This window comes from Chloroflexota bacterium, assembly GCA_035652535.1.
In the GTDB taxonomy this organism is placed as follows: Bacteria; Chloroflexota; UBA6077; order UBA6077; family SHYK01; genus DASRDP01.
The window spans coordinates 1-45,600 of sequence record DASRDP010000027.1 but is presented as its reverse complement, the minus strand read 5'-3'; the positions used below and the strand labels follow the sequence as shown (position 1 = coordinate 45,600).

Genomic DNA, 45,600 nt, shown 5'->3' with positions numbered 1-45,600 from the left:
CTACAGGGTCCCGTCCTGCCTGGGCGCCTCTGCACTTTTCGTGATCAACTCATTGCACTATTCGTGATCCCCAACACCTGAGCCCCGCGGAGCGGCACCAAGCAACCATCGCGATGCATCAGCGGACTCTCGATCTCGCCGGATACACCCCCCTGTACTAGTCCGTAAACGCCATTCTGGCCAAGAATCCCGTGGCCGGACCTGTCGGCAACTATGGCCCGCAAATTGGCGCGACCTGGAACATCTTCGAGTCGGAATTACGAGACTGAGGAGGGGCCCGTGTCCGTGACGGAAGACCATGCGACTATGGGGTCCGAGGTTGCGTTGTCGGGCGGATGAGAGCGGCGTGCGTCCCCCGGTGGTTCCCACGCTGATGCTCCCAGTGAGCGCGTCCACTCGTATAGCCGCTCGAACCATGCGCCGATCCGTCCGAACAAATCGTCTATCGCCACGAACCCACTCTCGCTCGCGGCACCGACGATGGGATGGCTGCGAGCACCCAGATCAGGGAGCGCCGGACCCGCTCGAGAATCACCGGCTGACTTGCGCGTGCGAGTCGGCCTGACGGTAACCGTCGGGGTGGGGGAACTCGTCGACGCAGGCGTTGTAGTCGATGTCGAGGGGCATGTGACCTGGCTGAGCAGAAACGTTTGCGTCTCTCCTGACGAGCCACTAGTAGTGGCAGCCACCGGCACCGCCACGCCGAAGTCAACACCGCTGACTACGATGCTGAACACGTCGGCGGCACCATCACGATAGTTTTTCATCTTCGGGTCGAATTTGATACTCGTGAAGCCAGGCGTTCCATTCATACCAGTCCAGCTCACTTCGTAGCGACCCAGGATTCCATGGTACGTGATTCCGTCCGCTGGTGCTATGCGCGAAAACCCGTCTGTGCCAATAGCTACATAATGCACTGCTTGGGTGCACATGTTGGTGATTCGAAACATGATGGTCGTTTTGTCGTTCGCCGTATCATTAATGTAGCCTAGATACTCAAATACGAAACAATGTCCGGATTGCGTGCACGTACCGCCGTTGAGCACCGGCGTTGCGGTTGGCGTGCTCACAACTGTCCTCGTTGCTGTGCTGGTAGCCCTGGTCGCGGTTCGCGTACTGGTCGGTGCAACGCTGGATGTGGGCGTCGGCGTCTCCGTCCGGGTCGGCGTCTCCGTCGCGCTGGGCACCGCGGTTGGCGTGGGGGTCGCGGTGGCCGTGCCAGTCGGCGTCTCCGTCGGACTCCCCACCACAGCGACGGTGATCGCGGGGAGCGAGAACTCGGAGGTGTTGCCATTCGCGTCTGTTGCGGTCGCCACGATCCGGTCTCCGCTCGAAACCCCCAGCGACGCGGCATCGCCCAGATTCGTCGTGCGGGGTAGCTGAGCATCTGTGCTCAAATAGGTGTCGGTCCCCAGGAACGTCTTCCCTTGGGGATTTGCGCTCGCATCCGCCTTAAAGAACTCAATGGTGAGGGGATAGCCCGAACTTGTTGTAGTTGAGTCAACCGAATATTGAACCTCCAGATTGCCGCCGGCAACTTGCGCGGCGGTCAGATCGGGAAAGTTCTGCATCCTATTCGCGCCATCGTCCCCATCGCCGGCATCATTGGGAGTCGGCCCAAATGTGCTGCCGAGGGTGAGGCTGTACGCAAGGTCTATGCCCGCATCGCGGGTTGGATCGGAGCCTGGAGAGCCGAAAGTGTTGGAGAAGATCGAATTGCGCTGGATGCGATTCTGCGTCTGGCTCCCGCTAACACCAGGCTGGGCGCCAACCAGTATCCCCTGGTTGTTATTAAAGGCAACCACGTTGCCTGCTCCCGTGCTAGTTCCTCCAACCACATTAGAGGAACTGGCGGTAATCGACACTCCGGTGCCACCATTTCCCAAATCAATAGTACCTGTCCTGTCTGTGCCTATGAAGTTCCCCTGTATCACGTTTGCCGGACTTCCGTCACCAGTAATTTGAATCCCGTCGGATCCATTGGAAGCGATAACATTGCGTGCGCCAGGATCGGTACCCCCGATGGTATTTGTGTTGCCAGAATTGGTAATGGCGATCCCGGCCTGACCGTTCCCCAGGGGCATGGTGCCGGTCGCATCTGTTCCTATGAAGTTGCCTTGAATGATCGTATTGTTTGCCCCCTGCACAATACGAATGCCGTTGTCCCCGTTACCTGAAATGACATTTCCCGCACCGCTCGCAGTTCCACCGACGGTGTTGTTGCTCGGGGGCGTTGGTGGAGGTACCTCGGAGTTCTCTAACCTGACGCCTTGCTGGACATTGCCGACGGCAACCGTGCCGGTGACGTCGGTGCCGATGAAGTTGCCCTGGATCAGATTCCCGGTCGAGGTCCCCCGAATGGAAATTCCGGACCGGGCTTGACAACCACTGGAGCAGCCGTTGCCTGAGATGATATTGCGCGCGCCTGCGTCCGTTCCGCCGATGAGGTTGTCTGAAGAGTTTCGAATGTCGATACCGCTGCTGTTTGTTCCGCCAATTCCAGCCGTTCCAGTGGCATTTGTGCCGATGAAGTTGCCCTGTACACGATTTCCGGTCGACCCCGTAATAAGGCGAACGTTTCCCAGGGCTCCAGCGCCATTTCCGGAAATTACATTGCGAGCTGCGCTGGTCGTACCTCCGATCTGGTTATTTGACGAGCTTCGAAGCGTTACACCACCGTCACCATTGCCCCGGTTCTGCGTTCCCGTGGCGTCCGTTCCGAGGTAGTTGCCCTGGATGATGTTGGAACTGGAACCCGCCCGAAGATCGATTCCGCTGCTCAGGAAGTGATTGATTACTAGATTGCGAATGACCACACCAGACGTGTTGATTGTCAATCCACTGCGCGCGAATCCACTGGGGTTGCTGAGAGTGCCATTCGTCCCGTCAAGCTCGACCCGAGTGGCACCGCCAGTATTTCCATCAATCGTCACTGCTTCGGTAATAGGCGGAAGGACCGTGTTGGCGACAGCGCCGCCGCCGGTGCCAACCTGAATCGTTGGGACACCTGGCCCGAGGTCGAATGTTATGGTATCGGCGCCGAAACTGGCATTGGCTGCGTTGATGGCTTCACGCAGCGTGCAGTTGGCCAAATCGCAGACCCCATCGTCGGAATCCGCGGTGGAGTTGACGACGTACACGGTTCCTTGAGCGGAGACGAGTGCAGAGCGGCCAGGGAATGCACTCAGTGCGGACCAGACAACCGAAATGAGCAACGCGCAGTGCAGGAGGGCCCGACTCGTCGTCACCTCGCGCGCTCCTTGTGGGGGTCAGTCTTCTTCGCGCTCGCGGTGTCGTCCGCCGTCACCGCGCGAAGGAGTCGCCATAGGTTTCTACGAGGTGGGGCGGGGACGGGGTAGGGCGCTACCACCCCATTCCTGGAAGCGGAAATAGCAGGAGGTTTCCTTGGTGGCGCTCAGAGGGTCTCCACTCCAATAATGAAGGCGAGGTGAATCTGGGCATTGGAGTGGGAAATGGAAGTCGAGACTGGCTCGACTAGGACTATTGCCCTGGCGGTAGTAGAAGACGAGCCCTTGATGTCGGACCTACTCCGAGTTGCGCTGGCCCAGCTTCCTGGATTCGCCGTCGTCGGGGTGTTCGCTGACGCAGAGACGGCCTTGCATGAGATTCCCCTGGTCCGGCCTCTTGTGGCCGTGCTGGACATCGACCTGGGCCGCGGGCTCAGCGGCATTCAGCTCGGGATGATGCTTCGGGAGAGCGTGCCAGGTCTGGGCATCGTGCTCCTTTCGAACCTCTGGGTGCCACGATTCATCGCTTCGCTGCCACCCGAAGTTATGGCAGGGTGGTGCTATCTTCTGAAGAAGTCCCTGACCGACGTAGCCGCGCTCGGACGGGCCATTGAGGGCGCTGCCGCGGGCTTGGTCGTGCTCGATCCCCACGTCGTGGCCGACCGTGAGCCCCGTCCGCCGACAGCGCTCGCTCGGCTGACTCCTCGGCAGCGGGAGATCCTTGCCCTCCTGGCTCAGGGGTTCACCAATGCGTCGATCGCCGATCGCCTGGTGCTGGCGCCCAGCAGTGTCGAAAACCAACTGCACGCGATCTACGCTGAGCTGGGGTTTTCCGATGGCCATACCGAGCTCAATCCCCGGGTGCGTGCAACCCTCGCGTACCTGCTCCAAAGCCAGCCGCCCGAGGACCGACAGTCTCAGGATTCGGGGCCCTTGATAAGGGGAGACCGAACTCGGGCGTGACCCCCCTGGCATCCGTCGCGAGATGGAGCGGCAGCCTGACGTGGACCGTGGTCCCTGTGCCTTGCGCGCTGCTGATATCCCAGCTGCCGCCCGCTTGGTGTACGCGGGCTTCGATGCTGCCCAACCCCAACCCATACCGTGTCGTCGTCGGGTCAAACCCGCACCCATCATCCTGCACGATGATGGCCAGATCTCGTTCGAGGTGGACATCCAGGCTAATCTGGACCGAGGAGGCGCGTCCATGGCGGACAGCGTTGGCAAGCGCCTCCTCAATGATGCGGTAAGATGCCAGCCGCAGAGACTCGGGAATGTGGTTCCGAATCGTGGTATCCCAGGCGCTGAACGCCGGCCCCGTCTCCACCGTGACGGTGAGCTCGCCGCGGAATAGCTCTGCCAGCTCGTCTACGGCAGGGCGCAGCCCTTCGCGAAGAAATGGCGGATGGAGTCGATAGCTCGCCCTCCGAATTTCCCGCTCGCGGACCTCATCAATGGTCTGGCGGGCGTGATTCAGTAGGGCTCTCGACTCAGCGGGACTCGTGTCCAGGAGCCGCTCGCTTTGCCCGAGGCGCTCCCACGCCAGCAGCAGCCGGCTCTGGACTCGGCCGTGCAACAATTCAGCGATCTCGCGCCGTGTTTCCTCCTCGGCCGCCACGGCCTGGGCAGAGACGCGCACCAGCGCTTGGGCGGCCCGTTGGCGCTCCGCCACGGCCGCAGCAAGGGCCATACTCGTGAGCGCCGTGCACCCCATGTACGCTTGCAGGAGTAGGAGCGATTCGTTCAGATCAACGCGCACGAATGGTCCATAGCCGCGCACGGTGCCGAGCAAGGCTATGCCAGAGAGGAAGGCGGCTGCGGTGGCTGTGTTCCGCTGGTCAATCGCAAAGGCCGCCCAGATCAGCGGCGGTAGCGTGAGGAACTCGACAGGATACGGGGGGGCTGCAGTGGGCGGCAGCGGGCCGAAGATCGACCCGCCCAGTATCGCCAAGAGCACGAGGAGAGCGATGGCCTCCCACCGAGGCCGTGATTTCCATGACAGCGGGGGGTCCCTGGTCCAGAGCACGAGCACCGGTGCAACGATTAGAACGCCGGCGGCGTCGCCCAGCCACCATGTGAACCAGATCGGACCGAGATCCGCGGGATGCGCGTAACCTGCGGCTACGAGGGTCATTCCGCCCACAGTGGCGCTCACTAGGGGGCTCAGAGCGCCCGCCATGCCAGCGAACCGAAATACGTCGTCGATACGGTCTAGGGCGTCGCGTCCGCGGGCGAATCGGTTCACCAGGTATGCGCCGAGCAAGGGTTCCAGCGTGTTGCCCACCGCGATCAACGCCGAGGTCAGGACCGACCCCTCCGTTACCTGATTGACGAGAAACGCACCGACCACAATACTCGGCCATACCTGATAGCCGAAAACAAGGGTCGCGGCCAGAGCGATTCCTGAGGGTGCCCACACCGGCGTTGCGCTTGGGTGCACGAAGGCCAGTGCGAGCCCCAACTTGCCTGCTACAAAGTAAGCAGCGGCAAGCAGGGTGATGATTCCGATCGCTCTCGCGGATCGGGGCCGCGTGGGCCACCGTCCCCCAGTCCCACTGAGCGTGTCCGCGTCAAACGGTTCGCTGGCTCCTTCCCGCGCCAACGCCATGCCCCAACCCCCATTCCCAACCGTCCGACTGCATATTCAGGCGAACAATGAAAGGAAGCCGCATGATTATTGTCTCGTCATTCCGGTGCTTTCAGGATGAGAGATCCGGTCGGATCAAGCCCGACAGAGAGCCTCTCCAGCGATGTGGAGATTCGGAAGCATCGCCCCGCTCGGCACCGTTGGCAGCAGACCTCGGTGCGATTGAATGAGATCGCGACGTCGGGCGAAGCGAGCTCAATGCCACACGGTGTGTCTTCACGTTGTGGCACAAGGCATTATGGCCAGCGGCCATTCTATCACCCAGCAGGCTCACGCTACGTTCACCGCCCAACTCGTTCGTGCCGCATTGTGGGCGAATGGGTGGCAATCCAATCCGCAGCATGGTGCTTCCGCAACTCGGCCATCACCCGGGTCGCCCGCTGATGAAAGTCTCGGCCAGAACCTCGCCGCCCAGAACGAGCAGACCGTCGGCGACATCGCCTTCCGCGACCTTTTGGCCCCGCGTCCTGAAGCCACGTCAGCCAGTGAGGCCCGACCGTGATCCGGGCGCCCTGAGTCAGCCACTTCCGCGTCTTTCAGACGTCGCTCCGGAGCGCAGTACGTACCAGCTTACGTGTCAGCTTGCAGAGGGCGACCGCCCTGATCTGCTTCACCGGCGCCGACACCCGGGCCAGCAATTTAGGGGCCTGCGCTAGCTGCCCAATGCCGTCATGCATTGTCCTCATGCGCCAACCAACTCTGGCCCACGAGAAGTGTCCGGGCTCTTCGCCACGCCCGACCAACGGTTCGCGACGTGCCAGCAACTCGCCGGGATGGATGTCGGGGGTTCTGCCCAGTATCTGCCCCACAACCTGGCACTTACCGGCCAACCAGACCCACTGTTTGCTGACGACGGAATGGTTCGAATGCATCAGGCGATCTCGGACGTGCCCCGGCCTCTCGATTACGCGTCTACCGCCTTGCTCATCGCAGCGGTCAGCGCCGGCAAAGCCATCGTCGACGACGAGTGCGCGCAGATGGCGGCCGCCGACCTCACCCACGGCTGATAGTGCACCGAGTCTCGCTCGAGTGCTCGCCGGTGCATCACCTGTGGCTACGTCCGAGGAGGCGCATCGGGTGACGCTCAGCATCGAGCGCTGGCGAATCGTCGTCGCCCGTGCTCCTGTTCGGTGTGCAAACAGGGCCGACGTCAACACCTTTGCGCGCTCAGCGAACCATCCCGCCGTCCTATCCACGCTGGGAGGTCGACCAACTCTTACCGCCTGCACGGAACTGTCGGCTGATCGGGGGGCTCCGGGTCGTCGATTTGGCCGATGCACATCGTGGCCTGTCTCCTCGGCGCACGGCAGTTCGCGGTCGCGATGCGGCCAACGCGATTCGGAGGCCGCATCAACGCCGGCATCCTGGCTGTCTTCTGGCTCTGGACGGCGCCATCGGCTGCAACTCCGGCTTTGGCTCGCTCGCCCGACACCCGCACATCAGGACGTGGAGTGCGAGACCCGGCCGGGACATCCCAGCGCCGGACGGTCAATCGGTCCTCGCCTACCGCAGATCCCACTCGTGAGCGTTCCACGCGGGCGTGCCCGTCTGGTGACCGGGCGTCACGTTCACCAGCCGCTGCGCCGCGATCACGGGTCGAAGCTGGAAGAACAGGCCCATGTACGTTACCTGGTCCGTCTGGTGATGCACGATCTCCGCGAGCACCTTTCCCCGCTCCGTCACAGGGATCGTCACCGTGTACGTGTCCACCAGGGCGTCCAGGTCCGGATTCATGTAGCGCGCCATGTTGCCGCCCTGGTACCGGTTCTCCGCCGTTCCAGCGAAGCTGCTGTGATATCGCTTCACGTCCGCCGAGCGCAGACCGTTGCCCAGCCCGATGAGAATGAAAGCGGGGAAGTTGAAGAGGTACTCTCGATCGGGAACGCGCTGGATTGGCACCACGTTCGTCTCGACGGTGACGCCGACCCGCTGCCAGTTATCGGCAACGGGGAAGATCGACTTCAGATGGTGGTCCCGCTGGGCGGTCGTCCACAGCTCGACCGATAGCGGCTGACCGCCTCCGTCGCGATACATCCCGTCGGCGCCCCGCGAATACCCCATGTCGTCGATGAGCTCTGTCGCGCGCCTCGGATCGTACCCATACCGCACGATGCTCGATTCGATGGCCGGATACAGCGGCTCCGAGGGATGCACGAAGCTGTGGGCGATTGGGACCAGCCCGTGCGTCACCGAGTCGACGATCTGCTGGCGGTCGATTGCCAGCAGGAGCGCGCGGCGCAGGCGAACGTCCGCGACGACGCGCGGGCTCGGATTGACGAACTGCGGGTAAATCGGCACCCAACCGGCCGGAGCGTAGAGCGGCTCGACGTCCGCCCGCTGTTCCTTGACGGAGAGCGATTGCTCGATGTCCAGCCCGCGTCCCATCGTGAGATCGACGACCCCGCTGGCCACGTTCGCAATCAGCGCGTTGGCGTCGTAGATGAATTTGACTTCGATTTGATCGATCTTGGGCCTGCCCATGATGTAGCGATCGAAGGCCTCGAGCCCGACGTGGCTGCCGGGCGCCCACGCCTTCAGCTTGTAGGCCCCGGTTCCGACGAAGGCGTCGGTCCAGTACGGCGTGTCCATGAGGTGCGCCTTGTCCTCGGCGTACGCCTCCTCCAGCAGGTGCTTCGGCAGCGGAAGCGCGAGCACGCCGCTAAACAGAGAGTCCGCCTCGATGAACGGTTGGCTCCAGGTGACCGTCACCGTTCTGGGATCTGGCGCCTGAACGTCCTCGATCAACGCGATGCTGGCGACGGGAAAGATCTCCACAACCTCCTTGTCGCGGTAGACCGTGGCCGTGAAGATCAGGTCGTCGGACGTGACGGGCGTACCATCGTGCCACTGGGCGCCGTCGCGGATGCGCCACGTGGTCTGCATGCGCCCGTCGGGGAGCAACGACCAGAGACCGTTCTCAAAGGTCGGCACCGCTTCCGCGAGCCGCGCCTCGAGAAGGCCTTTGTCGTTGATCGTGACGAGTCCGACCTGAAGCAGCTCCTCGACAGCTTCTCCGCCGGGCACGTTCCCGAGCGCACCGCCCGGATCGGTCCGGTTCGTGCCGAGATGCCTCGGCTCGCCGAAAATGGCGGCGGTCAAGTGCTTCGGGGCGGCTGCGACCGCGTCCTGGCTGCGCGGCGATCCTCCTTGCGGCTGCGGCGCCGCGCACGCCGCCAGGCTTCCAATGACCAGGATGACCGCGCCCAGGCCCCTTCGAAAAACCATAAACCTCTCCCGTCAGTCCGAATGCGCGTGCAAAGCGATGGCATCCTCGCACAGTCGAGTTGAATCGGCAAGGCAATCCCGATATAAGCATCCTCAGCGCCGACGCGGCGACAGAGTGCGCCGACGCTGCCACTCCCGACAATCGGAGGAACGCGGGCAATGATCGTCGACGCGGACGCCCATGTAACCGTGCCGTATGAGATTTTCGCCGAGCGACTCGACGGCATCCCCACCGACCGCAAGCCCCGCCCAATTCATCTCGACGGTCGCGAATTCTGGGTGATCGATGGCAAACTCGCACCGAAGCTCGGCGGGTTCGGCCAGGGCACGCCCGGCGGATTTGGAACGCGCCGGATCGGCGCGCAGGACTACTACGTCGACAACGTGCCTGGCCGGCTCTCGGACATGGACCGGGAAGGCGTACAGATCCAGGTGCTCTATCCAGACTTGATCCTCGTCAATCCCGGCATCGAAAACCCGGATGTCGCCAGCGCGATCTCGCGGGCCTGGAACGATCACCTCGCCGAGCGATGCGCAGCCGCCCCGGACCGACTGAAGCGCGTCGCGGTCGTGGCGCTCCAGGATCCGCTCCAGGCGGCGCATGAGCTTCGCCGCGCCGTGGTCGAGCTGGGCTGTGTGGGAGCCGTGACACCGCCACTCGTGGGATCGCGCCTCCTCGATCACCGCGACTTCGAACCGTTCTTCGAAGAGGCCGACCGCCTCCAGGCCGCCATCGCCATCCACGGCGTGACCGGCGTCTACGAGCAGCCCTGGCAGGATCTGTTCGACACATGGTTCGGGTCACGGACCGTAGCGGTTCCCATCTCCTACATGGTCGCGATGACCAGCCTATTCCAGGGCCACATGCTGGAGCGATACCCCCACGTTCGCTTCGGCTTCTTCGAGGCGGGCGGGTGCGGGTGGGTGCCGTACTGGACGGAGCGCCTCGACGACCAGATCGCGACGCGCAGCAAGCAGGACACGCCGGCCAGCGAATACATCCGGCAGGGCCGCCTGTTCTTCTCGTGCGAGCCTGACGAGCGGGGCCTGCCCGACGTCGTCGCGCGGATCGGCGACGGCTGCATCCTGTACGCATCGGACTACCCCCATGGGGACACCAAGTGGCCGAACACGGTCAGCGCCCTTCGCGCGATCCCTGGCCTCGAGGAATCGGCAGCCGAGCGCATTCTGGGCGACAATGCCGGCCATTTCTATCGGTGTCTGGCCGACTGAGTAGGAATTGGGCGAACACCGCGCGAACCCGTGCGAACCACCCAGGCAGGCGAGGTTGGACCGGCGCATTTCCGATACGCGCGATTCAGCCGTCGGAAACGCGTCCGCTATGGCCGCTGAACTGCGGTCGACCTACGGGATCGGAAAGCACACGGCGCTCGGGTTCGAGCAGGCGCTATCTGCCGTGCGCGCTGCCCTGGCTGACCAGGGATTCGGGGTGTTGACGGAGGTTGACGTCCAGCAGACGCTCAGGCAAAAGCGGGGGTTGACATCCCTCCATCGGATTCTCGGCGCCTGCCATCCCGTCCTCGCCAAGCAGGCCCTCCGACTGGAGCGCGACGCCGGTTTGCTCCTCCCCTGCAACGTCGCCGTGTATGAGGACGAGAGCGGCGTTGTCGTCGCCGCTCTGGATCCGGATTCGGCCTTCGGGATCGTGGCAATGCCGCCCTTCACCCAATCGCGAAGGAGGCTCGAGCGCGCCTTCAGCGTGCCCTCGAGCAGCTTCCGTCCGCCTCCCCGTCGCCTTGACGGTGACGGGTCGCACGATGCGAGCGTGACTATGCCCGTCAGATCCCGTACAGCGCCCGCGGATTATCCTCGAGAATCTTCTTCAGAACGTCAGGCGAGATGGACGTCGTCTCGTGGAGGTTGCGCAGGGCAAGCAGCTCCGTCGACGTGTCGGCATGGCCGTAGTCTGACCCGATCACGAGGTTATCCGACCCCGCGTACTTGATGACGAATGGGAGATCGTCGTTCGTCTGGCACGCGACGTACATGCGATTGTCGGCGAGCGGATTGTCCGAAAGCGGCGGCTTGCCCTCGCGAACGAGTCGCCGGCGTAGGTCCGTGATGACGTAGGGGAGCCACGTGGCGGCGGCCTCGATGAATCCGAACCGCAACGCCGGGAACCGGTCCGGAATGCCGTTCGTGATGAGGGCATGGAACGAGCTGATGACCGGCAGCTTCGCGATGGAGAAGGTCTCGCGGGCCAGCTCACGATAGGGGGTGTTGGCGCAGCCGGCGTGGACGCACACGGGCGCGTTGAGGCGCTGGGCCTCTTCGTATAGGGGGTAGAAGTACGGATCGCTCAACGTGCGACGGCCCTCGAATCCCCGCATGAAAATGCCGCAGGCGCCATGATCCATGGACCACCGAAGCTGGCTGAGCGCCTCTTTCATGTCGAGCAGCGGCAGCACGGCAACCCAACGAAGCCGATTGTCGGACTGCTCCCAGATGTCGCCGAGCCAGCGGTTGTAGCTGCGGCACATCGCCGCCTCGACCTTTGGGCGTGAGGTGAGCTCCGTGAGATACAGGGTGGGATAGAGGACCTGCACGTCGACCCCCAGCTCATCCATGTGGCGCAGGCGGGCCTCGACGTCCGCCAGCGTTCGCGACACCGCGGACGTTTTCGTGTAGCCGGAGATCTCCTCTCCCGCGCTCCCGCGGGGCTCAGCGAAGCCGACCGTGCGGAGCCGGCCGTCGATAGACATGAAGCGCTTGCCTTGGGACTCCGGACGCGTCGAGACGAGGCTCAGCGGCCGTAGGCTCGCCTCCTCCTCATCGAAGTAGTCCCAGGTGTGGTCGTTCTCGATTACGTGGCAGTCCGCGTCGATCACGGTCATCGCTCTTCCCCCGCCGAACCGCTTTCCCCACCGGAGCCCGCTCGCATCCGCGAGGCTGGTGCCATTCTAGCATCGCCCTCCGCCGAGGACTCGTGTACGATGGCGGGCAAACGGGCTGATCGTCGCGGACGGAGGATGGGCGATGCGATGGATCGTCGTGGCGGGAATCGTGTCGATGACACTGCTGATCGGCTGCGCGCCCGGCGAGGGCCAGCGACCGAGAGAGGCGCCGGGGACACCCGAGCCAAACCAGAGCCGCACGCTGGTCCTCGCCCACCGCTACGAGCCATCCAATCTGGCGTCAAAAGTCCTCCAGAGTAACGGCACCCGCAACACCACACGGCTCTTCAACGCCGCGCTGAGCCTGGTGGACGACAAAGGGGCAGTTCGCCCGTATCTAGCGGAGTCGCTTCCGCAGCTCAACACAGAATCCTGGCGCGTCATGCCCGACGGGCGAATGGAGACGACCTATACCCTGCGCGGCAACCTCACCTGGCAGGACGGCGCGCCCCTAACCGCCGACGACTTCGTGTTCGCATTTCACGTCTACACCGACCCGGGGCTCGCCGTCTTCATCTCGACCCCGCAGGATTCGATGGAGAACGCCGTGGCGCGCGACGCGCGCACCCTCGTGGTGGAGTGGGGAGCGCCGAACCCGCTTGGGGGAACGCTCGGGTTTGAAGACTTGGATCCGCTGCCCCAACATCTGCTGGGTCCGCTGTACGCGGACTTCACGACCGGACGTATCGGCTCAGACGCCTTCATGGCCGACCCATACTGGACCGCCGGTTACGTGGGAGCAGGTCCGTATCGACTCGAGCGCTGGGAGCCGGGCGTTCAGCTCGAAGGCACTGGCTTCGCGGGGCATGCCCTGGGCGGTCCCCAGATCGACCGGCTCGTCGTTCGAATCTTTCTCGATGAGAACCAGACCCTCGCGACGGTCTTCGCGGGCGACCAGATCGACTACGCCTGCTGCAACACGCTGCGGTTCGTGCAGTACGTCACCCTCAAGCAAGAGTGGGAGACGGCGGGGAAGGGGACCGCGGCCGCGATTCCCGGGACCGCCGTGTTCCTCTATCTCCAGCAGCGGCCGGAGTACGTCGGCGACGAAGCGCTCCTCGACCTGCGCGTGCGCAGGGCGCTCGCCCACGCCATCGACCGTGGGGCGATCAACGACGGCGCCTTCGACGGACTCGGCGCGCCCACCGACTCGCCGATTCCGCCAAGCCTTCCCTACTTCGCCGAAGCCGACCGCCTGATGACGAAATATCCGCTCGATCCAAATCGCTCGGCTCAGCTCATGGCGGAGGCCGGGTATGCCAAAGACAGCAGCGGCAACTTCGTCGCAGCGTCTGGACGACCGGTGAACGTGGACTTCGCCGTCCAAGCCGCGTCCGAGATCCAGCGCATGCAGACGGTCCTCAGCGACTCGTGGCACAAGGCGGGGTTCAACGTTCGCCAGGACGTAATCGCCCCGCAGGTCTTCACGCAGCTCGAGACGCGCCACACCTTGCCCGGACTGTCCTACGGCTTCTTTGGCGGCGAACCCAGCTTCCTGTCCTCCGAGGTGGGCACGGCCGCGAATCGCTGGCGCGGGCGAAACCGGTCCGGTTGGACCAGCCCGGATTACGACCGTCTGTATGCCGCGTGGCAGTCCGAGCTTGACCCGGCCGCGCGTGGGAAAGACGTCGCGCAGATGATTGCGCTTGTGAGCGAAGATCTGCCCGGTTACTCGCTTTACTTCTCTCAGGGGATCGAAGTGTGGGTCAGCTCCCTGCACGGGCCGACAGGCGTCGAGGCGCCGCAGTTCGGGGACACGAGCCGCGCCACGACTCCCTACTGGGACATCCAGACCTGGTCGTTCGCCAAAGGGTGACAGCGCAAAACAGCGGGATCGCCGCGGGTCCGTTTTTGCGCTCCCTTTCGATTCTGAAACTGGATTTTGACAACTCGTCACACTGTCGATAAAAAGACCGGCCAAAGGCAGCGGACAAGCTTGTTCAGCGGAGGATCACATGGGCACACGGAAGCGCAGTTACATCGGCGCGTCTTTTGGTGCGGCCTTCGTTCTGGCAGCGGTGTTGGTCGGCGCCAGCGCAGCACAGCCCACGCCCCCGGCAGTGTCTATCGGCCCCGGCGAGATCGGGGGGACGGTGGTGAGCCCAAAGGGACCCGAGGCTGGGGTCTGGGTCATCGCGGAGACGAGCGACCTCCCCACGAAATTTGCCAAGATCGTCGTCACGGACGATCAGGGACGCTACCTCCTGCCCGATCTTCCCAGCGCGACGTATAGCGTCTGGGTGCGGGGGTACGGCCTCGTCGATTCACCGAAGGTTTCGGCCTCGCCTGGTCAGAATCTCGACCTCACCGCGGTAGTCGCGCCGGACCCACTCTCGGCTGCGCAGTACTACCCCGCCGGCTACTGGTACTCCCTGCTCCACATTCCAGACAAGTCAGAGTTCCCCGGCACCGGACCGGACGGAAATGGGATCTCCCCGCAGGTCACGAGCCAAAAGGAATGGATCCGAGACATGACGTCGGGATCCTGTCTCGGCTGCCATACCATGGGTGATCGGGCGACACGCGAGCTTTCAGAGGGACTCGGCCACTTCGATTCGTCTGCCGCGGCGTGGCAGCGACGTGTGCAGTCCGGGCAAGCCGCCGGAAACATGGTGAGCAGCCTGAGTCGACTCGGCCTCCAGCGTGCCCTCGGGGAGTTGGCCGATTGGACGGATCGCGTCGCCGCAGGCGCGCTCCCACCGGCCCCGCCGCGCCCGCAAGGGATCGAGCGGAACGTCGTGGTTACGGAGTGGGACTGGGCGGACTACAAGACCTATCTGCACGATGAAGTATCCACCGACCGACGCCATCCCACCGTGAACGCGTACGGTCCAATCTACGGAACGACTGAGCTCAGCTCCGACTACGTACCGGTACTCGACCCCGTGCGAAACGTTGCGAGCCGGATCCCGCTGACCGTTCGTGATCCCGGTACGGAGCCGGCGGCGCCACAAAGCATGCCCCAACCGTCACCGTATTACGGCGACGAGGTTCTCTGGACGAGCCGTGCGAACGCCCACAACCCCATGCTCGATGCGCAGGGACGTTTGTGGCTTACGATGTCCATCCGGCCTCCCGCGGACCCGGATTGGTGCCGTGAGGGATCGAGTGTTCCATCTGCTCAACAATTCCCCATGGAACAGGCCAATCGTCAGCTCGGCCGATATGATCCGAAGACCGGCGAGCTCACGTTTATCGATACCTGCTTCACCACCCACCACCTGATGTTTGCGGAGGATGCGGACAACACGCTCTGGATGAGCACGGGCGTCGGCTCCTCGGACGTCGTGGGATGGTTCAACACCAAAATGTTCGACGAGACAGGGGACGAACAGGCGTCCCAGGGGTGGACGCCGATGATTCTCGACACGAACGGAGATGGCCAGCGGGGAGAATATGTCGAGCCTGGTGACTCTCTTGACCCAACGATGGACAAACGGATCGTCGCTGGACTGTATGGGGCGTCCCCAGCGCCAGACGGCTCCGTATGGGGCTCCAACTTCACATATCCCGGGGCTATCCTGCGAATCACGCCGGGGCCCAATCCGCCGGAGACAACGCTGACGGAGATCTACCAGCTTCCAGTCGACGACAATGGCGAACCCGCGCATGGATATGGCCCGAGAGGCATGGACGTGGACCGAAATGGCGTGGTTTGGGTCCCGCTGGCCAGTGGCCACCTCGCGAGTTTCGACAGGCGAAAGTGTCAAGGCCCGCTCAATGGGCCGACCGCCACAGGGCAGCAGTGCCCCGAAGGCTGGACCTTCTACAAGGACCCGCTCCCCCAGTTCGAGGGCCTAGAGGACGAGGGCAGCGTCGACGGCGCCTATTACGTGTGGGTCGATCAATTCAACACCTTCGGACTTGGGGACAACGTTCCGGTCAGCACCGCGAACGCCGCCGATGGCCTGCTCGCGTTTCACGACGGCCAATGGGTGACCCTGCGGGTGCCGTATCCCATGGGCTTCTACACCAAAGGGCTCGACGGGCGGATCGATGATCCAAACGCGGGGTGGAAGGGCCGCGGGCTCTGGGCTACCGTCGGGAGCCGAACTCCATTCCATCTGGAGACCGGTGCGGGGACAACAAGCAAAGTGGTGCACTTCCAGCTGCGCCCTGACCCGTTGGCGAAATGAGGCATTTCCAGAAGGAGGCACGAGCCGGAACGCTCATCGTTGCCCTGTCACTGCTCGCGGCGGGCTCCGCGGTCCTGTACCAACCGTGGCCGACAGTCGCCTTCGGGGCCACCCCCATGGAGCTTGAGGGAGGCGCGGACTCCGCCGGGAGCGGGCGGGTGCTCTTCGCCAATTACTGCTCGGTGTGCCACACGATCGATGGCAGCTCGCAGCCGCTCATCGGCCCGGATCTGCGTGAGGTCGCATCGCGGCCAATGATTGCGGACGTCCTGGCCAACACGCCCGAGAACCTGGCGCGCTGGATCGCGGATCCACAGTCGGTGAAGCCGGGGACGGCGATGCCCACCCTCGGATTGACCGCGGACCAGGCATCCGACGTTGTCGCCTACCTGGAGTTTCTCCAGGCTCCGGAGCCGGGCGACGACAGCCCGTCAGGAGACTGACCGGCGGTCTCGGCAAGCGAGCCGTGCGTGCCGCGTCGGGGGACAGTCTGTCGTCGGCGTTGGGATCGACGACGGTCCGCGTCCCTGCGCACCTACAGGTACCCCTGCTGTCGCCAGAAGCGCTCGGCTGCCGGGTGGAGCGGGATCGGGAGTGGGGCGTCGGGCGCGTCGCTGACCATGTGCTTCAGGTCCATCGGTCCCGTCCCGTACCACGGCAAACGGCCTTTTCGCTTCTCGAGCGCCGCGCAGAAGTGGGTGACGAGGTCATCGGGCGTGCTTTCGACGCAGAAGACCGGCCACCCGCTGAAATCGACGGCGTCGTGCTCATGCTCCAGTCCTGGGAACTCCTCCGTGGTGATCCGAGAACGCCGGAGCCCAAGCTTTTCGAGCTGTTGAAGCTGCGGCTCGTCGACGGGGAGGAGGCTCAGCCCGAGGTCGATCGCCCCTTTGGCCAGGCCGCCGAAGGCCTCGTCGATGACGATGTCAACGCCGCCGCTAGGCACCGCGTCGAGCCGCCCGGGCGCCGTTCCGAGACCCGGAGTGTAGCGGAGCTCGCCGCCCCAGCGCTCGATGTCTGCCAAGGAGAACCCGTAGGTGGACAGCACCAGATCGATGATCATGTGGACCGAGTGATCGCGCTGCCCCCGCAGCGAAACCTTGAGCGGCAGCCGCCGCTCCTTGATCTCGGCAATGGAGCTGACGCCGCAGCGCTTGGCGATCGCGAAACCCAGCCGGTCGAGTTGCGGGAACACCACGATGGCCCGAACCGGAATCGGCTGCGCAAATGGCCCGAGTCCGTGGAGCGCCATCGCAAGCACCGCGCCCGGATTACAGATTGCGATGTCCGCCTCTCCGGCCACAACCGCGTCGATCGAGTTCGCGGCGTCGCTGGCGAAGAGGTTCACCCGCCAGGCGCTGGCGCCCTGCTCCCGGAACTGGATGTTCACCTGCCGGTCAGTCCATCCGGGCGTGCCGACCAACTCCGCCGCGACCTCCAGGAACATCTTTGATCGCTGGACGACGGGGCTGCGCTCGGTGTTCCCGCTGGCGGGGCCAGTCCTCCACGTTTCCTGCATTCCGCGCATCCTCTCCTTCGATTCGCGTCATTGTAGCCAGGGCCGTTGGAGGAAGTCAGGCAGCTCCCTGGATCTCGCGATCAGCCCATCTCCGGGCTGTCAGTGGTACGATGGAGCGAACAACGCTGCAGGACGGAGGAGAGACGTGGCGGCGACAACCGGGCCCGACCAGAGACGTTCAGTGGAGCCCACGAGCGACGACGAGCGCGAGCTGCGCATCCAGCTCGCCGCGGCGCATCGTCTCGCGGAAAAGTTCGGCATGGCGGAGCTCATCTACACCCACATCTCGCTGCGCGTGCCGGGGAACCCGCCAACGTACCTCTTTAAACCCCATCAGCTCCTCTTTGGCCAGATCAAAGCCTCGAATCTCGTTCGAGTCGACCTCGAGGGGAACATCGTCGGCGAGAGCCCGTATCGCGTGAATCCGGCCGGGACCGGCATCCACGGCGCGATCCTCGAGGCACGGCCGGACGTGAACTGCGTTCTTCACACCCACTCGCCGTATGCGGTCGCCGTGTCATCCCTCGATTGCGGACTCTTACCCCTCACCCAGGCAGCCCTCCGCTTCTCCGGCGGCGTTGCATACCACGATTACGCGGGGGCCGCCGTGAGCGCGGTCGAGCGGTCGCGCCTCGCAGAGGACCTCGGCGACAAGCAGATCATGCTCATGCGCAATCATGGCGTGCTCGCCCTTGGCCGCACGGTCGGCGAGGCGTTCGTCGCAGCCTACTACGTGGAGCGGGCCTGTCAATTTCAGATCCTTGCGCAGGCCAGCGGCCAGCCGCTCGTCATGCCCAACGTGGAGCAGCGAACGCGGGTGCAGACGGGGCCAGAGCGACTATCGGGGAGGACCGACGACGCCTGGCCCGCGCTGCTCGCCCTGCTGGACGCCGAAGACCCGTCATATAGAGACTGACTGGCCGCGCTCAAGGTGTCCGACGTCTGATTTCGTGCGCCGCTCGACTCACCACGGGTACATCGGGCGGGGCGGATAGCCAATTCGGGGGTATCCCATTCGCGGGTAGTACGGCATCCGCATGGAGTATCCGTACCCCATTCCATAGCCGTACGTACTCGGGCTGGTCATGTATCCGCCGTATCCCATGTACCCGCCGTAGCCGCCGTAGCCGCCGTAGCCGTTCATCGATCCGTAGCCAGCACCGCTCCCATAGCCATAGCCCCCGGAACCGCCTCCCATGTCGGCGGCGGTCGCCGGCTCAGTCGCTGCGCCCGTCGCGGTCACGGTGACTGTTCCGCGCATCGCCGGATGGATCGCGCAGTGGTAGTTGAACGTGCCCGCGCTCGTGAAGGTGTACGAGCCTGACTGTCCCGCGGCGAGCCGTCCGGTATCCCACGACCCGGCGTCGCTCGTCGCCGTATGCGGAGACGGACCATTGTTCGTCCACGTCACGGTGTCCCCCACGCGGACCGTGATCGACGCCGGGCGGAATGAGAAGTCCGCGATCGTCACTTGTGACTGACCGCCTGCCGCTTGCCCAACCACGTTCACCGGAATCGACTGCGACGCCCAAGCACCGGAGGTGGAGTGGGCATAGACGTAAATCGTATGTTGACCGCTCCCGAGGCCCGTCGGACTCCAAACGAAGTCGAACCCCGAATTCGTGAAGGCGGCGCTGCCCTCCGCCGCCGCAACGTCCGGCCGCGCCGCGCCATAGGTCGCAGTGCCCAGCAGCGTACCGCCCCCGTCCATGGCGCCGTCGAGGTAAACGCGCACACCGTCGATCCCGGTCCCCGGGCCCGCCGGATCGATCGCCCATCCGCCCACGTCGACCTGGCTGCCGTCGGACACGCTCGCGCCACTGGTCGGCTGATCGATCGTTATGATCGCGGAGCCGCCCGCGCCCTCCGCTACCGCCCACGATGCCGGCGCCACGGCGAGTGTCCCCGCCAGCAGGAGAATGGAAAGGAACGGCTTCAGTGCGTTCCCGCTCATCGCAAGTCCTCCAACCCGCGCCAGGTAGGTCTCGCTCACGCTGGCGCTATGGAGGTAGACGTTCGGCGGCTGCTGCCGGATCAGTCCCTTGCACGGAGGGGGACGCGCGCTTGCCAGTCGCGCGATAATGGGATTCTCGCCCCAAGTTCACTTTCCACAGGAGCCGCCCGTGCACGTCGCGATCCTCGCGGCCCTCGTCGTCTTCATGACACTCGGCTTCCTCTGGGCGGTCCTCCCCGACGGCGACGTCGTGTAGCGACCGTCCGGTCCACGCGCTCTCCTTCGGTATAAGTCAATTCTTATGGACCGATGTGAAGAGAGTTATTTGCCCTCTCTCTGCGCCCGACCTACGATCGGCCAACGGCAGATGCCGCATCGGGGGAGCCGACGGTTGGCCGGTTCCATGGCGCGGGTTGTTCCGGTGTCGGAGCGTAGAGATGCGACCAACGGCAATCGTGCGAGCTCGAACGGTTTGGGTGGGTTGCGCGCTGATGATCTGCGCGTGCGGCCCGGGAATCGCGCCCAAGTCCGGAGATCCCAGCGGCCAGGCGTCCATGTCGGCCCAATTTGGGCCGAAACGCATCACCGCCGCGATTCGCGCAGACCCTGGCTCCCTGGTCCTCCTGAAGACGCAGCGCGGAGGTGCGCTCCGCGGCCTCGACGCGATCGAAGAGCTCACAAACGCCGGGCTGACCTATGTCAAGGCCGACGGGGGTCGTGCGCCGCAGCTCGCTGAGGAGGTGCCGTCCCTCGACAACGGCCTCTGGAAAGTGCAGCCCGACGGTACGATGGAGACTACGTGGAAGATCAAAGCCTCCGCGACCTGGCAGGACGGCACGCCCGTCACGGCGGATGATTTCCTGTTCACCACCACCGTCGAACAGGACAAGGACCTTGAGATTGCGTCGTACGCAGAATATGGGTTGATCGACTCGATCGAGGCCGCCGACCCTCACACCATCACCGTCATCTGGAAGCAGCCCTATATCGACGCTGACACGATGTTCAGCTATGGGGCAGCGGGCATGCCGCTTCCCAAGCACATCCTCGCGGACTCATACACGAACGACAAGACTAATTTCCTCACGCTCCCGTTCTGGACCGATGGGTACGTCGGCGCGGGCGCGTTCACCATGCGCGAGTGGGTCCAGGATGTCCACGCAACCGTCGACGCGTACAACGGGTACGTCTTCGGCCGACCAAAGATCGACGAGATCGAGATCGATTTCATCCCGGACAACAACGCGCTTTTGGCCAACATCCTGGCAGGAACCGACATGACCCTTGGGAAGACCATGTCCCTGGACATGGCACTGCAAGCGCAGGACCAGTGGAAGGGTGGCAGGGTCGAGATCCGCAAGCAGAACTGGACACCGCTCAATCCCCAATTCATCGATCCGGATCCAGTCATCATCCTCGACTACCGGTTCCGAAAGGCGCTGTTCCTCGCCATCGATCGACAGCAGCTCACCGATTTCGTGTTCTCAGGCCACGGCGCCGTCGCAGACAGCTACGTTTCACCCGACACGCCCATGTACAACCTCATCGAGCCGCGAATCGTGAAGTACCCGTACGACCCGCGTCAGTCGGCGCAGATTGTCTCGGAGCTGGGTTACACGAAGCGTGGCGACGGCTTCCTGTACGGAGCCGACGGCGCCAAGCTGACCGTTTCCATTCGCATCCCGACTCAGAACGATATCCACCTGAAGGCGACCGCCCCGATCGCCGACGCGTGGCAGGCCATGGGTGTGGCAGTGGACCAGGTGCCGATTCCGATTCAGCGCACGCTGGACCGGCCCTACCGAGCGACCTTTCCCGGCTTCCAGATAGTCGAGCGGGTGAACAGGCTCGATGCTGCGGACGTCTATCGGTTCCACAGCTCCCAAGCCCCGTTGCCAGAGAACGGCTACCGGGCATCGGGGTTCGAGAGCCGCTACCGCAACCCGGACCTCGACGCGGCGATCGAGCGCTACGTGACGGCGATTCCCCTGGCAGAGCGTATGCGCGCGCTCGGCGATATCGTCCACCACCAGACGGAAAACCTCAGCCAGCTTCCCCTCTTCTATGGCGCGGATCCCACGCTCGTGTCGAATCGGCTGCTCAACGTCACTGCGCGGGGCGAGGACTTCACCCAGGCGTGGAACGTACAAGACTGGGACCTGGCCAGTCCGTGACCCAATTGGGCCAACGAACGCGGTGCCCCCGATCGGCAGGGGACCATCGGGTCTGCCACGTGCGAAGCACTTGCGCGCGACCCGTCGCGCGGTCACAATGCCAACAATCTCACTGGAGGAGGCGCGTGATGAACCTCAACGAGCTAGGTGTAACGGGCAAGTGGGTCGTCGCGAATTGCGGGAAGTTCCCCAGCGAAAGGGGCTGCAAGCTGGTGATCATGGCGCCAGAAAGCCAACGAAGTGACCTCGTCGACGCGGCGGTCGCGCACGCGATCAGCTCGCATGGACACGAGGACAGCCCGCAGCTTCGGAAAGACCTGGACGCGTTCCTCGAAACGATCGAGGCGTAGCGTCGATCGTTTCCGTGCGCCCCGGCGGTTCCGCGGGGCGCACGGAGGATCGGCGCGCCATCCGCGATCAAGAGCCCGGGCGGGCCACCTCCCACCCTTGCGGGGAGGCGGTGGCCCGCCCGCATGGGTAGTTTTTGGTCCGGCGATTGATGGCTTTGGCGGCCCTTCTGCATACTCGATTGGGTCCGCTTCGGCGCAGGTCGCGTGCGGCCGTCCCAACCTCGCAGCGCCCTCAACTGGCTCGCCATGAAGGAGAAAGTCATGCGCGTCGTCGACGCCGACGCCCACGTTGAAGAGGGCATCGGCCATTGGTCCTACCTCGAGCCCGAGTTCTACGCGCGACGCCCCGTGCCGATCTCCTTTCCGACGGACACGGCGTGGGGCGAGCACAACGGCGGATGGCTCATCGACTACAAGCTGCGCAAGTTCGCCTCGAGCCCGACCAGCATAGCCCGCGCACAGCGCCGCGCCTTTGCCGTGCCCTCCCAGGAGATCTCCGACGTGCCCATGCGCTTGCGGGACCTCGACCGGTGCGGCATCGAGAAGCAGGTGCTCTACCCCTCTACGTGGCTCGGCTGCCTGGCCGAGGACGTCGAACTGGAAGCTGCGCTCTGCCGCAGCTACAACACGTACATGGCGACGCAGTGCGCTCAGTCGGGAGGTCGGCTGGCCTATGCCGCCGTGCTTCCCTTCCGCAAGCCCGCGGCCGCCGTCGCGGAGATTCGGCGCGTCAAGGAGTTGGGCAGCGCCGTCAGCATCTTCATTCGCGGCATGGAGTGGGACATTCCCATCACGCATCCGATGTTCTGGCCCATTTACGAGGAAGCCGAACAGCAGGGGCTCGTCATGGGGCTTCACATCGGATTTGGGAGCCCGACGATCAACCGGATGTTCGAGGGCATGCCGCGGCCGAAACCGGATCCCTTCCCCCACATCCATCCGCTCGCTCGCGGGCTGCTGAGCGGCCTCCTCGTTCAGCAGGCGGTGCAAGGGCTTCTGAGCAGCACCGTGATCGAGGACTTCCCGCGCCTCCGATGGGCCATTCTCGAGGCTGGCGCCGAGTGGGTTGTGCCCACGATCCGCGCGTTGCGCCATCGGAGCAATCGCGATGGCGAGCGGTATTTCCGCGAGGGGGCCATCTTCGTCTCGTGCGAGCCGTACGAGGATCTGCCCTGGCTCATGCAGAACCTCGGCGATGAGTGCCTGGTCATCGCGAGTGACATGCCCCACGAGGACGACTTCGCCCACGAGCACCCTGCCGACGCCTTTCGCGAAAGGTGGGATCTCTCGGAGCCGACGCTCGACAAGCTATTGGCGACGAATGCCACGCGCCTCTACAACCTGGCCTGAGGAGTCACAGTATGGCCGTCGTCGATTGCGACGCCCACGTCGAAGAGAGCGTCGCAACCTGGTCATATCTCGAGCCCGAGTTTCACGCCTTTCGACCGATCCCGGTCACCTTTCCCGAGGACACGTGCTTCGGCACCCACAACGCGGCGTGGGTGATCGACTACAAGCTGAGATTCTTCGCGTCGAATCCGACGACGATGAAGCGGGCCGATGCGAAGGGCGCGTCCATCGCGATTCAGGAGCTGGCGGATGTACCGTCCCGCACGGCGGCAATCGATGAATTGGGCATCGATCGCCAGGTGATCTTCCCATCTATCTGGCTTGGGACGCTTGCGGAAAACGTCGATCTCGAGGCCGCCCTGGCGCGCAGCTACAACACGTACATGGCTACCCAGTGCGCCCAGTCCGGGGACCGGCTCTGGTACGTCGCGGTCGTGCCATGGCGGCGGCCAGATCTCGCCATCAAGGAGATCGCGCGGGTCAAAGAGATGCCGTCCGCGGCCGGCATTTTCGCGCGCGGGGTCGAGTGGGACATGCCCCTCACCCACCCAATGCTGCGTCCCATCTTCGAGGCGGCGGCCGCGGCAGATCTGCCCATTTGCGTCCACGTTGGGAACGGATCGAGCCCGACGATCAGCCGCATGTTGGACGGAGTGCCGCGACCGTATCTCGACGACTTCCCCCACATCCATCCGCTCGGGGCGGGACTCGTCAGCGGCCCGTACGTGCTCTACGCATTCCAGCAGATTCTGTCTTCGGACCTCCTCGACGCGTTTCCCGCCCTTCGCGTCGGCTTCATGGAGGCCGGCTGCGAGTGGGTGCCGCGCATCATGCAGGCCGCCTCGGCACGAAACAAGCGGGCGAAGGACCGGCTCGGCGAGCGCGTGTTCGTCTCGTGCCGCCTCGACGAGGACCTGCCGTACCTCACCTCCCGACTCGGCGATGAGTGGATCATCACCGCCACGGATTACCCGCATGGCGACGCGTTTCGGCAGGACCGCCTGGCTGAAGGGCTGCTGCGACGCGGCGACCTCGACGAGCCAACGGTCGAAAAGATCGTTTCCCATAATCCCGCACGCCTCTTTCATCTCGGACCGTCCCAGTGACGGCCAGGACGTCGCGGCGGTCGACATCGACCCAGAATCCCCACGAGCGGAGGGAGGGTCGCGCGCTCACGCGGGGTGAGCGCGTGACCCTTGCCGCCATCGCGGAGCGAATCTTCCCCGCCACCGATACCCCCGGCGCGGTCGACGCCGGCGCCGTCGAGTACATCGAAATCGCCCTCGCCGGCGCCTACGCCTCCTTGCGCGCCCGGTATCGGCGCGCCCTTCGCGAGATCGACCTCCACGCTCGCCAAACGTCCGGGCGGGCGTTCCGCGAGCTCGACGGCGCGGGGCAGGACCGAATCCTGACCGACCTGGAGGCCGGTGCGCTCTCGGCCGTGAAGAACGGGGCGGATTTCTTTCGCCTCGTGCGCCAGCACGTGCTCGAGGGCATATTTGGCGACCCGCAGTACGGTGGAAACCGCGATCTCGTCGGGTGGCGAATCGTCGGCTTCCCGGGCCAGCGCACCGGCTATGCAGATGCCTACATCAACCGCGTCGTCGACCTGCCGCCCATCGCCGCTGACGACACGAGCGCGCCATGACAGTGCCCGGCGATCGCGTCGCGGACGTCTGCATCGTCGGGGTTGGCGCCGTCGGCGGGATCCTGGCGAAAGAGCTAGCCCGAGCCGGCCTTGACGTCGTAGGGTTCGAGCGGGGTCCAGCGCTCCAACGGTCCGACTACGCGGCGCGGGATTCGATCAAATTCACCGTTCGCCAGAACCAGCTCGAGTGGGTGCGCCACGACCCCGTGATGCACCGACGCGGGCGCGACGCGCGAGCGTCCCTCCGCTACACCACGAGCCCCGCCAACGCGCTCGGCGGCGCCCTCCTCCACTGGACGGGACAGGCCTCGCGCTTCCTTCCCGGCGACTTCCGAGTCTTCACGAATGAGGTGGCGAGCGGACTCGCCGACCGGGCGGGTGCCGATCTCACCGGTTATGACATCACCGATTGGCCGGTCTCCTATGAGGACCTCGAACCCTACTACGAGCGGTTCGAATGGGAGTTCGGCGTCTCGGGAAAGGCGGGCGTGAATCCCTTCGAGGGCAAGCGCCGCGATTATCCCCTTCCACCGCTGCGGCGCAGCGCCCGCGGGGAGCTGTTCGCCGCCGCCTGCCAGCGGCTCGGGTACCACCCCTTCGACAGCCCGGCCGGCATCCTCTCTCAGCCGTATCGCCCGCCGGAGCCGTACGACACGCGGATTCCGGAGCGGCCGGCCTGCGTCTATTGCGGCCACTGCAACTATTACGGCTGTCACGTGCACGCCAAGGCGGCCACCCTCTATACCGCCATCCCCGCCGCCGTCGAAACCGGCCGCTTCGATCTGCGGACGCGATCGAGAGCGTTTCGCATCACGACGGATTTCTCGGGCCGCGCCACGGGCGTCGCGTATTTCGACCCGGAGGGCCAAATTCGCGAGCAGCGCGCCCGCGTGGTCATTCTCGCCGCCTTCGTGTACGAGAACGTGCGTCTGCTGCTCCTCTCGGGGCCCGAGGGCGCCTCGGCGCGGCGCGGTCTGGCGAACTCGAGCGGGATGGTCGGTCGCTGCATCCTAGCCCACGGCGACGTCCGGGCGGCGGGCGTCTTCGACGACGCGATCATCAATGGGTTCATCGGTCCCGGCTCCGCGGCGGTTCGCATCGACGACTTCAACGGGAACAATTTTGACCACACCGGGCTGGGATTCATCCGCGGCGCGACGATTGGCACGAGCGGAGGGGGTACCCCCGTGGAACGTTTCGACGTCCTCCCGCCCGACGTACCGCGCTGGGGGCGCGACTTCAAGGAATTCTTCGCCCGGGCCTATACGCGTACCTTCGAGCTGAACATGCAGGCGGAAACGCTTCCGCACCCGGAGAACCGGATTGACCTGGACCCGCGGCGCAAAGACGCGTGGGGCGTCCCCCTTCCCCGCGTGACCTTCGCCTTCCACGAGAACGAAGCGCGCCTGCGCCGCTTCTTGGCCGACGTCGGCCGACGCATCATGGAGGAGACCGGCGCCAGCCACGTGTGGACCGACGTGAAGGCCTCCCCCAACCGGTGGGCGGGCGGCACACGAATGGGCGACGACCCGGCGCGCTCCGTCGTCAATAGCTACTGCCAGGCCCACGACGTGCCCAACCTTTTCGTGGTCGGATCGTCGGACTTCCCGACCATGGCGGGCTACCCGCCGACCTGCACGATCGCCGCGCTCGCCTACCGGACCGCGGAGTACATCGCGCGCCAGCGCGAGCTGTTCCGTTAGACCCGAGCCACCGATATCAGACGGGGAGGAGATATGGCCGGTGCGTTGAGTGGAGTCACGGTGCTGGAGGTCGCCGACTACATCACGGGCCCCTACGCCGGGATGCTCCTCGCCGATCTCGGCGCGGACGTCATCAAGATCGAAAAGCGACCATTCGGCGACCCCTTTCGCGGGTTCGACCGCGAATCGGGGAAGGAAGGCTACAACACGGGCTTTGTGGCCCTCAACCGGAACAAGCGAAGCCTGACCCTGAATCTGGGGACGACGGAGGGGCAGCAGATCTTCCGCCAGCTCGCCTCGACCGCTTCGGTCGTCATCGAAAACCATCGGCCAGGGCAGATGCGACGGTGGGGGCTCGACTACGAGACGCTCCAGCAGGCGAATCCGGGCCTCGTCTATTGCTCCATCTCCGGCTTCGGGCAAGATGGCCCATACCGTGACCTGCCGGGCTACGACACTCTCGGCGTGGCCATGGGCGGGCTCCTCAGCCTGCTCACCGACCTGAGCGCGCCAGAGCCGTCGCGCTTTACCTTTGCGGACCACCTCACGGGAATCTTCGCCTGCTACGGGGTCCTGGGGGCCCTGTACGCCCGGGCAGAGACGGGGAGGGGCCAGAAGGTGGAGACGTCGCTGCTGCAGTCCATCGTCTCGTTCGTCCAGCTCCACGCGGCGCGGTACCTCTCCACGGGCGAGCCGACCGCGGAGACCGGCCGCCCAAACCTCGCAGCCGCGTTCGTCGCCGGCGACGGAAAGCCGTTCGTGTTCCACCTCTCGTCGCCGCCCAAGTTCTGGGAGGGCTTGACGGAGGCGCTGGGCAAATCGGAGCTTCGTGAGGACGCCCGGTTCATGACACGCGACGCTCGGATCCGGAACTACGACGCGCTGCGCGCCATCTGCCAGGAGGTCTTTGCGACCGCTCCTCGGCAGCACTGGGTCGACCTCCTTCGCGCGCACGACGTACCGTGTGGGCCGCTGTACACGATGCCGGAGGTATTCGAGGACGCGCACGTGCAGCAGCTCGGCTTACCGGTCGAGGTGACCCACCCGGTCATGGGCAAGGTGCGGCTCAGCGGAGGGCCGGTGAACCTTGGCGAGACGCCCATCCGCTATGCCACCGCCCCGCCGCTCCTCGGCGAGCACACGGTCGAGATCCTCTCGGGACTGGGCCTGGACGAGGCCCGCATCGGCGAGTTGAGCGCGGCGGGCGTCGTGTAGCGGGATGCTGAACAACGCGCAAAACCGCTCGCCCTGAGCCTCCGAACCCCTTCGCCCTGACCTTCCGAACCCCTTCGCCCTGAGCCTCCGAACCGCTCGCCCTGAGCCTCCGAACCCCTTCGCCCTGAGCCTTTTGAACGGCGATCAGGGCAGGCCTGTCGCCGAGCGCGAGCCCCCTCCGTCCGTCATCCTGAGGGCGAAGCCCGAAGGATCCCGCGAGCCAGAGATGCTTCGCTGCCGCATGAAAGGCGGAGGCGCGTGTCATCGTCCGTTCAGCATCCTCATCGGCGATTGCTCGGCGACAAACGTAGACGTCCGCGCGTCATGGCGTGCCCGGGAACCGCGAGCCAATCTTGCGTCCGCCGACGGCGTCCGCGTAAGGTGTGGCCGAATCCAGATGGCGGTGGTTCGGATTGAAAAAGATCGACGTCTTCCCGCACATCTTCCCCAAACCCCTCCTCGACCGGGCGAGCCGCGTTGCCGTGGAGCCGGTCCTCGGGCAGTTCAAGCGCAATTCCGGTATCCCCGTGCTCTACGACCTCGACGCGCGATTTCGCGTCATGGACCAGTTCGGGGATTACGTTCAGGTGCTCACCATCTCGAATCCGCCCATCGAAGCCATCGGCGCGCCTCCTACGTCGACCGAACTGGCGCGCGTCGGCAACGACACGCTCGCGGAGCTGTGCGTAAAGTACCCCGACCGATTCCTTGGGTTCGCCGCGTCGCTCCCCATGAACGACGTGGACGGTACGCTCCGAGAGATCGACCGGGCCATCAATGAGCTGGGTGCGCTCGGCGTGCAGATCTACACCAACGTCCTGGGCCGCCCGCTCGACGATCCGCTGTTCGATCAGTTTTGGGCGAAGGTCGCCCAGATGAACAAGCCGATCTGGGTTCACCCGGCTCGGTCACCGGCGATGCCCGACTACGCCACGGAGGACCACTCGAAGTACGAAATCTGGTGGACCTTCGGCTGGCCCTATGAGACCGCGGTCTTCATGGCCCGGGTCGTCTTCTCCGGCATCCTGGACCGCTATCCGAACCTGAAGATCCTCACCCACCACGGGGGCAGCATGGTTCCTCACTTCTCCGGCCGCATCGGCCCCGGGATGGAGAACTTGGGCAACCGCACGCCCGGCGCCGAGGGCGACGCGCTGGTCCGTCAGCGCGAGACGATGGCCAAGAAACCCGTCGAATACTTCAAGATGTTCTACGGCGATACGGCCCTCTTCGGCGCCGGTCACGCAATTCGCTGCGCCATGGACTTCCTGGGTCTGGACCACATGATGTTCGGGAGCGATATGCCGTTCGATCCCGAGCGGGGAACGGCCTTTATCCGCTGGACCATCGAGAACATCGGCGAGCTGAGCCTGAGCGAGGCCCAGCTTGCGGACCTCTATCAAAACAACGCGGCCCGCATCCTCGGCGTCCGGGTGTGAGGGGCCCCGCCGGTACGCCGGAAACCGTTCCCGCGGCCGAAGGCAAGCTATGTTAACGGCGAGGTAACCGGCTTCATCGAGGTTCGCGACGTCCGTCCGCCCACAATGGAACAGCGCCGAGGCACGTCTTGCTCCGGCGGAGACGATCCGTGTAGTCAGCTCGGCTAATGCGAAACTCTCGGACCTGTGATCCAGATCGCGCCCCGCTACTCGTACGTGTGGGTGATGACCTCGAGCAGGTGGCCGTTCGGGTCCTTGAAGTAGAACCCGCGCCCGTGGTGACGATGGTTGATCTGCATGTCCTCCGAGTCCCGCGGGCCGCTCCCGTAGACGATCCCCTTCCTCTGGACGCGGCCGAGAATCGCGTCGAACTCGCCGTCTGAGACGATGAAGGCGTAGTGAACGGGCTGGAAATCGTCCGCGTCGTCGAAGTCGAGGCTGAGGTGCTCGTCGATCTTGACGGGCGCGAAGTGGCCCCACGGCCCGCGGTATTCGAGCCCCATGATCTCGGCGAACCACTTCGCAGACGATTCCTTGTCGCGCGCGGGGACGATCGTGTGGTCGAGGTGAACCGGCATGTTCAGCCTCCAAATGGAGCGGTTTGGTCAGATTGTACGCTCGCCGCGCCGAGCCCGACGCGCAAGACGTGCCGGCCGTTGTGGTCGAACGTGAGACGAAGGATCCCGGTCGCGCCGTCGTACTGATAGTCGCCAGGCGCGAAGGGACCCAGGAAGCCGCCGCCGGCATGCAGCTCCCGTCCATCCATGGCGACCGAGCGCAGCCCCGGCGCGTACACCACCGCGAAGCCGTGCGACCGCGTCGGTCCACCAAGGGTGATCTCGAGGTCGCCACTCGTTCGCTGTTCTGTGAATGAGCTATCGGTCCACAGAACGCCGGGGGCCTGGGCAATGACCCAGAGACGAAACGACTGCCCGGGCAGGTCCGTTGCGATAGCCCCTTGAACGACCCGCGCCTGGTCGTCGTCGGGGCAATACGCGACGTAGCGCTTGCTGGTTGACAGACCGAAATCCTGAACGGACGCGGTGATCGTTTTCGGCACGCCGTCGCGATTCAATACGCCGACGAAGGCCAGATTGTCGCGAGTCGTGCCGAACACGCTGGGGTGCGCGGGATCGTCGACGAACGTTTGCCCCGCGAATGGACGCTGGTGCACCAGCCGCGCGCGATACGCCGTGAGACCGTCGTCGGACAGATCCAAGAGGTTCGTCCCGGTGGCCGCCAGCGCGCCCATCGCGAGGCCGGCCTCCAGTCGCCAGGAGTTGACCTGGCTCGTATTCGGGTCCCCCATCGTCCATCCCATGTGGGACGGCTGGCCCAAGGCACTGTGCTGAAATGCCGCGTAGTCGACGTCCTCGACCATTCCCGCGAAGGGGTATGGGTGGCTGAACTCCTCGGAGTCGTCGCTGAAGCGAAAGCTGTTCGCATACGGCTTGGCCATCATGGGGAAGTGCCAATCGCCCTCGATATATGCGTCGGGCTTGTACCTCGTTGCGCGCTCGAACATGAAACGATAGATGTCGACGGTCTGCTCCGCGAGGACGTTGACGATGTCGAATGGGTCGAGGGAGCCTGGCGTCACCTCGGCCCCCTCGGCTGCTCCGAGCCCGTCAATGATGATGCCATCGACGTCGTACGTGCCGAAGAAATCGTCGAGGACCGACCGCCAGTATTGCCGGGTACACGGCCGCAGGAAATCGAAGATATAGGCGGATCCCTCGGCATCGCCGCCCAGGCGAACGAGGCAGCTCCGCTGGTCGCGGATCAGCGCCCTTACCGCGAGCCAATCGTCCGGGCGAGCCCGCGAGTCGACGAATGGCGCCGAGAGGTAGAGAACGACCTTGATGCCTCTCCTGTGCGCGTAGTCGACGACTGGACGAATCCCGTGGGGGAACTTGGTTTGATCGATCGTGCGGAAATCAGAACCCGGCTTCCCCTCGGCGACGTACCACCCCGCGTCCAGAACGATGTGCCATGGCCCAAGGTCGGCGAGGTTCTGCGCGATGAAGTCGACCTGCTCGCGAACGTCCGCTTCCGTGTACGCCATCGCATACGGGTACCAGGTCGACCACTGATACCGGAGCCACGCGGGCTGCGGGCGCGACGGGTAGAGCCGTCCCATGGCGGCGCGATAGCGATCGAACGCCGTGCTTGGCGTCTGCGCGCTGGTCAATTCGACGTAGAGCCGCGGTGCAGGCCCCAGATCGCGCGAGCGGCGCGACGTATACGCAAAGTCGGCCTGGACCTGGCCGGGCCTCAGGGTGGCGCTGAACTCGCTCATCAGGTCGGTCTCGTCCACCGTCGCGAGGAGCACCCCCGACCCAAGCGCACCACCCCACAGGAGCAGCGGCTTGCCGAAGTCGACGAACTCGTGGCGCGGCAGTCCATCGTCGCGTATGGCGCCCGACCGGATCCGACTCACGTCCGTCAAGTACTGGGACCCGTCTCCGAGGAGGAATGTCCCGGTGCCGTCCAGGAACTCGTAGTCTGCGCCGCCAGTCGATTGGCTTGGCTGGAGCTGGTAGAGAAACGCCGGCGAATCATCGAGAACGTCGATGATCGCCGTGACCGTCTCATCTTCGAACGAGAACGGCACGCGAACCTCCGTCGCCGAACCGAAACCCGATACGTCCACTTTGGACGGCGATATGCCGTCGAGATCGGGCACTCCATCCACGAGACGGTATTCGTGCCGTCCACGGCGAACCGCGGACGTTGACCGATCCAGGACGACCTGGCCGGGCGCGCGGCGGACCACGGAGAGATGACCGGAATCGCCGTCGCCAACCGTCAGCAACACCGCAATCTGCTGGTTCGCGACGATCCATTCCGCTCGGGCGGGATCGAATCCCGCGGCCGACCCGGAGGCCGGAATCGTTCCCACGACGTCCTGGATCGCGCGCTCGCGGTCCAGCGCGTCGGTGGCGAGATGAGCCTGTGCGTCTTCTCTCAGCGCGGCGTTCGCGCCTCCCTGACGGATGATTTGCGCCGCTGCGGTCAAAGGTTTCGGACTTCCGATGCTGGCTGACGCCTGAAAAATCGCCGCGTCGCCCCACGAGGCAAGGTTCGCCGGCGAGGTCTCGCCCTCCGGATCGACCACCAGGCGCAGCCGCCCCGCCACCATCAAGGGCACGACCACGGGAGTCGCCGGGGCGCCCGCCGCAATAGGAGAGCTGGTGAAGACCGGAACGTCATCCACGAAGACGTGGAAGACCGACGCGCCCTCGCCCTGAGGCGACCCTTGGTTGATGCCAATTTCGGCGCGGAACAGAACATCGCTCGGGTTGAGCTGGTACACGACTTCTGACGGCGCAAAGGCGCCAATCCCGCTCGCAAAGCGCTTGCCGCCGATCTCGAGCGGTGTGTCGGAGAACGATTGGTCTCGCCGCGGTCGGGCCTGATCTCCGAATGCAACCCATCCCGTGCTCGCCGTCGTCCAGTTCTGGCTGGAAAGCGGGATCCACCGTCCCAGAAGGACCGTGTCGTCGACGCGGACCACGTCGGCGCCCGCCTGCCGCGCCAGGGCCACGGCGAGGAGCGACGCGCCAACGGCGACGAAGACCGACCAGCGCTTCCGGGGGCGCGGGAGGGAAGAGCGGTGTGCCAACCAGGTCCTCGAGCCGTGAAAGAGGCTACTGCCAGTGAATCTCAAGGCGATGAGCCTGGGCGAAGTCGAAGCTCAGGGAGACAACCCCTGTCTGTACATCATATGCGTATCGCCTGGGCCCGCTCGATGCCCCGCGAGCAAGTGGGATGCCGTCGAGGGTGACGCTGGTCGTGCCTGGGGCCCAGACCTGCGCGAATCCCTGCATCTCCGCCGGCCCGCTCAGCGTCGCGACGAGGCTTGAGTCGTCGGACGGCTCGTATGTCCACGAAGCGTTCGACCAGACAATGCGTGGCTGATGCGGGATCAGGAAGAGACGGAACGACATGGGATCGAGCCGAAAACCCGGCAGGTCCGTTGCCGCGATCCACCGATCGCGGTCAACGTCGTATGCCATGAGCCCGGGCGCGATGACGTTGAGCTGGCCCACCTCATCGTCGAGGCTTTTCGCCTGTGACGTTCGATTGACGAGGCCGACGAATGAGATGTGCCCATTCGTCGTGGCAAACGCATTCGGCTGCGCGCTGGCGCTGGCGACCGTGATCCCGTTGAACGGATCGGCGTGGACGAGGCGGGTCCGGAGCGTGCTGAGCTGATCCAGGCTCAGATTCGTGAGATCGAAACCGATACTGACCTGCGTTCCGAGAGCGAGCGCGGCCTCCAGCCACTTCCGCGTGTCGGGCGCAGTCGGGTCGCCCCACACCGTGGCCATCTTGGCGCGCTGGCCCAGGGCGACCCATTGGAAGAGCGCGTAGTCGATGTGTTGGAGCATCCCACCGAAGGGGTATGCGTGATTGAACGCGGGCCAGTCATCTGCCCAGAAGAACGTGTCGCCGTAGGGATGCGCAAAGATGGGATTGACCCAACCCCCCTCCAGATACGTGTCGGGCCGCAATTCACGCATCCGATCAGCGACCAGTTTGTAGATGTCGGTGACGCGGAAGTAGGGCGTACGAATCTCGTGCAGGTCGCGCGTGCGGGCATCGGTGATCTGCCCCTCCGGGTCTGCGAGGCCGTCCAGCTCGATCCCGTCCGCGCCATACGTGTCGATCGCGTCGGTCACGACATCCCGCATGTACTGCCGAACCGCGGGCACCGTGTAGTCGAGCATGTACGCGGATAGGCTCTGGTCGTCGAACAGCGGGATGAGCCAGTCCGGGTGGTTGTCGATGATGGCCTGGAACGCCTCCCACTCGCCTCCTTCGGGCAGCCCACTCTGCACAAATCCAGCAGGTTCGTACATGACGACGTTGACGCCGTGGTCGTGCGCGTAGTCGACCACGGGGCGAATGCCATCGGGGAACTTGTCGTAGTCGACGTTTCGGAGATCGGCCGTCGGGCGCCCATATGCAACGTACCAGGCGGCGTCGATGAGCACGTGCCACGGACCGAGGTCTGCCAGGGAGCGAGCGATGACGTCGACCTGGCGCTCGACACCATCGCCCGTTGGCGTAGGGCCGTACGTCCACCAGCTATCCCACTGGTACTTGACCCAGGGCGGGAGCGGGTGAGGCGGGAACATGCGGGCCATGACCGCCTGATAGCCGGCAAACGAGCCGTAGACGTTGTCCGTTGCCGTCGCCTCAATCCAAAGCCGCGGAGACGGGTGGGGACCGGGCGCCTGGAGCTCGCTGGGAAGAAAGCTCATCGCCAAGCCGAGTTGGACGTCTTCCGCGTCGGGCTCGCGCTCGACCGTGACCGTCATCGGCTGATCGGTCACATCGATCGTCGCCAAAACGAAACCACGGTTCGTGGCGTCCGACCAGAGGAGGAGGGGCTTACTCGGCTCCACCGGGACCTCCCGCTTCAGGCTGTCGCCGGGGATCCGACCACTCCAGATCTTGCCACGATCGGTCAGATAGCGTGGACGCGTCCCCAGATGCGCCGACGTGTCGTCGGTGAGGATCGAATATCCCTGGGGGCTGAGGGCGCCGCCTGGGCGGACCTGATACGTCAGGTAGTCTGCGTCATCGTAAACGTCGATCAGGACTTCGATTGGGTCGCCCGACGGAGCTACCAGGTGAATCGTCACGCCTGCGCCCGCTCCGAGAGACGGGTCCGATACAGCGGCCACGTCCCATGGGTGGGCCAGGTCCGGCTGGGTCTCCGTTAACACCAGAATCCGTTGATCGCCGAGGACAATGGAGGATGATGCCCCGGTCAGCGACGGCGAATCTGCCCCCGGAGACGAGAGGAAGAGACGCCCGTGGTCTGGCCCGCCGTAGCCGAAGGCGACGGAGACGTTGGGATTGTCCACCGTGATCATGCAGGTCGACCCGTCGAACCGAACCACCGATTGGCCCGGGTTGCCGATCTCGGGGGCACGATCGTTCGGGCCGAGACGGTGCACAGGTGGTCGACGGAGCGAGGTGGCCTGGACAACGTGGCGGGCGCGGGCGGCGCGTACCTCAACCAAACGCGCGTGCGCTTGTGCCAGCACCGCGGCGCCGTCAACCGGAGCGAAGATCTGGGGCGCGATCCAGTCCGCATAGTCTCCGCGGGCATCCGCGTCGGGATCTTCCACCACCAGTCGCAGCTGGCTCGCACCCATGAGCGGCGCGCTGACCGATATGGGGGCGCGACTCGCGGACATCAGCGGGCTCCGAAAGAGCAGCACGTCGTCGGCATAGAGGGCGAATCGCACTCTGGCCGAGGACGTCGACGTATCGTCCAGGCCAACCTGGGCGCGAAACGCGCCGTATCGTCCGCCCAACGCGTACGTGATCTCCGAGAGGGGATACGTGCCGATGCCGGTCGGGTATTGGACCTGCTGCATCGTGAGGGGCGAGTACGGGAACGCCTTCCCGATCCTCGGCATCTCATCGTCGGCGAGCCGACGCCAGCCCGACGTCGCATCATCCCAGGTCAGCGCGGTGAGATCGATCCACCTTCCGGAGAGCGCGACGGCTGACTGGTATGCGCTCTCCAGCTCCGCGCCCGAGAAATCCGCCGCCGGATCCTCGTCGGGCGACCCGAGATCGACCGGCTGACCGCGCGCGCACGAGCTCCTGAGCTGCCACAGGGGCGAGCCGCCAGCGAGGGCGGCGGGTCGGTTCAGCCCGAGCGGCCCGCCGACCGTAAGGCCCGCAAGAAGGACGATGACCATCGCAACGGTCGACGTCCAGTTCCGGTGCACCGCCGCAGGGCGAAGGACGCTCCTCGGTAGCCCAGCCACGGCGGCTCCCGGTGCGATTCTTAGAAATCTCTTATGTTTCTAATATTGCGGCACGCGACATCCGAGTTTCAATTCAGCTCGTGCCTTTCTCGCAGCACGGCGCATCACGATTGACGTCCGTGGCAACCGATCGTTCGCGGCGACGATCGCAAGCGGGTGATACCGGCGCGGCGTGTGTATGCTTGAATCAGTGGAGGCGAGGAGATCGGCGCGTGCCGATTCATCTCCGGCCGCGTAAGGATAGCCGCGAACCCAAAGGTGGATGTCGTCCGATTGCCACTTACCCGAGCGCTCGGCGCCATACTCGTGGTCGCCCAGTCCGTGCTGATCGCGTTCATCCCGAGCCCCGTGCCTACCGGTGGCCCAGACGTTCTCGTAACTATTGATCGCACGGACGCGATCGGTTCGAGCGACTTTGATGTGGGCGTCTCCCACATGCAGTACAGCCTCGATAACTGGGGAGATCCCGTGGCGGTGGCGCGCGCCAAGAACCTTCTGCGCGCCAGCGTGCGCTATTCCAACCAGCACATCATGGGATTCGGTGCGGAGAATCCGGAGCCGTGGCCGGGGATCTACAGCTGGGACTCTCTCGACGCCCGAATTCAGCTGGCGCGGGACCTGGGCCTGACCCCGGTCATCACGCTCTGCTGTGCTCCGGATTGGATGTGGGGCGGTCCAGCCGGCACGACCGACTGGAGCAAGCTGGGGACGGCTCCGACTCCCGACCATTACGCCGACTTCGCGGAGCTCGCGCGACAAGTCGCGCTTCGGTACCCCGACGTCCGCTACTACCAGGTTTGGAACGAGTTCAAAGGGCTATGGAACGACCGTCTGAACACCTGGGACGCCGCCGCGTACACCGCGCTCTACAACCAGGTATACGACGCCCTCAAGGCCGTCGATCCGGCAATCCAGGTGGGCGGCCCGTACCTCGTCATCGAAGGTACGGGGTCGCGCATCGGATTTTGGGGCGTGGAGCCCGTGACGCGGCGCGATCTGGACGTGATCGACTACTGGCTCGCCCACAAGCACGGGGCCGATTTCATCGTCCTCGACCGACCGGTGAAAGACGTTCACGATCCCGCCTCCTATACGGACGCGCAGCTCCTCCAGCTCACGGAGCAGTTCGAGAAGATCTCCGGCCAGATTCACGCTCGGACGTCCCTTCCCATCTGGTGGGCGGAGGACTACTTCAGCGGGTCTGATAACTGGGACCTGCAGGCCGTCGGTCTCGCGTCCATTCTGTATCACGAGCTGAAGGGCGGATCGGCGGTTTCCCTCCGGTGGGAACCTCAAAGCCAACCAAACGAACCCTTCGGTGGTGACAACCAGAACCTGTTCAGCAGCACGTTGGTCGCCGGTGGCGGTCAGCCCTACCCGACCTACAACGTGTATCGCGCGTTTCACCAGTATTTTGGACCGGGGACGACCCTATACCACGCGACCTCGTCGTCGACCGACGTCGAGGTGTTGGCGTCCGACAGCCACACGATGCTCATCAACAAGCGGCCCTCGGCGACGTCTATAGCCGTCAATGGAATGGGCATCACGCTCTCGGGATACGAAGTCGTCGTCCTCTGACCCTCGAGCGACGCGCGTGGCAGCCCGGACCGTGGGACTGGCCCCTGGCGCCCTGGTGCGATGGTCGAGCCTTCGAGTCAGGGAATATTGATCAGCCGGTGCCCGGCGATGGCCCCGAAAACACAGAGGAGCGGCGCGATGGCGCCGATGAGGGCGCTCATCGGCGACCGCAGCGTGGCGCCCGCGGCCTCGGCGACCTGCCACTCCAGGAGCAGCCCGAGTACGGCGATGGTCACCACCGCGCCCACTCCTGTCGAATCGTGGATCCGCGAAATTGGGAAGATCTCGGGACCCAGCGACGCACCGAGTGGCGATTCCGCGCGCGCACCCTCGATCGCGGCGTCGGGCCTCGGGTCAGCCGGTGCTGGCGTGAGGAGGACCGCCAGGGCGGCCTGCGGCTGGAACGCCGTCCCTTCCCCAGCCGTCGCCGAAACCGCGGGGAGATGGGCGACGACGAGGGGGAGCGCAACGTACGTGACGATGCTGGCGGCGCCGTGGGCGAGCACCGCGCCCGCCAATGACTCGGTTCGACGGACCATGGCCGCCAGCAGGAGACCCCATCCAAACATCAGCGGTACCCGCCATGCGGACCCGGCTCCAGCGTACAGCGCGCCGAAAGACGCGGCGACGAGGGCGACACCGCTGGGCCCGAACGCTCGGAGAGCCAACGCTTGCAGCACGCCTCGAAATGCAAGCTCTTGAGCCAGCGCATTCGCGATGAGCCCTGACCCCAGGACGACCAAGACCCATTGCGCCGTATTGCCGGGGAGCGGGGCCGGGGCTGCCGAGTACCAAAGGAGGTACCCCAACGGCACACCCAGCGCGCCGATGGCGAGCTGACTGACGGGGTTGCCGAGCCGCAGCCCCAACTCACGGAATCCCAAGCCAAGGGACCGGGCGGACCAGGCCAGCGACGTCAACAGGAGCGCGTCGAGGAGCGCAAGCGACGCGACAGTGGGTAGCGAGGGAAGCAGAAAGAGCGCGGCGCTGCAGATACGGAGCACGGGAATGATCGTCAGTGCGAGCGCACACGAACGAGCCGGCTCGCCTGCAAGCGCAGCGTGTAGGGGCAACACGAGGAGAAGCAGCGCATACGCGGCGAGTCCCGCCACCGGTTCCGACGTGGCCAAGAGCGCCTCCGCGAGACCGATGACCCCCAGATACGCGGTGAATGCGAGGACGACGATACCTCGCAGCTCCGTCGCGCTGCTGATCGCCGGAGACACGCGCATCTCCTACTCCGGTGCCCCACGGGACGGATCGCGCGGAAAGGGCGGCAGCGCGGCAAGGACGACCGTGAGGGCGAGGAGGACCACCGCCGCCGCGTTCCCCGACCACGCCCCAGCCTGCACAAATGCTTCCGCGACGATCACGTCGGCCGCCAGACTGACGCCGAACATGAGCGTGAGCGCCTCGACGAGGTCGCGAATCGCGAGCAGCCGAACCACGGCGAGGCCGGGGCCCGCCGAGAAGAAGGCGATGACCGCGATCGTTGTGGCCATCGCGCCGGGCGCGAATCGAAGCATGCAGGCCACGGTCCCGGCGGCTGCCAAAAGCAACAGCGTGACCGCCGTGGGCGGCTTCATCCCCCTGCCTCCTCATTGAGCACAAGAATCGTCGCGTCGCGGTTCCTGTAGACGACCCGCGCCTCGCCGGAGTCGATGAGATCGGCCACGAGACGGTCGAAGCGCGCTGGGCTGAGCCCAGTCGTAAGCTGAAGATGCGCCTTCTCGCTTCTGGTCACGATCAGGTATGCGCCGTCATGCGGGCGCCCGGCCACCAACGCGGCCAGGCTTTCCGGATCGCCCGCGGGTAGCCCGGCCGCATCGCGCAGCGCAGGGATATCCATGACCATCATCGAGTACATGTCGTCGCGATGGAATCGGAGTGGCAGGTCCCACGATGGAACCACGACCAGCGGGCCCGGGTCGTCTGCGGTGGCGTGCTCCGTTGGCGCGCGGCCATTCACCGTCAGCGCCTGGAAGTACCGCATCGCCTGGTCCTCCTCATGGGTGAAGTAGTCCATCCGCTCATTGCCATACCGAGCGAGCAGGAACGCGATGATGACCCCAAAGGCGACCGGTACGGTCGCCAAGCGAACCCAGATGGACGTCCACCGCACCTGCCGGGGAAAGGGCAGCCGAACGGCCAGCACGGCCATTCCGGGGAGCGCGAAGAGGTACACGCGGAGCATCATCTCGCCCCCATACGCCTGCAGTGCGAGGAGTGGAAACGGGGCGGCCGCGATGACCATTGGGACCGGCTCGAGCCGCCCGGCGCGAGCCCGACGGATGGCGCCGAGCGTCGCGACCACCCAGACGGTCAGCGTCAGAATGATCCGCATCCGATTGACAAAGATGTGCTCAGCGCTGCCCTGAAACCGTTCAGTCACGTTGCTACTCACGATCGATTCAACCCGGCCAACATCTGACAGGAGCGGCATCAAATTTCCCAGCATGAACTGGATAGCGCAGTAGGAGACCCAAGCCACGATCATGGCGGACAAAAGGATCGGGAAGCTCCGCAAGCGGCAGCCACCGATGGCGACGAGCCCGATAGACGTCGCCAGCGTCACGAAGGGTGTGAGCTGGTGGCTGGCCACGATCGTCGCGCAGAGCAGCACGGCGATCGTGGCCAGCAGCATACGCTGGGCACGCGTCCGCGCCACCGCCGCCGCGCCCACCTTATCCGCTTCTGGAGCCACACCCGCGTCGCCACTGGCCGGCCGGAATCGAGCGGCTGCGTTGGCGAATCGCCGAACCCATGACGGCGGTGGGCCGGTGAACCACCGGACCAGGATCGCGACGATGGCGAAATGGATAAGCAGCGCGAACCCCTGGGGTGAGAAGTAATCCTGCGCAACCCAGTTCGCCGTGAAATAGACCCACAGCGCCATCCAGGCAATTCGCTCGTCCCGCGCGACGGTCCGGAAGATGAGCAGCAGCGGACCGATGTACAGAAAGTCGAATGCGAGCGGAGCCCACCGCGCGAGCTGCACGGCGTCCGGCAGTCCCGCGGCCTCGACGAAGAGCGCGCCGCCGCTAAAAAACCCAGGCCAGTTGAAGTAAGCGTTCAGCGTCGGGTCAATGCCGTGGTTCCGCGTGATGTATTCGATGTAGCCGATGTGCCGCCACGCGGCTTCGGTACGCGGCAGCCCTTCGACGATGGGGACGGTCCCGTAGAGAAGCAGGATCAGCATCACGATTGACAGGAAGCACACGAGCGGCGATGTCCGTGGCGCGTGGATGGCCGCGAAGAACGCGAGCAAGAGCGTTCCGAGCGCTGCGAACAACGCCGGCGGTAGGACCGAGATCAGCCCAAGATCGGTCATTGACCTCGGCTCAATGTCCGGGATCGCCAATATCCACAAGCGCAGGGAAACCCCGAGGAGCAACAAGGGGGCAGCTACCCACGTGCCGCGCGCGATCGCGTCGACGCTGGGCATGCGGAGGCCAACGACCGTGAGCGAAGTAGAACGATCCAAGAGCGCAGACTTCTTTAGAAAAGTGGATCGGGCAGTCGGTCGGCTGTGTCCCGTTACTGAAACTATACCGGGGTATACGACAGCTTCGGTCTAATGTAACGACAAAGTTACGACTCGCCCAACGGAATGGCAGAACAGCGCGCAATTTCGTTCTGTTTAACCGCTGTTACGGGATTGAATGATCCGAGCAATTCACGGTTAACGTCAGACAAGTGCCACGACAGCGATGGAAAAGGGACAATGATTGCAGACCGTGTGAAGCGGTGAATTCCGACTCGTAAAACATCGCGCGCCGATCGTTTCGATCGCTCACATATGCCGCGTTCGCGGGTCGCATCCGCTGATTCCCTCAGACCATGACCTCGGGAGTCGCGTTGACATTTGTCCGTATGCGCCACGGCACTCGATCCCCCCGACGACGCGCCGTGCGCTACCTCGCCATCGTCGTGGTCCTCACGCTGCTTCAGTCCTTTGCCGACCCGGCGGCGTTCGCGGGTGCCCAGTCCATCTCGCTGTCTCCTCCGCCGGGACCACCAGTGCCCGCGGGCGGAGCGCCGCCGCCTGGCACGGGCGCGGTCCACACGACGGGATTCGTTCGGGCAGCGGACGGCGAAACGTTCGACGTGCACATCAATGGTCAGCAGGTCACCATCGGCCTGATCGGCGTTACGGCACCGATGGGGAACACGGATTGCGGCCGCCAGGCGACCCGATACATGCAACAGCTGGTCGCGTCAGGGCTGACCCTCGACGAAGATCCGGACATCACCTTCGACTCACGCGGCCGACGGATGTACTACGCGACGGACAGCGTGGGCGACACGGTGGCCGAGGCGCTGGTCGGGGCCGGCTTCGCGTGGGCCAATGGCCTCGGGCGGAATGCAGCCCAGCTAGCCGCTCTCGAACACGCCGCCGTCGCTGCGGGCCGTGGGTGTATTGGCGGCCTTCCGCGGCCCCCGCTGGCAGCGCAAGAGATCGGCGTCGTCGCGCTGCTACGCGGACTCGTGCGCGCGGTCCAGCAATTCGCCGGCGTGCAGCGTGCCTCCGCGGCCACCCTTTCTCCCCAGAGCCCACCGGGCGCCCTTCCGGTGCCCGCTCGGGTAAACAGCATCTTCCCCAATGGATTCGTATCGACGACCGTCGCGTCGGGCCTGTCTCTTCCCACGGACTTCGCCTTCCTCCCCGACGGTCGAATTCTGATCGCCGAGAAACACGGGGTCGTTCGCGTCTACAAGAATGGCTCGCTGCTCACCACGCCTTTTATCGACATCAGCAACCACGTGAATGACTACTACGACCGAGGCCTGTTGGGCATCGCGGTAGATCCCAACTTCGCGAGCAACGGCTTCGTGTATTTGCTCTACACCTACGAAAACGATCCGACGCAATACAACGGCCCGAAGACTGGGCGGTTGACTCGGGTCACGGCCACTGGCGACACAGCGGGCAACGAAACGGTGATCCTCGGCAGCCAGGTTGGGCCCGGCTGCGGCGGGTTTCCCGTCGGGGCGGACTGCATCCCCTCCGAATGGTACGGGCACTCCGTCGGAGCGCTGAAGTTCGCGCCGGATGGGACACTGTTCGTCACGTTGGGCGACGCCGCAAGCTGGAACACGGTCAACGCAGATGCCCTCCGGGCTCAGAACCTCGACTCCCTCGCGGGAAAGAACCTCCGTATCACGACGACGGGCGCCGGACTTTCCACAAATCCCTTTTGGAACGGCTCGGCCAGCGCGAATCGATCGAAGGTCTGGGGTTACGGCTTCCGGAACGCCTATCGGTTCAATATTCGGCCAGGCACGAGTACGCCATTCATCGGCGACGTCGGCTGGAATGATTGGGAAGAGATCGACGTAGGCCTCCGGGGCGCCAATTTTGGATGGCCGTGCTACGAGGGCACGGGCCAGCAGGCCGGCTACGCTGGTCAATCAACCTGCCAGACGCTGTATGCGACGGGGCCGGTTCAGCCACCCCTCATCACCTATCCCCACAACGGGCAGACGTCTGCGGTCACGGGGGGGGCCTTCTATACCGGCTCGCTCTACCCGGCGCAATACCAGGGGGCGTACTTCTACGGCGATTACGGTCTGAGCACGATGCAGTACGCCCAGCTCGACGCAAACAACGCCCTCGTCAGCGGCCCCACAAACTTTGCGACCGGCGCAGATGGGCCGGTCGCTATCGAGATGGGACCGGACGGCAATCTCTGGTACATCGCCATCAGCGCGCAGCAGCTGCGGCGGATTGACTTCACCGGCGCACCGCCGCCACCTCCCACGTCCGCGTACGTCAGCGACATGAGCTGGATCTCCATGACCAATGGCTGGGGCCCGGTCGAACGCGACATGAGCAACGGCGACTCGGCTCTTGGCGATGGTAGACCCATTACGCTCAATGGCACGGTATACCCCAAGGGCCTGGGGACCAATGCCTATTCGGACGTCCAGTACGCGCTGGCCGGCGCATGCACGACGTTCACGTCCGATGTCGGCGTCGACGACGAAGTGGGAAGCAATGGATCCGTCGTGTTTCAGGTCTGGACTGACGGGACGAAGCGCTACGATAGCGGCCTGATGACCGGCGCCTCGGCGACGAAGAGCGTCAACGTCGGCCTGACCGGCGTCAACACTCTGGAGCTGGTCGTCACCGACGGCGGGAACGGCAATGCCTACGACCACGGCGACTGGGCTGGCGCCCAGGTCCTTTGCCAGAGCCAGGGATCAAGTCCGCCCAGCGTTACCAGGACGAGCCCCGCGGACCAGGCGGCCGGCGTCTCTCAATCGACGAGCGTCACGGCGACCTTTTCGCAGGCGATGGATGCGACCACGATCACCGCGTCGACGTTCACCCTCACGAAGCAGGGGGCGACGCAACCGGTCGCGGCTACGGTCGCGTACAACACGACGTCTCTGACGGCGACACTCCAGCCGACGTCCGCGCTCGACGCGGGCGCAACCTACACCGCTCGCGTCGTGGGCGGCGCCAACGGCGTGAAGGACGCCAACGGTGCGGCGATGTCCGCCGACAAGACGTGGACCTTCAGCACCGCGCAGACATCCGGCACGAGCGGCTTCCTGAGCGACTGGACCTGGACCTCCGCGACGAACGGCTGGGGGCCCGTCGAACGCGACATGAGCAATGGCGATTCCGCGGCGGGAGATGGGAAGCCGATCACGCTGAACGGAAGCGTCTACGCCAAGGGGTTGGGCGTCAACGCCGCGTCCGACATCAGCTTTACTCTCGGCGGCTCGTGCTCGACGCTCACAGGATACGTGGGCGTGGACGATGAGGTGGGGCCCGCGGGCTCGGTCGGTTTCCAGATCCTTGGCGACGGGGTGGTCCTGTTCGATAGTGGCTTGATGACCGGTGCGACGCCATCGAAAGCGCTCACCGTTAACGTCTCCGGTCGGACCACACTCGACCTCGTCGTGAACGACGGCGGCGACGGCACCGTGAACGATCACGCCGATTGGGCCGACGTCTACGTCACGTGTTCCGGAACGGCGAACTCGCGTCCGACCCCATCGATCACACAGCCCTCTCCCACTACGCAGTACAAAGTCGGCGACACCATCACGTTCTCTGGCTCCGCCGTGGACCAGCAGGATGGCGCGATCCCCTCGTCAGGGTTGAGCTGGCAGGTCGTGATCCACCACTGTCCGGGCGGCTCGTGTCACGTGCACTTCGTGCAGCAGACGGCGGGACCAACCGGCACGTTCGTCGTGCCCGACCACGGCGACGACAGCTATCTGGAGTTCGTGCTCAGCGCTACCGATAGCGCCGGAGCCATTGGAACGACCTCCGTGGCGCTTCTCCCGCAAACCGTCCAGATCACCCTCGCGAGCATCCCGAGCGGGCTGCAACTGAACTACAGCGGCCAAAACGTGACCGCACCGTTCGTACGCCAAACCATTGTCGGCTCGGCGCACACGATCTATGCGCCGTCACCCCAGGCTTCGGCCACGTTCCTGTCGTGGTCGGATGGTGGAGCGCAGCAGCACGACATCGTGATGGGAACCACCAATGCCACGTTCACGGCCACGTTCACCTCCAGCGGCGGCACGGGCACGCAATACCTGAGCGACATGGCATGGACCTCCTCCACCAACGGCTGGGGGCCGGTCGAGCGGGACATGAGCAACGGCGAGAGCGCCGCTGGCGATGGCCACACCATCACCCTCAACGGCGCCGCCTACGCCAAGGGCCTCGGCACCAACG

30 protein-coding genes and 1 pseudogene are annotated in these 45,600 nt (G+C 64.8%); 19 read left to right on the top strand and 12 right to left on the bottom strand.

All coding sequences use genetic code 11. The features are described 5' to 3' along the window. Positions 1-257: 257 nt before the first annotated feature. Entirely contained in the window at positions 258-3,140 is a 2,883-nt protein-coding gene (locus tag VFC51_03965) for a CSLREA domain-containing protein (protein HZT06161.1), read from the bottom strand. A gap of 333 nt (positions 3,141-3,473) precedes the next feature. Here VFC51_03965 and VFC51_03960 point away from each other — a divergent pair, with 333 nt between their 5' ends. Next, positions 3,474-4,211, top strand: a complete 738-nt coding sequence (locus VFC51_03960) for a response regulator transcription factor (GenBank protein ID HZT06160.1) — start codon at positions 3,474-3,476, stop codon at positions 4,209-4,211. Here VFC51_03960 and VFC51_03955 read toward each other — a convergent pair. Further along, positions 4,099-5,853, bottom strand: a complete 1,755-nt coding sequence (locus VFC51_03955; protein ID HZT06159.1) for an MASE1 domain-containing protein — start codon at positions 5,851-5,853, stop codon at positions 4,099-4,101. The two genes, VFC51_03960 and VFC51_03955, sit on opposite strands and share 113 nt — an antisense overlap. 752 nt (positions 5,854-6,605) lie before the next feature. On the opposite strand from VFC51_03955, the gene VFC51_03950 reads away from it, so the two are divergent. After that, positions 6,606-6,899, top strand: a complete 294-nt coding sequence (locus tag VFC51_03950) for a hypothetical protein (protein ID HZT06158.1) — start codon at positions 6,606-6,608, stop codon at positions 6,897-6,899. A 496-nt stretch (positions 6,900-7,395) separates the two neighbouring features. Here the strand turns inward: VFC51_03950 and VFC51_03945 are convergent, their stop codons facing one another. Further along, the gene (locus VFC51_03945; protein HZT06157.1) at positions 7,396-9,117 is read right to left on the bottom strand and encodes a peptide ABC transporter substrate-binding protein; all 1,722 of its coding nucleotides are present in this window, start codon (positions 9,115-9,117) and stop codon (positions 7,396-7,398) included. A gap of 159 nt (positions 9,118-9,276) precedes the next feature. Here VFC51_03945 and VFC51_03940 point away from each other — a divergent pair, with 159 nt between their 5' ends. Continuing rightward, a complete protein-coding gene (locus VFC51_03940; protein HZT06156.1) occupies positions 9,277-10,350 on the top strand; it encodes an amidohydrolase family protein in 1,074 nt (357 codons plus the stop codon). A 109-nt stretch (positions 10,351-10,459) separates the two neighbouring features. Next, positions 10,460-10,705: pseudogene (locus VFC51_03935) on the top strand (DUF302 domain-containing protein). 211 nt (positions 10,706-10,916) lie between these two features. On the opposite strand, the gene VFC51_03930 reads toward VFC51_03935, so the two are convergent. Then, entirely contained in the window at positions 10,917-11,972 is a 1,056-nt protein-coding gene (locus tag VFC51_03930) for an amidohydrolase family protein (GenBank protein HZT06155.1), read from the bottom strand. Positions 11,973-12,114: 142 nt separating this feature from the next. Here VFC51_03930 and VFC51_03925 point away from each other — a divergent pair, with 142 nt between their 5' ends. The 3 genes from VFC51_03925 to VFC51_03915 all read left to right on the top strand — a co-directional run bounded on the left by VFC51_03925 (position 12,115) and on the right by VFC51_03915 (position 16,611). After that, complete coding sequence (locus tag VFC51_03925; protein HZT06154.1) at positions 12,115-13,848, top strand: ABC transporter substrate-binding protein; 1,734 nt, start codon at positions 12,115-12,117, stop codon at positions 13,846-13,848. 139 nt (positions 13,849-13,987) lie between these two features. Then, positions 13,988-16,168 carry a carboxypeptidase-like regulatory domain-containing protein gene (locus VFC51_03920; protein ID HZT06153.1) on the top strand — a complete coding sequence of 727 codons (2,181 nt, stop codon included), beginning with the start codon at positions 13,988-13,990 and terminating at the stop codon, positions 16,166-16,168. Beyond that, positions 16,165-16,611, top strand: coding sequence for a cytochrome c (locus VFC51_03915; GenBank protein ID HZT06152.1), 447 nt, complete (start codon positions 16,165-16,167; stop codon positions 16,609-16,611). Before VFC51_03920 ends, VFC51_03915 begins: the two co-directional genes overlap by 4 nt. A 92-nt stretch (positions 16,612-16,703) precedes the next feature. Here the strand turns inward: VFC51_03915 and VFC51_03910 are convergent, their stop codons facing one another. Continuing rightward, on the bottom strand, positions 16,704-17,687 hold the full coding sequence (locus VFC51_03910; GenBank protein ID HZT06151.1) for a TAXI family TRAP transporter solute-binding subunit: 984 nt from the start codon (positions 17,685-17,687) through the stop codon (positions 16,704-16,706). Between the two features lie 145 nt (positions 17,688-17,832). On the opposite strand from VFC51_03910, the gene VFC51_03905 reads away from it, so the two are divergent. Next, a complete protein-coding gene (locus VFC51_03905; GenBank protein HZT06150.1) occupies positions 17,833-18,603 on the top strand; it encodes a class II aldolase/adducin family protein in 771 nt (256 codons plus the stop codon). 48 nt (positions 18,604-18,651) lie between these two features. Here the strand turns inward: VFC51_03905 and VFC51_03900 are convergent, their stop codons facing one another. Beyond that, a complete protein-coding gene (locus tag VFC51_03900) occupies positions 18,652-19,641 on the bottom strand; it encodes a plastocyanin/azurin family copper-binding protein (protein ID HZT06149.1) in 990 nt (329 codons plus the stop codon). A 127-nt stretch (positions 19,642-19,768) separates the two neighbouring features. Here VFC51_03900 and VFC51_03895 point away from each other — a divergent pair, with 127 nt between their 5' ends. From VFC51_03895 to VFC51_03855, 9 genes are all read left to right on the top strand, one after another. Beyond that, entirely contained in the window at positions 19,769-19,897 is a 129-nt protein-coding gene (locus VFC51_03895) for a hypothetical protein (protein HZT06148.1), read from the top strand. Between the two features lie 181 nt (positions 19,898-20,078). Next, a complete protein-coding gene (locus tag VFC51_03890; GenBank protein ID HZT06147.1) occupies positions 20,079-21,815 on the top strand; it encodes an ABC transporter substrate-binding protein in 1,737 nt (578 codons plus the stop codon). A 128-nt stretch (positions 21,816-21,943) separates the two neighbouring features. Further along, positions 21,944-22,165, top strand: coding sequence for a DUF1059 domain-containing protein (locus VFC51_03885; protein HZT06146.1), 222 nt, complete (start codon positions 21,944-21,946; stop codon positions 22,163-22,165). Between the two features lie 261 nt (positions 22,166-22,426). Beyond that, the gene (locus VFC51_03880) at positions 22,427-23,515 is read left to right on the top strand and encodes an amidohydrolase family protein (protein ID HZT06145.1); all 1,089 of its coding nucleotides are present in this window, start codon (positions 22,427-22,429) and stop codon (positions 23,513-23,515) included. 11 nt (positions 23,516-23,526) lie between these two features. Then, positions 23,527-24,621 (top strand): amidohydrolase family protein, encoded by a 1,095-nt coding sequence (locus VFC51_03875; protein HZT06144.1) that lies wholly within the window; start codon positions 23,527-23,529, stop codon positions 24,619-24,621. Next, complete coding sequence (locus tag VFC51_03870) at positions 24,618-25,163, top strand: gluconate 2-dehydrogenase subunit 3 family protein (protein HZT06143.1); 546 nt, start codon at positions 24,618-24,620, stop codon at positions 25,161-25,163. Before VFC51_03875 ends, VFC51_03870 begins: the two co-directional genes overlap by 4 nt. Beyond that, a complete protein-coding gene (locus VFC51_03865) occupies positions 25,160-26,866 on the top strand; it encodes a GMC family oxidoreductase (GenBank protein ID HZT06142.1) in 1,707 nt (568 codons plus the stop codon). Before VFC51_03870 ends, VFC51_03865 begins: the two co-directional genes overlap by 4 nt. Before the next feature lie 33 nt (positions 26,867-26,899). Beyond that, complete coding sequence (locus tag VFC51_03860; GenBank protein ID HZT06141.1) at positions 26,900-28,081, top strand: CaiB/BaiF CoA-transferase family protein; 1,182 nt, start codon at positions 26,900-26,902, stop codon at positions 28,079-28,081. Positions 28,082-28,494: 413 nt separating this feature from the next. Beyond that, complete coding sequence (locus tag VFC51_03855) at positions 28,495-29,520, top strand: amidohydrolase family protein (GenBank protein HZT06140.1); 1,026 nt, start codon at positions 28,495-28,497, stop codon at positions 29,518-29,520. A gap of 206 nt (positions 29,521-29,726) precedes the next feature. Here the strand turns inward: VFC51_03855 and VFC51_03850 are convergent, their stop codons facing one another. The 3 genes from VFC51_03850 to VFC51_03840 are packed head-to-tail and all read right to left on the bottom strand — an operon-like array spanning position 29,727 to position 36,317. Next, positions 29,727-30,098, bottom strand: a complete 372-nt coding sequence (locus VFC51_03850) for a VOC family protein (GenBank protein ID HZT06139.1) — start codon at positions 30,096-30,098, stop codon at positions 29,727-29,729. 2 nt (positions 30,099-30,100) lie between these two features. After that, on the bottom strand, positions 30,101-33,145 hold the full coding sequence (locus tag VFC51_03845; protein HZT06138.1) for an NPCBM/NEW2 domain-containing protein: 3,045 nt from the start codon (positions 33,143-33,145) through the stop codon (positions 30,101-30,103). 25 nt (positions 33,146-33,170) lie between these two features. Continuing rightward, complete coding sequence (locus VFC51_03840; GenBank protein HZT06137.1) at positions 33,171-36,317, bottom strand: NPCBM/NEW2 domain-containing protein; 3,147 nt, start codon at positions 36,315-36,317, stop codon at positions 33,171-33,173. Positions 36,318-36,590: 273 nt separating this feature from the next. On the opposite strand from VFC51_03840, the gene VFC51_03835 reads away from it, so the two are divergent. Further along, positions 36,591-37,898, top strand: a complete 1,308-nt coding sequence (locus VFC51_03835) for a xylan 1,4-beta-xylosidase (GenBank protein HZT06136.1) — start codon at positions 36,591-36,593, stop codon at positions 37,896-37,898. 77 nt (positions 37,899-37,975) lie between these two features. On the opposite strand, the gene VFC51_03830 is transcribed toward VFC51_03835, so the two are convergent. The 3 genes from VFC51_03830 to VFC51_03820 are packed head-to-tail and all read right to left on the bottom strand — an operon-like array spanning position 37,976 to position 41,229. Next, on the bottom strand, positions 37,976-39,130 hold the full coding sequence (locus VFC51_03830; protein HZT06135.1) for a CPBP family intramembrane glutamic endopeptidase: 1,155 nt from the start codon (positions 39,128-39,130) through the stop codon (positions 37,976-37,978). A 3-nt stretch (positions 39,131-39,133) separates the two neighbouring features. Beyond that, the gene (locus VFC51_03825; GenBank protein HZT06134.1) at positions 39,134-39,484 is read right to left on the bottom strand and encodes a hypothetical protein; all 351 of its coding nucleotides are present in this window, start codon (positions 39,482-39,484) and stop codon (positions 39,134-39,136) included. Beyond that, positions 39,481-41,229: a hypothetical protein gene (locus VFC51_03820; GenBank protein ID HZT06133.1), complete on the bottom strand. Its 1,749-nt coding sequence runs from the start codon at positions 41,227-41,229 to the stop codon at positions 39,481-39,483. The genes VFC51_03825 and VFC51_03820 overlap by 4 nt, the downstream gene beginning before the upstream one ends. Positions 41,230-41,807: 578 nt before the next feature. Here VFC51_03820 and VFC51_03815 point away from each other — a divergent pair. Then, positions 41,808-45,600 (top strand): NPCBM/NEW2 domain-containing protein (locus VFC51_03815; GenBank protein HZT06132.1); only part of this gene is annotated, 3,793 nt, incomplete at its 3' end.

What these genes read in the sequence shown, in the direction of transcription:
- VFC51_03960 (HZT06160.1), top strand. Translation starts at nt 3,474, where the DNA reads ATGGAAGTCGAGACTGGCTCGACTAGGACTATTGCCCTGGCGGTAGTA.
- VFC51_03955 (HZT06159.1), bottom strand. Translation starts at nt 5,853, where the DNA reads ATGGCGTTGGCGCGGGAAGGAGCCAGCGAACCGTTTGACGCGGACACG.
- VFC51_03945 (HZT06157.1), bottom strand. Translation starts at nt 9,117, where the DNA reads ATGGTTTTTCGAAGGGGCCTGGGCGCGGTCATCCTGGTCATTGGAAGC.
- VFC51_03940 (HZT06156.1), top strand. Translation starts at nt 9,277, where the DNA reads ATGATCGTCGACGCGGACGCCCATGTAACCGTGCCGTATGAGATTTTC.
- VFC51_03930 (HZT06155.1), bottom strand. Translation starts at nt 11,972, where the DNA reads ATGACCGTGATCGACGCGGACTGCCACGTAATCGAGAACGACCACACC.
- VFC51_03925 (HZT06154.1), top strand. Translation starts at nt 12,115, where the DNA reads ATGCGATGGATCGTCGTGGCGGGAATCGTGTCGATGACACTGCTGATC.
- VFC51_03920 (HZT06153.1), top strand. Translation starts at nt 13,988, where the DNA reads ATGGGCACACGGAAGCGCAGTTACATCGGCGCGTCTTTTGGTGCGGCC.
- VFC51_03915 (HZT06152.1), top strand. Translation starts at nt 16,165, where the DNA reads ATGAGGCATTTCCAGAAGGAGGCACGAGCCGGAACGCTCATCGTTGCC.
- VFC51_03910 (HZT06151.1), bottom strand. Translation starts at nt 17,687, where the DNA reads ATGCAGGAAACGTGGAGGACTGGCCCCGCCAGCGGGAACACCGAGCGC.
- VFC51_03900 (HZT06149.1), bottom strand. Translation starts at nt 19,641, where the DNA reads ATGAGCGGGAACGCACTGAAGCCGTTCCTTTCCATTCTCCTGCTGGCG.
- VFC51_03895 (HZT06148.1), top strand. Translation starts at nt 19,769, where the DNA reads ATGGGATTCTCGCCCCAAGTTCACTTTCCACAGGAGCCGCCCGTGCAC.
- VFC51_03890 (HZT06147.1), top strand. Translation starts at nt 20,079, where the DNA reads ATGCGACCAACGGCAATCGTGCGAGCTCGAACGGTTTGGGTGGGTTGC.
- VFC51_03885 (HZT06146.1), top strand. Translation starts at nt 21,944, where the DNA reads ATGAACCTCAACGAGCTAGGTGTAACGGGCAAGTGGGTCGTCGCGAAT.
- VFC51_03880 (HZT06145.1), top strand. Translation starts at nt 22,427, where the DNA reads ATGCGCGTCGTCGACGCCGACGCCCACGTTGAAGAGGGCATCGGCCAT.
- VFC51_03875 (HZT06144.1), top strand. Translation starts at nt 23,527, where the DNA reads ATGGCCGTCGTCGATTGCGACGCCCACGTCGAAGAGAGCGTCGCAACC.
- VFC51_03865 (HZT06142.1), top strand. Translation starts at nt 25,160, where the DNA reads ATGACAGTGCCCGGCGATCGCGTCGCGGACGTCTGCATCGTCGGGGTT.
- VFC51_03860 (HZT06141.1), top strand. Translation starts at nt 26,900, where the DNA reads ATGGCCGGTGCGTTGAGTGGAGTCACGGTGCTGGAGGTCGCCGACTAC.
- VFC51_03850 (HZT06139.1), bottom strand. Translation starts at nt 30,098, where the DNA reads ATGCCGGTTCACCTCGACCACACGATCGTCCCCGCGCGCGACAAGGAA.
- VFC51_03830 (HZT06135.1), bottom strand. Translation starts at nt 39,130, where the DNA reads ATGCGCGTGTCTCCGGCGATCAGCAGCGCGACGGAGCTGCGAGGTATC.
- VFC51_03825 (HZT06134.1), bottom strand. Translation starts at nt 39,484, where the DNA reads ATGAAGCCGCCCACGGCGGTCACGCTGTTGCTTTTGGCAGCCGCCGGG.
- VFC51_03820 (HZT06133.1), bottom strand. Translation starts at nt 41,229, where the DNA reads ATGACCGATCTTGGGCTGATCTCGGTCCTACCGCCGGCGTTGTTCGCA.